Origin of the sequence: Ancylobacter gelatini (assembly GCF_022601675.1) — a bacterium.
In the GTDB taxonomy this organism is placed as follows: Bacteria; Pseudomonadota; Alphaproteobacteria; order Rhizobiales; family Xanthobacteraceae; genus Ancylobacter; species Ancylobacter gelatini.
In genome coordinates this window covers 1-57671 of the sequence record NZ_JAKVIL010000006.1, presented here as the reverse complement: position 1 = coordinate 57671, position 57671 = coordinate 1, and the positions used below count along the sequence as shown (strand labels likewise).

The 57671-nt window shown below is 67.8% G+C and carries 47 protein-coding genes and 1 tRNA gene (1 of these 48 running past the window's edge); 31 read left to right on the top strand and 17 right to left on the bottom strand.

Going from position 1 to position 57671, the window contains the following annotated elements; all coding sequences use genetic code 11:
- Nucleotides 1-734: the 5' portion of a LysR family transcriptional regulator gene (locus MKI84_RS11965; RefSeq protein WP_241619714.1), read on the bottom strand. It extends 238 nt beyond the left edge of the window; the window shows 734 of its 972 coding nt (coding positions 1-734); it begins with the start codon at nt 732-734; its stop codon lies beyond the left edge, outside the window.
- A gap of 121 nt (nt 735-855) precedes the next feature.
- Between MKI84_RS11965 and MKI84_RS11960 the strand changes: the two genes are divergently transcribed.
- The 6 genes from MKI84_RS11960 to folD all read left to right on the top strand — a co-directional run bounded on the left by MKI84_RS11960 (nt 856) and on the right by folD (nt 7836).
- A complete protein-coding gene (locus MKI84_RS11960; protein WP_241619712.1) occupies nt 856-2106 on the top strand; it encodes a sarcosine oxidase subunit beta family protein in 1251 nt (416 codons plus the stop codon).
- A complete protein-coding gene (locus MKI84_RS11955) occupies nt 2106-2369 on the top strand; it encodes a sarcosine oxidase subunit delta (RefSeq protein WP_241619710.1) in 264 nt (87 codons plus the stop codon). Before MKI84_RS11960 ends, MKI84_RS11955 begins: the two co-directional genes overlap by 1 nt.
- Nucleotides 2366-5344 carry a sarcosine oxidase subunit alpha family protein gene (locus tag MKI84_RS11950; RefSeq protein WP_241619708.1) on the top strand — a complete coding sequence of 993 codons (2979 nt, stop codon included), beginning with the start codon at nt 2366-2368 and terminating at the stop codon, nt 5342-5344. Before MKI84_RS11955 ends, MKI84_RS11950 begins: the two co-directional genes overlap by 4 nt.
- Nucleotides 5337-5951, top strand: a complete 615-nt coding sequence (locus tag MKI84_RS11945; RefSeq protein WP_241619707.1) for a sarcosine oxidase subunit gamma — start codon at nt 5337-5339, stop codon at nt 5949-5951. Before MKI84_RS11950 ends, MKI84_RS11945 begins: the two co-directional genes overlap by 8 nt.
- 96 nt (nt 5952-6047) lie before the next feature.
- A complete protein-coding gene (purU, locus tag MKI84_RS11940) occupies nt 6048-6932 on the top strand; it encodes a formyltetrahydrofolate deformylase (protein WP_241619705.1) in 885 nt (294 codons plus the stop codon).
- Nucleotides 6933-6960: 28 nt separating this feature from the next.
- Nucleotides 6961-7836, top strand: coding sequence for a bifunctional methylenetetrahydrofolate dehydrogenase/methenyltetrahydrofolate cyclohydrolase FolD (gene folD, locus MKI84_RS11935; RefSeq protein ID WP_241619704.1), 876 nt, complete (start codon nt 6961-6963; stop codon nt 7834-7836).
- Nucleotides 7837-7844: 8 nt separating this feature from the next.
- Here the strand turns inward: folD and sthA are convergent, their stop codons facing one another.
- Nucleotides 7845-9239, bottom strand: coding sequence for a Si-specific NAD(P)(+) transhydrogenase (gene sthA, locus MKI84_RS11930; RefSeq protein ID WP_241619703.1), 1395 nt, complete (start codon nt 9237-9239; stop codon nt 7845-7847).
- A 191-nt stretch (nt 9240-9430) separates the two neighbouring features.
- Between sthA and MKI84_RS11925 the strand changes: the two genes are divergently transcribed.
- The 5 genes from MKI84_RS11925 to glnT all read left to right on the top strand — a co-directional run bounded on the left by MKI84_RS11925 (nt 9431) and on the right by glnT (nt 14742).
- Nucleotides 9431-10108 carry a helix-turn-helix domain-containing protein gene (locus MKI84_RS11925; protein ID WP_425353834.1) on the top strand — a complete coding sequence of 226 codons (678 nt, stop codon included), beginning with the start codon at nt 9431-9433 and terminating at the stop codon, nt 10106-10108.
- 140 nt (nt 10109-10248) lie between these two features.
- A complete protein-coding gene (locus MKI84_RS11920) occupies nt 10249-11130 on the top strand; it encodes a class II glutamine amidotransferase (RefSeq protein ID WP_241619701.1) in 882 nt (293 codons plus the stop codon).
- Entirely contained in the window at nt 11127-11855 is a 729-nt protein-coding gene (locus MKI84_RS11915) for a protein glxC (protein WP_241619700.1), read from the top strand. The genes MKI84_RS11920 and MKI84_RS11915 overlap by 4 nt, the downstream gene beginning before the upstream one ends.
- A gap of 12 nt (nt 11856-11867) precedes the next feature.
- The gene (locus MKI84_RS11910; RefSeq protein ID WP_241619698.1) at nt 11868-13205 is read left to right on the top strand and encodes an FMN-binding glutamate synthase family protein; all 1338 of its coding nucleotides are present in this window, start codon (nt 11868-11870) and stop codon (nt 13203-13205) included.
- Between the two features lie 235 nt (nt 13206-13440).
- Nucleotides 13441-14742, top strand: coding sequence for a type III glutamate--ammonia ligase (gene glnT / locus MKI84_RS11905; protein WP_241619697.1), 1302 nt, complete (start codon nt 13441-13443; stop codon nt 14740-14742).
- On the opposite strand, the gene MKI84_RS11900 is transcribed toward glnT, so the two are convergent.
- Both MKI84_RS11900 and MKI84_RS11895 read right to left on the bottom strand, forming a co-directional pair.
- Nucleotides 14691-15494 carry a DUF1194 domain-containing protein gene (locus MKI84_RS11900; protein ID WP_342593635.1) on the bottom strand — a complete coding sequence of 268 codons (804 nt, stop codon included), beginning with the start codon at nt 15492-15494 and terminating at the stop codon, nt 14691-14693. The two genes, glnT and MKI84_RS11900, sit on opposite strands and share 52 nt — an antisense overlap.
- Before the next feature lie 214 nt (nt 15495-15708).
- Complete coding sequence (locus MKI84_RS11895) at nt 15709-17142, bottom strand: helix-turn-helix domain-containing protein (protein WP_241619695.1); 1434 nt, start codon at nt 17140-17142, stop codon at nt 15709-15711.
- Between the two features lie 299 nt (nt 17143-17441).
- On the opposite strand from MKI84_RS11895, the gene MKI84_RS11890 reads away from it, so the two are divergent.
- From MKI84_RS11890 to MKI84_RS11845, 10 genes are all read left to right on the top strand, one after another.
- Entirely contained in the window at nt 17442-18977 is a 1536-nt protein-coding gene (locus MKI84_RS11890) for an acyl-CoA carboxylase subunit beta (protein WP_241619694.1), read from the top strand.
- A gap of 11 nt (nt 18978-18988) precedes the next feature.
- Nucleotides 18989-21004 carry an acetyl-CoA carboxylase biotin carboxylase subunit gene (locus tag MKI84_RS11885; protein ID WP_241619692.1) on the top strand — a complete coding sequence of 672 codons (2016 nt, stop codon included), beginning with the start codon at nt 18989-18991 and terminating at the stop codon, nt 21002-21004.
- An 8-nt stretch (nt 21005-21012) separates the two neighbouring features.
- Nucleotides 21013-22878 (top strand): methylmalonyl-CoA mutase subunit beta, encoded by a 1866-nt coding sequence (locus MKI84_RS11880; RefSeq protein WP_241619691.1) that lies wholly within the window; start codon nt 21013-21015, stop codon nt 22876-22878.
- 57 nt (nt 22879-22935) lie between these two features.
- Nucleotides 22936-23313, top strand: coding sequence for a hypothetical protein (locus MKI84_RS11875; protein WP_241619690.1), 378 nt, complete (start codon nt 22936-22938; stop codon nt 23311-23313).
- 34 nt (nt 23314-23347) lie between these two features.
- Complete coding sequence (scpA, locus tag MKI84_RS11870) at nt 23348-25504, top strand: methylmalonyl-CoA mutase (RefSeq protein ID WP_241619689.1); 2157 nt, start codon at nt 23348-23350, stop codon at nt 25502-25504.
- A gap of 234 nt (nt 25505-25738) precedes the next feature.
- Nucleotides 25739-26509, top strand: a complete 771-nt coding sequence (locus tag MKI84_RS11865) for a GntR family transcriptional regulator (RefSeq protein WP_241619688.1) — start codon at nt 25739-25741, stop codon at nt 26507-26509.
- Nucleotides 26510-26512: 3 nt separating this feature from the next.
- Entirely contained in the window at nt 26513-27304 is a 792-nt protein-coding gene (locus MKI84_RS11860; RefSeq protein ID WP_241619687.1) for a transporter substrate-binding domain-containing protein, read from the top strand.
- A 229-nt stretch (nt 27305-27533) separates the two neighbouring features.
- Nucleotides 27534-28205: an amino acid ABC transporter permease gene (locus MKI84_RS11855; RefSeq protein WP_241619685.1), complete on the top strand. Its 672-nt coding sequence runs from the start codon at nt 27534-27536 to the stop codon at nt 28203-28205.
- Between the two features lie 9 nt (nt 28206-28214).
- Entirely contained in the window at nt 28215-28874 is a 660-nt protein-coding gene (locus tag MKI84_RS11850; RefSeq protein WP_241619684.1) for an amino acid ABC transporter permease, read from the top strand.
- Nucleotides 28852-29580 carry an amino acid ABC transporter ATP-binding protein gene (locus tag MKI84_RS11845; protein WP_241619683.1) on the top strand — a complete coding sequence of 243 codons (729 nt, stop codon included), beginning with the start codon at nt 28852-28854 and terminating at the stop codon, nt 29578-29580. Before MKI84_RS11850 ends, MKI84_RS11845 begins: the two co-directional genes overlap by 23 nt.
- Before the next feature lie 65 nt (nt 29581-29645).
- On the opposite strand, the gene MKI84_RS11840 is transcribed toward MKI84_RS11845, so the two are convergent.
- Complete coding sequence (locus MKI84_RS11840) at nt 29646-30581, bottom strand: LysR family transcriptional regulator (RefSeq protein ID WP_241619682.1); 936 nt, start codon at nt 30579-30581, stop codon at nt 29646-29648.
- Nucleotides 30582-30738: 157 nt separating this feature from the next.
- Here MKI84_RS11840 and MKI84_RS11835 point away from each other — a divergent pair, with 157 nt between their 5' ends.
- The 4 genes from MKI84_RS11835 (at nt 30739) to MKI84_RS11820 (ending at nt 36642) form a co-directional block, all read left to right on the top strand.
- Nucleotides 30739-31563: an alpha/beta hydrolase gene (locus MKI84_RS11835; RefSeq protein WP_241619681.1), complete on the top strand. Its 825-nt coding sequence runs from the start codon at nt 30739-30741 to the stop codon at nt 31561-31563.
- An 86-nt stretch (nt 31564-31649) separates the two neighbouring features.
- Entirely contained in the window at nt 31650-32894 is a 1245-nt protein-coding gene (locus tag MKI84_RS11830; RefSeq protein ID WP_425353838.1) for an efflux RND transporter periplasmic adaptor subunit, read from the top strand.
- A gap of 38 nt (nt 32895-32932) precedes the next feature.
- A complete protein-coding gene (locus MKI84_RS11825) occupies nt 32933-36115 on the top strand; it encodes an efflux RND transporter permease subunit (RefSeq protein WP_241619679.1) in 3183 nt (1060 codons plus the stop codon).
- Nucleotides 36116-36309: 194 nt separating this feature from the next.
- A complete protein-coding gene (locus MKI84_RS11820; protein WP_241619678.1) occupies nt 36310-36642 on the top strand; it encodes a (2Fe-2S) ferredoxin domain-containing protein in 333 nt (110 codons plus the stop codon).
- A 35-nt stretch (nt 36643-36677) separates the two neighbouring features.
- Here the strand turns inward: MKI84_RS11820 and MKI84_RS11815 are convergent, their stop codons facing one another.
- Complete coding sequence (locus MKI84_RS11815) at nt 36678-37670, bottom strand: FUSC family protein (protein ID WP_241619677.1); 993 nt, start codon at nt 37668-37670, stop codon at nt 36678-36680.
- 14 nt (nt 37671-37684) lie between these two features.
- Entirely contained in the window at nt 37685-38665 is a 981-nt protein-coding gene (locus MKI84_RS11810) for an HlyD family secretion protein (protein WP_241619676.1), read from the bottom strand.
- A 215-nt stretch (nt 38666-38880) separates the two neighbouring features.
- Between MKI84_RS11810 and MKI84_RS11805 the strand changes: the two genes are divergently transcribed.
- The 4 genes from MKI84_RS11805 (at nt 38881) to MKI84_RS11790 (ending at nt 44616) form a co-directional block, all read left to right on the top strand.
- On the top strand, nt 38881-40056 hold the full coding sequence (locus MKI84_RS11805; protein WP_241619675.1) for a PP2C family protein-serine/threonine phosphatase: 1176 nt from the start codon (nt 38881-38883) through the stop codon (nt 40054-40056).
- A gap of 38 nt (nt 40057-40094) precedes the next feature.
- On the top strand, nt 40095-42458 hold the full coding sequence (locus MKI84_RS11800) for a response regulator (protein WP_241619674.1): 2364 nt from the start codon (nt 40095-40097) through the stop codon (nt 42456-42458).
- On the top strand, nt 42458-42829 hold the full coding sequence (locus MKI84_RS11795; protein WP_241619673.1) for a response regulator: 372 nt from the start codon (nt 42458-42460) through the stop codon (nt 42827-42829). The genes MKI84_RS11800 and MKI84_RS11795 overlap by 1 nt, the downstream gene beginning before the upstream one ends.
- 182 nt (nt 42830-43011) lie before the next feature.
- Nucleotides 43012-44616: a Na/Pi symporter gene (locus tag MKI84_RS11790; protein ID WP_241619672.1), complete on the top strand. Its 1605-nt coding sequence runs from the start codon at nt 43012-43014 to the stop codon at nt 44614-44616.
- A gap of 12 nt (nt 44617-44628) precedes the next feature.
- Here MKI84_RS11790 and MKI84_RS11785 read toward each other — a convergent pair whose 3' ends face one another.
- The 9 genes from MKI84_RS11785 to kdpF form a co-directional block, all read right to left on the bottom strand.
- On the bottom strand, nt 44629-45066 hold the full coding sequence (locus MKI84_RS11785) for an ATP-binding protein (protein WP_241619671.1): 438 nt from the start codon (nt 45064-45066) through the stop codon (nt 44629-44631).
- A 35-nt stretch (nt 45067-45101) separates the two neighbouring features.
- Nucleotides 45102-45434 carry an STAS domain-containing protein gene (locus MKI84_RS11780; protein WP_241619670.1) on the bottom strand — a complete coding sequence of 111 codons (333 nt, stop codon included), beginning with the start codon at nt 45432-45434 and terminating at the stop codon, nt 45102-45104.
- 159 nt (nt 45435-45593) lie between these two features.
- On the bottom strand, nt 45594-47300 hold the full coding sequence (locus MKI84_RS11775) for a uracil-xanthine permease family protein (protein ID WP_241619669.1): 1707 nt from the start codon (nt 47298-47300) through the stop codon (nt 45594-45596).
- A 175-nt stretch (nt 47301-47475) separates the two neighbouring features.
- The gene (locus MKI84_RS11770) at nt 47476-48165 is read right to left on the bottom strand and encodes a response regulator (protein ID WP_241619668.1); all 690 of its coding nucleotides are present in this window, start codon (nt 48163-48165) and stop codon (nt 47476-47478) included.
- Complete coding sequence (locus MKI84_RS11765) at nt 48162-50855, bottom strand: sensor histidine kinase (protein WP_241619666.1); 2694 nt, start codon at nt 50853-50855, stop codon at nt 48162-48164. Before MKI84_RS11765 ends, MKI84_RS11770 begins: the two co-directional genes overlap by 4 nt.
- Before the next feature lie 7 nt (nt 50856-50862).
- Complete coding sequence (gene kdpC / locus MKI84_RS11760) at nt 50863-51432, bottom strand: potassium-transporting ATPase subunit KdpC (RefSeq protein WP_241619665.1); 570 nt, start codon at nt 51430-51432, stop codon at nt 50863-50865.
- Between the two features lie 2 nt (nt 51433-51434).
- On the bottom strand, nt 51435-53489 hold the full coding sequence (gene kdpB, locus MKI84_RS11755) for a potassium-transporting ATPase subunit KdpB (protein ID WP_241619664.1): 2055 nt from the start codon (nt 53487-53489) through the stop codon (nt 51435-51437).
- Nucleotides 53490-53504: 15 nt separating this feature from the next.
- Nucleotides 53505-55214 carry a potassium-transporting ATPase subunit KdpA gene (gene kdpA, locus MKI84_RS11750; RefSeq protein WP_241619663.1) on the bottom strand — a complete coding sequence of 570 codons (1710 nt, stop codon included), beginning with the start codon at nt 55212-55214 and terminating at the stop codon, nt 53505-53507.
- Nucleotides 55215-55232: 18 nt separating this feature from the next.
- Entirely contained in the window at nt 55233-55331 is a 99-nt protein-coding gene (kdpF, locus tag MKI84_RS11745) for a K(+)-transporting ATPase subunit F (protein ID WP_241619662.1), read from the bottom strand.
- Between the two features lie 261 nt (nt 55332-55592).
- Here kdpF and MKI84_RS11740 point away from each other — a divergent pair.
- Nucleotides 55593-55679: transfer RNA gene (locus MKI84_RS11740), tRNA-Leu, on the top strand.
- Between the two features lie 54 nt (nt 55680-55733).
- On the opposite strand, the gene MKI84_RS11735 is transcribed toward MKI84_RS11740, so the two are convergent.
- Entirely contained in the window at nt 55734-56159 is a 426-nt protein-coding gene (locus tag MKI84_RS11735) for an Rrf2 family transcriptional regulator (RefSeq protein WP_241619661.1), read from the bottom strand.
- 82 nt (nt 56160-56241) lie between these two features.
- Between MKI84_RS11735 and MKI84_RS20770 the strand changes: the two genes are divergently transcribed.
- On the top strand, nt 56242-57504 hold the full coding sequence (locus MKI84_RS20770; RefSeq protein WP_342593631.1) for a PAS domain S-box protein: 1263 nt from the start codon (nt 56242-56244) through the stop codon (nt 57502-57504).
- The last annotated feature ends 167 nt before the right edge of the window (nt 57505-57671 follow it).

Sequence of the window (57671 nt, the reverse complement as noted above, 5' to 3'; positions counted from 1 at the left end):
GCAAAGCCGGCGCCGGCCGCGACGCTGGCGCTCACCCCATAGGGGGTATCAAACTCCAGCCGGCGCGGCAGATCGAGCCGCAGCCGTCGCAGATGGCGCTCGATCTCCATGCCGGTCTTGGAGCGAGCGGAGAAGCGAACCAGCGGCGTCTGCCGCGCCAGTTCCGCCAGATCGCCCGCGCGGATCGGCGCGGGAGCGGCTTCCGGCAGCAGCAGGATGTAAGGCTCGCTCAGCAGCGGCCAGCGCTCCAGCCCCTCGATCTCGTCGAGTTCGTCGGCACCGACCAGCAGGTCGAGCTGGCGCGTGAGCAGCGCCCCGGCATGGGAGGCGGTCAGCCCGGAGAGCAGCGACACCTGTTCCGCCATCTCGTCCAGCCGGCCGGCGAGCGGGGCCATCAGCGCTCGGGCAAGCGAATCCACCAGCCCGGCGCGCAGCAGCGGCAGGCGCGCATGCTCGGCCTCGCGCAGCAGCGGCGCGATCTGGCGCGCCTCGGAAAGCAGCGCGCTCGCCCGCTGGCGCAGCGCGCCGCCGGCGGCGGTGAGGGCGAGCGGACGGGCGCGCCGGTCGAACAGCGCGATGCCGATGCGCCGCTCCATGTCGGCAATGGCCTGCGAGATCGCCGGCTGGGTGAGCGAGAGCCGCCGCGCCGCCTGCGCCATGGTGCCGGCGTCGCAGACGGCGAGGAAGATTTCCAGCGCGCGAAGGTCGAAGGGCAGCGTGTCGGAAGGGGGCATGGGTTGGCGCAACTCCTTGATCGCGCGCCACGAGCGACGCCTTCCGAACTATAACCAAAACTTATATTATCACCGGCTTCGCCGCGCACTATAGCTTTATCGACAGATGCAGCGAGCCGCCATGCGCTATTCCTTCCTCAGCCTTCTTCGCAACGGCCTGTCCGGCCAATCCGGCTGGAAGCCGGCCTGGCGCGATGCCAGCCCGAAGCCTTCCTATGACGTGATCATCGTCGGTGGCGGCGGGCATGGGCTGGCCACGGCCTATTACCTCGCCAGCCAGCACGGCATCCGCAACGTGGCGGTGATCGAGAAGGGCTATATCGGCTCCGGCAATGCCGGGCGGAACACCACTATCATCCGCTCCAACTACCTGCTGCCGGGCAACGAGCCGTTCTACGAGTTCTCGATGAAGCTCTGGGAAGGGCTGGAGCAGGAGCTGAACTACAACGCGATGGTGAGCCAGCGCGGCATCCTCAACCTCTACCATTCCGACGCCCAGCGCGACGCCTATGCGCGGCGCGGCAACGCGATGCGGCTGAACGGGGCGGATTCGGAACTGCTGGACACCGAGGGCGTGCGGGCCATGTACCCGTTCCTTGATTTCGCCAATGCCCGCTTCCCGATCCGCGGTGGCCTGTTGCAGCGCCGCGCCGGCACCGCGCGCCACGACGCCGTGGTGTGGGGCTATGCGCGCGGCGCCGACCGGCTCGGCGTCGACATCATCCAGAACTGCGAGGTCACCGGCCTGATCCGCGAGGGCGACGTGGTGACGGGGGTGCAGACCACGTGCGGAGAAATCCGCGCCGGCAAGGTCGGGCTCGCGGTCGCCGGCTCCTCCTCCAAGCTCGCGGCCATGGCCGGCATGCGCCTGCCGATCGAAAGCCATGTGCTGCAGGCCTTCGTCTCCGAAGGGCTCAAGCCGCTGATCGACGGCGTGATCACCTTCGGCGCCGGGCATTTCTACATCAGCCAGTCCGACAAGGGCGGCCTGGTCTTCGGCGGCGACATTGACGGCTACAATTCCTACGCCCAGCGCGGCAATCTCCCGGTGGTGGAAGATGTGTGCGAGGGCGGCATGGCCCTGATGCCGCGCATCGGCCGGCTGCGCCTCCTGCGCATGTGGGGCGGCATCATGGACATGTCGATGGACGGTTCGCCGATCATCGATCACGCGCCGCTGCCCGGCCTCTATCTCAATGCCGGCTGGTGCTATGGCGGCTTCAAGGCCACCCCGGCCTCGGGCTGGTGCTTCGCCCATCTGCTGGCGAAGGACGAGCCGCACGCCACCGGAACCGCCTTCCGTCTCGACCGCTTCCGCACCGGACATCTGATCGACGAAAAGGGAGTCGGCGCGCAGCCGAACCTGCACTGATGCGTATCCCCTGCCCCTATTGCGGCGCGCGCGACGCCCATGAATTCGCCTATCTCGGCGATGCGACCGTCACCCGCCCGGATCCGTCGGCGGCGGATGCGCCGGCCGCGTTCCACGATTACGTCTATCTGCGCGACAATCCCGCCGGTGTGCATCAGGAGTTGTGGTATCACGCCAATGGCTGCCGGCGCTGGGTGACCGTCACCCGCGACACCCGCACCCACGCCATTTCGTCGGCCGTCTTCACGAGGAGCGGATCATGAGCCGCCTGTCCTCCGGCGGCCTGATCGACCGCGCCCGCCCGCTTTCCTTCCGCTTCGACGGCAAGGGCTATCAAGGCTATGAGGGCGACACCCTCGCCTCCGCTTTGCTGGCCAACGACGTCCGCCTTGTCGGCCGCTCGTTCAAATATCACCGCCCGCGCGGCATCTTCTCGGCCGGACCGGAAGAGCCGAATGCGCTGGTGGAGTTGCGCGAGGGCGCGCGTCGCGAGCCGAACACCCGCGCCACGTTGGTCGAGCTGTTCGACGGGCTCGCCGCGTCGAGCCAGAACCGCTGGCCCTCGCTCGCCCTCGACGCGCTGAGCGTCAACGGGCTGCTCTCGCCCTTCCTCGGCGCCGGCTTCTACTACAAGACCTTCATGTGGCCCGCCCATTTCTGGGAGAAGCTCTACGAGCCGGTGATCCGCCGCGCCGCCGGCCTCGGCCGCGCCGCGCCGGAGGAAGATCCGGACCATTACGAGAAGGCCAACGCCTTCTGCGACGTGCTGGTGATCGGCGCCGGCCCGGCCGGGCTGATGGCGGCACTCGCCGCCGGGCGCGCCGGGGCGCGCGTGATCCTCGCGGAGGAGGATTTCCGCGTCGGCGGGCGGCTGAATGCCGAGCCGGGCGAGATCGACGGCGCGCCGGCGGGCGAGTTCGTCGCCGCGACCCTTGCCGAGCTGTGCAGCCTCGACAATGTGCGGATCATGACCCGCACCACCGTGTTCGGCGTCTATGACGGCGGCGCCTATGGCGCGGTGGAGCGGGTGAGCGACCACCTCGCCACCCCTGCCCCGTTCCAGCCCCGGCAGGTGCTTTGGCGCATTCAGGCGACGCGCGCCGTGCTGTGCGCCGGCGCCACCGAGCGGCCGATCGTGTTCGGCGGCAATGACCGGCCGGGCGTGATGCTGGCCGGCGCCGCCGCGACCTATGTCCACCGCTACGCCGCGCTTCCCGGCAAGCGCCTCGCGGTATTCGCGAATAACGACGCCGCCTGGCGCGACGCGCTCGCCATGAAGGCGGCCGGCGCCAATGTCGAGGCGATCATCGACATCCGTCCCGACATCGCCGCTCCGCTCGCCCGCGAGGCCGAGCGGCAGGGGGTGCGGACGATTCTGGGCGGACAGGTCGTCGCGACCCATAGCGGCCTGCTGCCGGGTGCGACGCTCTCCGGCCTCACCGTCGCCGCGAACGGGCGCACCGAGCGCCTCGCCGCCGATACGCTGGCCGTCTCCGGCGGCTGGTCGCCCAATGTGCACCTGACCTGCCACCATGGCGGCAAGCCGACATGGCGCGCGGATATCGCCGCTTTCGTGCCCGGCTCCACCCCGCCCGGCCTCACGGTCGCCGGCGCAGCCAAGGGCAGCTTCGCCCTCGCCGACATATTGCGCGAAGGGGCGGAGGAAGGCGCGACGGCCGCAGCCGATCTCGGCTTGGCCACCACCATCCTCGCGCTGCCGCCGGTGGCGGATGAGCGCTACGCCATCACCCCGTTCTGGCACGTCGCCGGCTCGAAAGGCCCGGCCTTCGTCGACCAGCAGAACGACGTGACCGCCAAGGATATCGGCATCGCGCACAAGGAGGGGTTCCGCTCGGTGGAGCACCTCAAGCGCTACACCACCCTCGGCATGGCGACCGATCAGGGCCGCACCTCCAACGTCACCGGCCTCGCCATCATGGCGGAACTGACGGGGGCGGGCATCGGCGAGACCGGCACCACCATCTTCCGCCCGCCCTATACGCCGGTCGCGCTCGGCGCCTTTGCCGGCCATCATCGCGGGCAGGATTTCCGTCCCACCCGCCTCACCCCGACCCATGACTGGGCGGCTTCGCTCGGCGCGGTGTTCATCGAGACCGGGCCATGGCTGCGCGCGCAATACTTTCCGCGCGACGGGGAAACCGACTGGCTGGAGACGGTCAACCGCGAGGTCAAGGCGGTGCGCGCCTCGGTCGGCCTGATCGACGTCTCGACCTTCGGCAAGATCGACCTTCAGGGCCCCGATGCCGGCGCCTTCCTCGACCGCGTGTACATCAACACCTTCTCGACCCTGGCCATCGGCAAGGCGCGCTACGGCGTGATGCTGCGCGAGGACGGCATGGTGATGGACGACGGCACCACCGCCCGGCTCGGCGAGAGCCATTATGTGATGACCACCACCACGGCCAATGCCGGCAAGGTGTTCCAGCATCTGGAATTCTGCCTTCAGGTGCTGTGGCCCGAGCTCGATGTGACGCTGACCTCGGTCTCCGAGCAATGGGCGCAGATCGCGCTGGCCGGTCCGCGCTCGCGCGAGGTGCTGGCGCGTATCGTCGACGCCGGCACCGACGTGTCCAATGACGGCCTTCCCTTCATGGGGGCCATCGCCGGCGCGGTGATGGGGGGCGTGCCGGCACGGCTGTTCCGCCTGTCCTTCTCCGGCGAGCTCGGCTTCGAGATCGCGGTCCCGGCGCGCCATGGCGAGGCGCTGGCCAAGGCGCTGATGGCGGCCGGCGAGACGTTCGGCATTACGCCCTACGGCATCGAGGCGCTCGGCGTGCTGCGCATTGAGAAGGGCCATGTCTCCGGCAACGAGCTGACGGGCCAGACCACCGCCGCCGATCTCGGCCTGGGCCGTATGGCCTCGACCAAGAAGGATCATATCGGCCGCGTCATGGCCGCCCGGCCCGGCATCGCCGATCCGGAGCGCCCCAGCCTTGTCGGCTTCCGGCCGGTCGACCGCACGCAAAGGCTGCGCGCGGGCGCGCATTTCCTCACCCCCGGCAAGGCCGCGGAGGTGGGCAATGATGAGGGCTACATGACATCGGTCGCCTACTCACCGCATCTCGGCCACTGGATCGGGCTGGGGCTGCTGAAGGACGGGCCGGAGCGCATCGGCTACCGCGTGCGCGCCTATGACCCGGTGCGCGGCAATGATTTCGAGGTGGAAGTCTGCGCGCCCGGCTTCATCGATCCCAAGGGGGAGAGGCTCCGTGGCTGATCATTCCCACCATGACCCGCTCGCGGGCATCCCGGTGACACTGCTTCCGCCGGACGGCCATTATGGCGCGCAGGTGGAGCCTGGCCTGCGGGCCACCCGCCTCGTCCCCGCCGCGCTGGCGAGCCTCGCCGCGCGCCGTGGCCGCGAGGTCGAACTGGCCGAGGCCGCCGAGCGCGCCTTCGGCGTGCGCCTGATCGACGCGCCGCGCGTCAGCTCTGCCGGCGGGCTGAGCTTCATCGGCACCGCGCCGGGCCGCTGGATGGTGCTCTCCGACGCCGCGAGCGACCTCGTCATTCGGCTCGACGCCGCGTTCGGCCGGCTCGCCGCGATCACCGAGCAGACCGACTCCGCGCTGCTGTACGCGCTGTCGGGCCCGGAGGTGCGCGAGGTTCTGGCAAAGGGGCTGGCGCTCGATCTTCACCCCTCGGTGTTCGCCGCCGGCAGCGCCGCCACCACGGTGTTCGCCCATATCGGTGTCACGCTGTGGCAGGCCCCGGAGGCCTCCGACTACCGGCTGCTGGTCGCCCGCTCCTATGAGGCCGCGTTCCTGCGCGCGCTGATCGCCGCCGCCGCGCCCTGCGGTTTTCACCTCGACGGGCGAGGTTGAGCGCGGCCGATCCGAGCCCCCCGCGCGCTTCCCTCCCGCAGCTTTTCTCCCTACAACACCGCCGCGCACGCCGCCGGCCCTGTGACGAGATTTGCCATGACCACCAATGCCACGAGCACACCCGCTGAAACCTATGTGCTGACGCTCTCCTGCCCGGACCGGCCGGGCATCGTGGCCGGCGTCGCCAATTTCCTGTTCGAGCATGGCTGCAACATCCTCGAAGCCCAGCAGTTCGACGACACCGAGAGCGGGCGCTTCTTCATGCGCGTCTCGTTCGAGCGGGTGTCCGACGCGTTCAGCTTCGAGCAGATCAGCAAGGCGTTCACCGCCGTGGCGCAGAGCTTCTCGCTGAACTACCGGCTGCGCCCGCGCTCGCAGAAGCGCCGCGTCATGCTGCTGGTCTCCAAGTTCGACCATTGCCTCGCCGACCTGCTGTATCGCTGGCGCATCGGCGAAATCCCGATGGATATCGTCGCCATCGCCGCCAACTACCCGCGCGAGACCTATGCCCATCTCGATTTCGACGGCATCCCGTTCCATTATCTGCCGATCACCAAGGCGACCAAGATGGAGCAGGAAGCCCAGCTCTGGGAGCTGTTCCAGTCCTCCGGCGCGGAAGTCGCGGTGCTCGCGCGCTACATGCAGGTGCTCTCCGACGGGCTGTCGGCCAAGCTCTCGGGGCGCTGCATCAACATCCATCACTCGTTCCTGCCCGGCTTCAAGGGCGCCAAGCCCTATCACCAGGCGTTCGAGCGCGGCGTGAAGCTGATCGGCGCCACCGCGCATTACGTGACCTCGGATCTCGACGAAGGCCCGATCATCGAGCAGGACGTCGAGCGCATCACCCATCAGGATTCCGCCGAAGCGCTGGTGCGCAAGGGCCGCGACATCGAGCGCCGCGTGCTCGCCCGGGCGCTGGCCTGGCATCTCGACGACCGCGTGCTGACCAACGGGCACAAGACCGTGGTGTTCCGCGACTGAACCTTTCGCCCCACTGGAGAGCTGATCCATGGTCGAGACCCGCATCATCGACGGCAAGGGCTTTGCCGAGAAACTGCGCGCGCGCCTTGCCGGCGAGGTCGCCGCCTTTCATGCCGAGACCCGCGTGACACCGGGCCTCGCCGTGGTTCTCGTGGGCGAGGATCCCGCGAGCGCGGTCTATGTCCGCAACAAGGGCAAGCAGACGGTGGAGGCCGGCATGGCCTCGATCGAGCACAAGCTGCCCGATACCACCACCCAGGCCGAACTGCTGGCGCTGATCGCGAGCCTCAACGCCGATCCGGGCGTGCACGGCATCCTCGTGCAATTGCCGCTGCCCGGCCATCTCGACGCGCAGGATGTGCTCGCCGCCATCGACCCGGCCAAGGATGTCGACGGCTTCCATGTGGTGAATGCCGGCCGGCTCGCAGTCGGGCTCGACGCGCTGGTGCCATGCACGCCGCTCGGCTGCGTGATGCTGCTGAAGGACCTGCTCGGCTCGCTCGCCGGTCTGCGCGCCGTGGTGGTGGGGCGCTCCAACATCGTCGGCAAGCCGCTCGCCCAGCTCCTGCTGCGCGAGGACTGCACCGTCACCATCGCCCATTCCCGCACCAAGGACCTCGCCGAGGAATGCCGGCGCGCCGACATACTGATCGGCGCCGTGGGACGGCCGGAGATGATCCGCGGCGACTGGATCAAGCCCGGCGCGACGGTGATCGATGTCGGCATCAACCGCGTGGAGAAGGCCGGCGGCGGCACCCGCCTCGTTGGCGACGTGGCGTTTGACGAAGCTCAGGGCATCGCCGGCGCCATCACCCCGGTGCCCGGCGGCGTCGGCCCCATGACGATCGCCTGCCTGCTCGCCAACACGCTCACGGCGGCACGGCGGCAGGTGGCGGGCGCCTAGCGCGCCCCTCACACCCTCGACATCCTGTTCCAGGCGTCGAGGCCGGCGATCTTGTAGGCCTCCGCCAGCGTGGGATAGTTGAACGTGTTCTCGATGAAATAGTCGATCGTGCCTTTGAGGTTCAGTACCGCCTGGCCGATATGGATCAACTCGGTCGCGCCCTCGCCCACGATGTGTACGCCCAGCAGCCGGCGGGTGCGCACCGAGAAGATCATCTTCATCATCCCGTTATTGAGCCCCATGATGTGGCCGCGCGAGGTCTCGCGGAACCGCGCGATCCCGCATTCATAGGGAATCTCGCGGCGGCGCACCTCTTCCTCGCTCATGCCGACGGTCGACATTTCCGGCACCGCATAGATGCCGTAGGGGAAGAACTCCGGCGCTGGCGGCGGCGAGAGGCCGAAGGCGTGGCAGGCGGCCAGCCGGCCCTGCTCCATCGAGGTCGAGGCGAGGCTCGGGAAGCCGATCACGTCGCCCGCCGCATAGATGTGCGGCACCACGGTCTGCAGCGTCTTGGGGTCAACCGCGATGCGTCCGCGATGGTCGACCGCCAGCCCGGCCGCCTCCAGATTGAGCCGCGCCGTCGCTCCGACCCGGCCGGCGGCGAAGAGCAGCATGTCGGCCACCACGGTGCGCCCGTCGGCCAGCTTCACGATCGGCCGATCATCGGGGCCGAGCGTGATGGTGGACACCGCCGAACCGAGCCGGAGCGCGACGTTGCGGTCGCGCAGCTCATGGACGAATTCCTCGATCAGTTCCTTGTCGATGAAGTCGAGGAAGGTCGCGCGGGGTTCTATGAGGGTGACGGCCACATCCAATGCCGAGAAGATGGTGGCATATTCGACGCCGATCACCCCCGCCCCGATCACCGCGAGGCTGCGCGGCAGGCGCGGCAGTTCGACGATCTCGTCGCTGTCGAACACGGTGGCGCCGTTGAACGGCACATAATCCGGGCGGAACGGGTTGGTGCCGCAGGCGATCAATATGTGCGCGCCGGTCACGACCTGCCTCTCGCCCTCCTCGCCCGTGACCTCGATCTCGTGCGGGGAGAGGAAGCGCGCCTCGCCGCGCAGGCTTTTGACCGCGTTGCGGCTGAACTGATGCTCAAGAACCTCGACCTCGTGGTCCAGCGTCTTGTGCAGCCGGGCGAGGATGTCGCCGGCGGAGATGTCCTGCTTGACGCGGTAGGAGCGGCCATAGAACCCGCGCTCGCGCCAGCCCGAGAGGTTGAGCACGGTCTCGCGCATGGTCTTGGACGGGATGGTGCCGGTATGCACCGACACGCCGCCCACACGCCGCCCCTTCTCGATAACCAGTACCGATTTACCGATCTTGGCGGACTGCACCGCCGCGCGGCGGCCTGAAGGGCCGCTGCCGATAACGATCATGTCGAAGTCATGCATGGGGACTCGTACCGCTCAACCGAAGGCGCCGGACGTGCGCCGCGCGGCCTCGACGATGCATGATGAATGCCAAGCCGGCATGACGGCGCGAGGCGTTCGCCCGCCGGTCCGGCGCTTTTCCGCGCCTCCGGGACAGTTCGGACTTGGCTTTTTGTGGTTATGGAGTTCCCATCTGCGGGAATGATCATTCCATGGGGCACGGGGGAATCGGCAAGGTGGCAGAATCGAAGGGCCGGAAGGTGGACGCACCGGTCGAGGATCTGAACACGGGGTCCGGCGCGCCGGCCACCAGCGAACGCACGCTCGAACAGGCGCTCGGCCTTCAGGTGCGGGCGATCCGCCGCGATCTGGACCTCACCGTCTCGGACCTCGCCAATGCCGCGGCCATCTCGGTGGGCATGCTGTCCAAGATCGAGAACGGGCTGATCTCGCCCTCGCTCGCCACGCTGCAATCGATCTCCAGCGCGCTCAACGTCCCGCTGTCCATGCTGTTCACCAGCTTCGAGGAGAAGCGCGACTGTTCCTATGTGCCGGCCGGACAGGGCGTGCATATCGAGCGGCGGGGCACCAAGGTCGGGCATCAATATGAATTGCTCGGCCATGCGCTCGGTGGCGAGGTGGCGGTGGAGCCCTACCTCATCACCCTCTCCGAGGAGGCGGTGCCCTATACCGGCTTCCGCCATGCCGGCGTGGAGTTCATCCACATGGTGAGCGGCGAGGTGGTCTACCGCCACGGCGACCGCACCTATCACCTGAAGCCCGGCGATTCGCTGCTGTTCGACAGCGCCGCCAATCATGGGCCGGAGGAACTGCTGGTGCGGCCGATGAGCTATCTGTCGATCATCATCTATCCGCGCGAGCCGGTATGAATCGCCGTGAGCCATAAGACGGCAGCGGCCGATTTCCTAAGAAGAAAAATTTATTCCCCTGCATTGACGCTCCCATCATCCGCTCCTACAACAGGGCTACGCAATCACTTCATGCATTCATTGCCCCGGGAGTCCTGCCGATGTGCGGCATTGTCGGCCTGTTTCTGAAAGACCCGAAGCTGGAGCCGCAGCTCGGCTCCCTGCTCTCGGGCATGCTCGACGTCATGTGCGACCGCGGACCGGATTCCGCCGGCTTCGCGGTCTACGGCGCCGGTAACCACGGTTTCGTCAAGCTCACCCTGCGCGGCCCGGACGGCATGGATTTCGCCGCGCTGGCCTCGCAGCTCGGCCACGCCATCGTCCCGCGCGGCACCCATGCGGTGCTCAGCGTGCCGGCGGCGGAGGAAGGCCTGGTGCGCGCGGCCCTCGCCGGGCTCGCCCCGGAGGTCCGCGTGGTCGGCACCGGCGCGCGCATGGAGCTCTACAAGGAAGTCGGCCTGCCGATCGAGGTCGCCCGCCGCTTCAAGCTGGAGAGCATGAGCGGCACCCACGCCATCGGCCACACCCGCATGGCCACGGAAAGCGCGGTGACCACCGACGGCGCCCATCCGTTCTCCACCGGCCCGGACCAGTGCCTCGTCCATAACGGCTCGCTGTCCAACCATGCCGGCGTGCGCCGCCGCCTCGCCCGTGAGGGCGTGAACGTCGACACCGAGAACGACAGCGAGGTCGCGGCCGCCTACCTCACCTATCGCATGCGCTCGGGTGATACGCTGGGCGAGGCGCTGGAGCATTCGCTCTCGGACCTCGACGGCTTCTACACCTTCGTGGTCGGCACCGAGAGCGGCTTCGGCGTGCTGCGCGACCCAATCGCCTGCAAGCCCGCCGTCATGGCGGAAACCGACGCTTACGTCGCCTTTGGCTCGGAATATCGTGCGCTCGCCGGCCTGCCGGGCATCGAGACCGCGCGGGTGTTCGAGCCCGAGCCGGCCAAGGTCTATTTCTGGGATCGCGCAGCATGAACCTCTCCCTGCGAAGCTCGTCCGTGCTGGACGGCACCACCCATGTCGACCTCGCCACCTCGACGGTGCGCGAGCTGAACGGCGCGCTGCACGCGCTCAAGCCCGACACCAACGAGACGCTGTGGAAGATCGCCAATCCGCGCGGCCTCCACGCCATCGCCGCCGGCCTCGACCTGCCGGTGAGCGTCGAGATCGACGGGCCGGTCGGCTATTATTGCGGCGGCATGAACAAGCAGGCCCGCATCATCATCGAGGGCACTGCCGGCGTCGGCGTCGCCGAGAACATGATGAGCGGCCTCGTCCATGTGAAGGGCGATGCCAGCCAGGCGGCCGGCGCGACCGGCAATGGCGGCCTGCTGATCATCGACGGCAACGCCTCCGCCCGCTGCGGCATCTCGATGAAGGGCATCGACATCGTGGTGAAGGGCTCGGTCGGCCACCTCTCGGCCTTCATGGGCCAGGCCGGCACGCTCACCGTGCTCGGCGACGCCGGCGAGGCACTCGGCGACAGCCTGTATGAGGCGAAGCTTTTTGTGCGCGGCACGGTCGCCGGCCTCGGCGCCGACTGCGTGGAGAAGGAAATGCGCGACGAGCACAAGGCGCTGCTGGCCTCGAAGCTGGAGGCCGCCGGCATTCTCGGCGAGGTCGATATCTCCGAGTTCCGCCGCTACGGCTCGTCCCGCACGCTCTACCATTTCCACGTCGACAACGTGTCGAGCTACTGAAGGCGCGGGCACATGAACGATATCACCAACACCCCCCGAACCACTCCCCGCGCGTCCGCCACCTTCGACGAGTACACGCTTTCGGAAATCCGCCGCGCCGCCGCCACCGGCATCTATGACATCCGCGGCGCCGGGGCGAAGCGCAAGGTTCCCCATTTCGACGACCTGCTGTTTCTCGGCGCCTCGATCTCGCGCTACCCGCTGGAGGGCTACCGCGAGAAGTGCTCGACGGAAGTCCTGCTCGGCACCCGCTTCGCCAAGAAGCCGATCGCGCTGAAGATCCCGATCACCATCGCCGGCATGAGCTTCGGCTCGCTCTCGGCCAATGCCAAGGAAGCGCTGGGGCGCGGTGCGTCCGCCATGGGCACCTCGACCACCACCGGCGACGGCGGCATGACCAATGAGGAGCGCGGGCACTCCACCCAGCTCGTCTACCAGTACCTTCCCTCGCGCTACGGCATGAACCCGGACGACCTCAAGCGCTGCGACGCCATTGAGGTCGTGGTCGGCCAGGGCGCCAAGCCCGGCGGCGGCGGCATGCTGCTCGGCCAGAAGATCACCGAGCGCGTCGCGAAGATGCGCACGCTGCCCGTCGGCATCGACCAGCGCTCGGCCTGCCGCCACCCGGATTGGACCGGGCCGGACGACCTCGAGATCAAGATCGAGGAACTGCGCGAGATCACCGATTGGGAAAAGCCGATCTATGTGAAGGTCGGCGCCGCCCGCCCCTATTATGACACCGCGCTGGCGGTGAAGTCCGGCGCCGACGTCGTGGTCGTCGACGGCATGCAGGGCGGCACGGCGGCGACGCAGGAAGTCTTCATCGAGAATGTCGGCATCCCGACGCTGGCCGCGGTGCGCCAGGCGGTGAAGGCGCTGCAGGACCTCGGCATGCACCGCAAGGTTCAGCTCATCGTCTCCGGCGGCATCCGCAACGGCGCGGACGTCGCCAAGGCGCTGGCGCTCGGCGCGGATGCGGTGGCGATCGGAACCGCGGCCCTCGTCGCCCTCGGCGACAATGACCCCCATTATGCCGCCGAATACGAGGCGCTCGGCACCAAGGCCGGCGCTTATGACGACTGGCACGAGGGCCGCGACCCCGCCGGCATCACCACGCAGGACCCGGCGCTGATGGCGCGCCTCGATCCGGTCGCCGCCGGCCGCCGGCTCGCCAATTACCTCGCCGTGCTGACGCTGGAGTGCCAGACCATCGCCCGCGCCTGCGGCAAGAGCCATGTGCACAATCTGGAGCCGGAAGACCTGGTGGCGCTGACCATCGAGGCCGCCGCCATGGCCAATGTGCCGCTGGCGGGAACCGACTGGATTCCCGGCCGCGGCGGTAATTTCTGATCGCCGCCCTCCCGCACGTGCCTCATGCGCGGGGCGGGAGGGTGGCACACATCCGATAGCGGGCCTGTGACGCTTTGATCACCGGCCGGAGGCGGTAGCGCGATGTGGCCACGTCGCCAGCGGCGGCCGGGATGTCGACCTTTGACACGGCGTCGCCGGCACGTCCGGCGCGCCGCTTGCATTCATGAACGAGCCCAAAAGGGCCGGGGAACAGCACGAAAGCGGATTGCAACGCATGGCCCACGATCTTGCCTATGCCGCGAGAGAACTCGGCATCAATTACTTCCTCATCTCCTATGTCGACCTGTTCGGCGGCTTGCGCGCCAAGCTGGTGCCGGCCAGCGCGATCAGCGGCATGCAGAAGGCCGGCGCCGGCTTTGCCGGCTTCGCCACTTGGCTCGACATGTCGCCGGCCGACCCGGACCTGTTCGCGGTGCCCGACGCCGAGAGCCTGATCCAGCTCCCCTGGAAGCCGGAAGTGGGCTGGCTCGCCTCCGATCTGGTGATGAACAACGAGCTGGTGGCGCAGGCCCCGCGCAACGTGCTCAAGAACACGCTGCTCGGCGCCGATAGCCTGGGCTATGAGATGAAGACCGGCGTCGAGTGCGAGTTCTTCCTCACCACGCCGGACGGCCGGAAGATCTCCGACGCCGCCGACGACGCCACCAAGCCCTGCTACGACCAGTCCGCCCTGATGCGCCGCTACGACGTCATCAAGGAAATCTGCGACAGCATGCTCATGCTGGGCTGGGGCCCCTACCAGAACGACCATGAGGACGCCAACGGCCAGTTCGAGATGAACTGGAACTTCGCCGATGCGCTCACCACCGCCGACCGCCATGTGTTCTTCAAGTTCATGGCGCGCTCCATCGCCGAGAAGCACGGCCTGCGCGCCACCTTCATGCCCAAGCCGTTCATCGATCTCACCGGCTCGGGCTGCCACATGCACACCTCGCTGTGGGCCGGCGACACCAATCTGTTCGAGGACGAGGACGGCGAGCTCGGCGTCTCCGACCTCTGCTACAACTTCATCGGCGGCCTGATCCATTCGGCCGACGCGCTGTGCGCCTTCACCAATCCGACGGTGAACTCCTACAAGCGCATCAACGCCCCGCGCACGGTCTCCGGTGCCACCTGGGCGCCCAACACCGTCACCTATACTGGCAATAACCGCACCCACATGATCCGCATCCCCGATGCGGGCCGTCTGGAGCTGCGCCTGCCGGACGGCGCCGCCAACCCCTATCTCGCGCCCGCCGCCGTGCTCGCCGCCGGCCTCGACGGCATCCAGAACCAGCGCGATCCGGGCAAGCGGCTCGACATCAACATGTACACCGAAGGCCACAAGGTGCGCGGCGCCAAGAAGCTGCCGCTGAACCTGCTCGACGCGCTGCGCGCGCTCGGCAAGTCGACCGTGCTGCGTTCCGCGCTGGGCAGCCCGGTGGTGGACGGCTTCCTGAAGCTGAAGCAGGAGGAATGGGACGCCTATTCCCGCCACCTGACCCAGTGGGAACGCGACAACACGCTGGACATCTGAACCGCGCCGGGCGTGGCCGCATCCGGGAGCGCGGCGTGCCGGGTTGATGCCGGCACGCCTGAAATCTCCCGCAGCAGTTTGGCCTGGATCGCCGCGCCAAACTGCTCGCGCCCGATCACCGGCATCAGGAACGCATTGTCGCCGCCGATCACCTCGTCGCGGAAATAGGCGATCAGCACCTCGGGATCCCAGATGTCGAAGAGGTCCGTGTCCTCCTGCACGTCGGAGGGCTGACGCAGGATAATGGGCAGCCCGTTGATGGTGATGCCGCGTGCCAGCGCCGCCGCGCGCGCCAAGGGGACCGGCTGGCCTCGATTGGCGATGCCATCCCCGGAAATGTCGATCACGCGGCGGGTGCCGTTGAAGCCATTATCATCGAGCAGGCTTGCGCTTGTCGCAATCGCGTTCCCCATATTGGTTCCATAGGCCAGCCGGCCGGGCTTGCTCTCGGCGAGCTGCGCGGCGAAGTCCTTGGCGGCTTTCACGCTATCGATGAGCATCCAGGGCACAACGATCCGCGTGCGTTCCAACCCGCCCCATTCGACATAGGTAACCGCGATCCGGCCCAGTTCGCCGGCGATAATGGCCCGCTGCACCGCCCCGCTCAAAAAGGCCTGCACGAAGCCTTCATGCTGAAGGCGCTTTTCCTCGCGATCCATCGACGTCGACACGTCGGCAGCGATGACAAGCTCAAGGTCGACACGCCGCCCCGGTTCGTGGGCAGTCGAGGATAGCGAGCAGAGACAGGCCACGAGACCCAGGCCTGCAACAGAACAATAACGCCCCGTCACACGCCCATCCCTTCGAATAGATAAGCTTACTTGTCATATTTGCTGATCTATTATCATAGGCCATGCATAATTCTGCGACGAGAGCGGAGACATACCTCTTTCGGCGACGCGGCAACATCGTTCGGCGTATCGGCCCCACTTCCCGATCTCGACCACCCGGCGGGCAGATGTGACGTCACTCCTGAATCGTGAACGGCACCACGCCGCGGCGGTCGGGGTCCAGCACGATGGCGCGGTCGAGCGGGGGGAAGGCACGCTCGGGGCATGTGGTGCGCGGGCAGATGCGGCAGTTCACGCCGAGCGGGGCGACGCTCGCGCTGCGCAGGTCCAGCCCGTCGGCATAGACCAGCTCGCCGGCATAGGAAATCTCGCAGCCAATGCCGAGTGCGAAGCGGCGCTCGCGCTGGCCGTGGCGCTGCGGGGGCTTCACGCTGCCGCGCGCAAGGCACAGATAGCGCACCCCGTCCGGCATCTCTCCGATCTGCACCAGCGCCCTGGATGGCTGCTCGAACGCCTCGTGCACGTTCCACACCGGGCAGGCCCCGCCATAGCGCGCGAACTGGAAGCGCGTCGCGCTGTGGCGCTTGATGACGTTGCCGGCGCGGTCGACCTTGAGAAAATAGAACGGCACGCCCTTCTCGCCCGGCCGCTGCAAGGTCGAGAGGCGATGGCAGACCTGTTCGAGACTGGCGCCGGTGATGACGGACAGCAGGTCGAGATCGTGCCGCTTCTCCCGTGCCAGCCGCGCGAAGCGGCGATAGGGCAGGATCAGCGCACCGGCATAATAATTCTGCAAGGACAACCGGCAGACCTCTCGCGCGGCCACTGAGCGGAAGCCGGCGTCGAACACATGGCGGTCGATCAGTTCGCTCTGCTCGAAGCGCGCGAGCAGCGTGGCGATGCGAAACGTCTGGCTGGCGCGGTCCAGCGCCTTGGAGAGCGTGGCGACGCGGCGCTGGCGGTCGTAGCGCAGCAGCGGCGCCTCCGGGTCGCCCGCCGGCGCGACCTCCACGCCGATATCGTGCCGCTCGCGCAGATGGCGCACGAGAATGCCGAGCGCATCGTCGCGGCCGAACAGGTCGAGCGCCGCGCTCATCTCCTCGGCGGCGCGGTCGAGCCCGTCGACATAATTATCGATGTAATGGAAATGATCGCGCACCTCCTCATAGGGCGGGAGGCTGCGGGCCTCGCCGTCGCCCTCCTGCGCGACCGAACTCACCGCGTCGTCCAGCGCGGCGCGGCGCTCCACCAGCCGGCGCATCGATCCGTGAAGGCGCAGGAAGGCATGGGCGAAGGCGGGCGCGTGGGTGGTGGCGTTCTTCAGGTCCTGAAGGCTCGGCTCCATGCCGCGGAACATCGGATCGGCCAGCGCCTCGCGCAGATCGGCGACGATGCGGTCGAGATCGTCGGCGCCGAAGCGGGTGATGTCGAGGTCGAACACCCGGCCGATCGCCAGCAGCACCGCGGCGGTGACCGGGCGCTGGTTGCTCTCGATCTGGTTGATGTAGCTCGGCGACAGCGACAGGCGGCGGGCGAAGTCGACCTGCGTCAGCCCCAGCTTCTCGCGAAGATTGCGCACCGCATGACCGGCAAAGACTTTCTTGGACATGGTGCGGCTCCACAATCCGCGGGAAGTGCTCTAGCTTTGCCTCTCCCATTGGAGAGCGATGGCCCGCGAAGCGGGTCGGTGAACAGCGACAGGCTAGCGAAACGGCGCCCCACCTCCTCTCGGGGGAAGCGCGAAGGGCGAAGGTCCATCGGCTCGGCGCGCCTTCCACTTTGTGAAGATTTTACAATTTCACGATCCGCATTTTCACAGCTTATCTTTTGTCCGGCAAGGGCCTAGAACTGCAACATCACGCCCGGCCCGTCGTCCGGGCCCCAACCACTGCCCGATCGGTGCCCGCCATGAAGCACATACTCGACGAGCTCGAACAGCGCCGCGCCGGAGCGCGCCTCGGTGGCGGCGAAAAACGCATCAGCGCTCAGCACAAGCGCGGCAAGCTGACCGCCCGCGAGCGCATCGAGCTGATGCTCGACACCGGCTCCTTCGAGGAGTTCGACACCTTCGTGCAGCACCGCTGCACCGATTTCGGCATGGACAAGGCCGAGAAGATTCCCGGCGACGGCGTGGTGACCGGCTGGGGCACGGTGAATGGCCGCCGCGTCTTCGTCTTCGCCAAGGACTTCACCGTGTTCGGCGGCTCGCTCTCGGAAGCGCACGCGGCGAAGATCACCAAGATCCAGGACCTCGCGCTGAAGACCCGCGCCCCGATCATCGGCCTGTTCGACGCCGGCGGGGCGCGCATCCAGGAAGGCGTCGCCGCGCTCGGCGGCTATGGCGAGGTGTTCAAGCGCAACGTGCTGGCCTCGGGCGTGATCCCGCAGATTTCCGTCATCATGGGTCCGTGCGCAGGTGGCGACGTCTATTCGCCGGCCATGACCGACTTCATCTTCATGGTGCGCGATACCTCCTACATGTTCGTCACCGGCCCGGACGTGGTGAAGACCGTCACCAACGAGACGGTGACCGCCGAGGAGTTGGGCGGCGCCAAGGTGCACACCACCAAGTCGTCGGTGGCGGACGGCGCCTTCGACAATGATGTCGAGTGCCTGCTGCAGATGCGCCGGCTGATCGATTTTCTGCCCGCCAATAACGCCGACGGCGCGCCGGAATGGCCGAGTTTCGACGATGGCGAGCGCCTCGATCCCTCGCTCGACACGCTGGTGCCGGACAACCCGAACAAGCCCTACGACATGAAGGAACTGATCGCGAAGATCGCCGACGAAGGCGACATCTTCGAGATCCAGCAAGGCTTCGCCGGTAACATCATCACCGCCTTCGGCCGGGTGCAGGGCAAGACGGTCGGCTTCGTCGCCAACCAGCCCATGGTGCTGGCGGGCGTGCTCGATTCAGATGCGTCGCGCAAGGCCGCGCGCTTCGTAAGGTTCTGCGACGCCTTTGAAATCCCGATCGTGACGCTGGTCGACGTCCCCGGCTTCCTCCCCGGTACGGCGCAGGAATATGGCGGGCTGATCAAGCATGGCGCCAAGCTGCTCTTCGCCTACAGCCAGGCCACCGTGCCGCTGGTCACCGTCATCACCCGCAAGGCCTTCGGCGGCGCCTATGACGTGATGGCCTCCAAGCATGTCGGCGGCGACGTGAACTACGCGTGGCCGACCGCGCAGATCGCGGTGATGGGCGCCAAGGGCGCGGTGGAGATCATCTTCCGTGCCGATATCGACGACCCCGAGAAAATCGCGACGCGGACGAAGGAATATGAGCAGCGCTTCCTCTCGCCGTTTGTCGCGGCGGAGCGCGGCTATATCGACGAGGTGATCACGCCGCGCTCGACCCGCAAACGCATCGCCCGTGCCCTCGCCATGCTGGCTTCGAAAAAGGTCGAAGCCCCGGCGAAGAAGCACGACAACTTGCCGCTGTGAAGGTTCGCACCATGTTCAAGAAAATCCTCATCGCGAACCGTGGCGAGATCGCCTGCCGGGTTATCAAGACCGCCCGCAAGATGGGCATCAAGACCGTGGCGGTCTATTCCGACGCCGACAAGGACGCGCTCCATGTCGAGATGGCAGACGAGGCGGTGCCTATCGGGCCCGCCCCGGCCGCGCAGTCCTATCTGATCGCCGAGAAGATCATCGAGGCGTGCCGCCAGACCGGCGCCGAGGCGGTGCATCCCGGCTATGGCTTCCTCTCCGAGCGCGCGAGCTTCGCTGCTGCGCTCAAGGATGCCGGCATCGTGTTCATCGGCCCCAATCCGGGGGCGATCGAGGCGATGGGCGACAAGATCGAATCCAAGAAGGCGGCGGCCGCCGCGAATGTCTCGACCGTTCCCGGCTATCTCGGCGTGATCGAGGATGCCGAGCATGCGGCCAAGATCGCCGACGAGATCGGCTATCCGGTGATGATCAAGGCGTCGGCCGGCGGCGGCGGCAAGGGCATGCGCATCGCCCATTCGCGGGCCGAGGTGCAGGACGGCTTCGACCGAGCCCGCTCGGAAGCGCGCTCCTCCTTCGGCGACGACCGCGTGTTCGTCGAGAAGTTCATCGTCGACCCGCGCCACATCGAAATCCAGGTGCTGGGCGACAAGCACGGCAACGTCATCTATCTGGGCGAGCGGGAATGCTCGATCCAGCGCCGCAACCAGAAAGTGGTCGAGGAAGCCCCCTCCCCGCTGCTGGACGAGGCCACCCGCCGGAAGATGGGCGAGCAGGCGGTCGCGCTGGCCAAAGCGGTGAACTACGACAGCGCCGGCACGGTGGAATTCGTCGCGGGGCAGGACAAGTCGTTCTACTTCCTTGAGATGAACACCCGCCTCCAGGTCGAGCACCCGGTGACCGAGCTGATCACCGGCATCGACCTCGTGGAGCAGATGATCTGCGTCGCGGCCGGCGAGAAGCTGGCGCTCCGCCAGGAGGACGTGAAGCTGAACGGCTGGGCGGTGGAGAGCCGCGTTTATGCCGAGGACCCTTACCGCTCCTTCCTGCCCTCGATCGGCCGTCTGACCCGCTACAAGCCGCCGGCGGAAAAGGTGAGCGACGGCATTACCGTGCGCAACGACACCGGCGTCTATGAGGGCGGGGAAATCTCGCTCTATTACGACCCGATGATCGCCAAGCTGGTGACGCACGCGCCCACCCGCGCGCAGGCCATCGAGGCGCAGGCCGACGCGCTCGACGCCTTCTCGATCGACGGCATCCAGCACAACATCCCGTTCCTCGCCTCGCTGATGGCGCATCCGCGCTGGCAGGAGGCCCGGCTCTCCACCGGCTTCATCGCCGAGGAGTATCCGGACGGCTTCCACGGCACCGCGCCTACTGCGGCGCTGGCCCGCCGGCTCGCCGCCGTGGCGGCTGTGATCGACAATGTGGGCAATGCGAGGAAGCGCAGGATTTCCGGCCAGATGCCCGGGCGCAGCGTCGTGTTCGAGCACCAGCGCGTGGTGAAGATCGGCGGCGCCGAGCTGCCCTGCGAGGTCGACCGCGCGGCGGGCGGCTACATCGTCACCTTCCTTGATGAGGCCGGCAATGCGCTCTCTACCCATGAGCTGCGCTCGGGCTGGCAACCCGGCGAGCCGGTGTGGAACGGCACGTTCGACGACGACGCCATTGCCGTGCAGGTCCGCCCGCGGCTCAACGGCGTGGCCCTCGCCCATCGCGGCGTGGCCGTGGAAGCCGTCGTCTACACCGTCCGGGAGGCCGCGCTCGCCGCGCTGATGCCCGAGAAGGTGCAGGCCGGGGCCGGCAAGAACCTCTTGTGCCCGATGCCCGGCCTCGTGGTCTCGATCGCGGTGGCCGAGGGGCAGGAAGTCAAGGCCGGTGAGACGCTGGCCGTGGTCGAGGCGATGAAGATGGAGAACGTGCTGCGCGCCGAGCGCGACGCCACCGTCAAGAAGATCCTCGCCAAGGCCGGCGACAGTCTCGCCGTCGACGCCGTGATCCTCGAATTCGCCTGAGGGAGCCCATGGACACCGCCGCGCTCGACCTCGCCGATCTCGACCGCTTCCCGCTGCCGGGCCGCGAGGACTGGCTGAAGCTGGTCGAGGGCGTGCTGAAGGGTGGCGCTTACGACAAGCGCATGGTCACGCATACGCTAGAGAGGCTCGCCTTCGACGCGCTGGCGCCACGCCGCAAGGACGCCTCCCCGATTGCCGGGCGGGCGGCGGGCGCGCCGTGGAAGATCGCCGCGCGCATCGACCTTCCCGACGCGGCGGCCGCCAATGCGCAGGTGCTCGAAGACCTCGATGGCGGCGCAGATGCGCTCTCGCTGGTGTTCGCCTCGTCTCCCGCCGCCCATGGCTTCGGCCTGCCGACGGAGATCGCCGCGATCGCGCGCGCGCTCGACAAAGTGCTGCCGGAGCTGATCACCCTGCGCATCGAGGCCGGGCGCTTCCAGGCGCGCGACATCGCCCTGGCGCTGGCGCGGCTCTATGAGGCGCAGGACCCCGCAGCGCTCGATATTCGTTTCGGGCTCGACCCGATCGGCGATTTCGCCGCGCTCGGCACCTCCCCGCTCGACTGGGAAGGGTTGTCGGTCCGTCTCGGCCAGACCGTCTCGACACTCCGCGCACGCGGCTTCGCCGCCCCCATGGTGCGGGCGGACGGGCGGGTGCATCACGCCGCCGGCGCCGGCGATGCGCAGGAACTCGCGGCGACCCTCGCCACCGCGCTCGCCTATCTGCGCGCGCTGGAAGTCACCGGCCTGTCGGTCGAGGACGCCGCCGCGCTCATCGAGGTGACACTGACCGCCGATGTCGACCAGTTCGCCACCCAGGCCAAGCCGCGCGCCTTCCGCCTGCTATGGGCCTCGGTTCTGCAATCCTGCGGTGTCAGCGCCCCCGCGCCGGTCGCGATCCACATGGAAACCGCCTGGCGCAGCCTGACGCGGCACGACGCCCATGTGAACCTCCTGCGCGCCACCATCTCTGCCTTCGCGGCCGGCGTCGGCGGGGCCGACAGTCTCTCCGTGCTGCCGTTCACGCAGGCCATCGGCCTGCCGGAGGGGTTTGCGCGCCGCCTCGCCCGCAACACCCAGCTTATCCTGATCGAAGAAGCCAATCTCCACCGCGTCGCCGACCCGGGCGCCGGAGCGGGCGCCATCGAGGAACGAACGGATCAACTCGCCGGCGCGGCCTGGGAACTGTTCCGCGAGATCGAACGGCAAGGCGGCATGGTCGAGGCGCTGCTCTCCGGCGACTGGCAGCGGCGCATCGGCGTGGTGAGCGCCGCCCGCAAGAAGGACATCGCCACCCGCCGGCTGCCGATCACCGGCACCTCGGAATTCCCTCTGCTGGGCGAAGCGCCGGTCACCGTGCTGGCGCCGATCCCGCCGTCGTCCCCAGCGCCGGCTGACGGCACGCTGACCACCCAGCCGCTCGTCGCGTATCGCCTCGCCGAGCCGTTTGAAGCGCTGCGGGCAGCGGCGGCGGGCAGGGCGCCGACCGTGTTCCTCGCCACGCTCGGCACAGCGGCGGATTTCACCGCCCGCGCCACCTTCGCCCGCGCCCTGTTCGAGGCCGGCGGCCTTCGCGCCACGATGAATGACGGCTTCACCGACACCGCGACCCTCGCCGCCGCCTTCACGGCGAGCGGCGCGAAGCTCGCTTGCCTCTGTTCCTCCGACGCCCTGTACGCCGAAAAGGCCGAAGAGGTGGCGCGCGCGCTGAGGCGGGAGGGCGCCGGCTACGTCCTGCTCGCCGGGAAGCCGGGCGACCACGAGGACGCGTGGCGTGCGGCCGGCGTCGAGCGCTTCATCTTCGCCGATGTGGACGCGATCGAGGTGCTTCGCGATCTCCATTGCCGGCTCGGCATTGGCGGGAGGGAACCATGAGCCGCGCCGGCCGTTGCCCCAGGGTCGCTTTGTGTCGCGACCGTGAAGGGACATGCCATGAGAACGCTGATGTACGCCTGCGGCGTGGCGGCGGTCTGTGGGGCGCTTCTCGCCTCCCCGCTCTCCGCCCGGCAGGAACTCGCCCTGAATATGCACGATGGCCTGTGGCAGGTGGCGACCGAGCCGGCCACCGGCCCATGCTCGAAAAAGCTGGAATTCAAACTGTCGGTGGATGCGGGCCAGATTTCCTATGCGGGCCTGATGCCGGTGAACGCCAGCGGTTCGGTCGACCCGTTGGGCGTGATCGAGATTCGCGTGGTTCGTGGCGACGAGACGGTCGCGGCGAAGGGGCTGGTGCGCGGCGACGTGGCCTCGGGCGAATGGGTATCGCCTGCGAAGAACTGCACGGGTTCGTGGGTGGCGCGGAGGACGTGATCCTCCCGGCTCATGACGCCGAAAGGGGTGTCCGATGAGCCGCATTCCGAACTTCGCCGATATCGGCTGGGCTGCTCCGCGCACCGGCGCGCCGTTGACGCCCGGCGCTGCCTGGATGACACCGGAAGGCATCAAGGTCGCCAGCGTCTACGGCTCGTCGGACCTTGAGGGGCTCGGCTTCGTCGATGGCTATCCCGGCATCGCGCCCTTCCTGCGCGGGCCCTACCCGACCATGTATGCGACCCAGCCCTGGACCATCCGGCAATATGCCGGCTTCTCCACGGCCGAGGATTCCAATGCTTTCTACCGGCGCAATCTCGCGGCCGGGCAGAAGGGGCTCTCGGTCGCCTTCGACCTCGCCACCCATCGCGGCTATGACAGCGACCATCCGCGCGTGGCCGGCGATGTCGGCATGGCCGGGGTGGCGATCGATTCCATCTACGATATGCGCACGCTGTTCTCCGGCATTCCGCTGGACCAGATGAGTGTATCCATGACCATGAACGGCGCGGTCCTGCCCATCCTCGCGCTCTATGTCGTGGCGGCGGAAGAACAGGGCGTGAGCCCCGAAAAGCTCTCCGGGACCATCCAGAACGACATCCTCAAGGAGTTCATGGTTCGGAACACCTACATCTATCCGCCGGCGCCCTCGATGCGGATCATCTCCGACATCTTCGCCTTCACCTCGACGCACATGCCGCGCTTCAACTCGATCTCGATTTCCGGCTACCACATGCAGGAAGCCGGGGCGACGCAGGACCTGGAACTGGCCTACACGCTGGCGGACGGGGTCGACTATGTGCGCGCCGGCGCCCGCGCGGGGCTGCCGATCGACAGCTTCGCGCCGCGCCTGAGCTTCTTTTGGGCGATCGGCATGAACTTCTTCATGGAGGTCGCCAAGCTGCGCGCCGCCCGGCTGATCTGGGCGAAGCTGATGACCGAGCTCGGAGCCACCAATCCGAAGTCTCTCCCGCTGCGCACCCATTCCCAGACCTCGGGCTGGAGCCTGACCGCACAGGACGTGTTCAACAACGTCATGCGCACCATGGTGGAGGCGATGGCGGCGACGCAGGGTCACACCCAGTCGCTGCACACCAATGCGCTGGACGAGGCGCTGGCGCTGCCGACCGATTTCTCCGCCCGCATCGCCCGCAACACGCAGATCCTGCTGCAGCAGGAAAGCGGCACCACCCGCGCCATCGATCCGTGGGGCGGCTCCTTCTATGTCGAGAAGCTCACCGCCGACCTCGCGGCGAAAGCGCTTGGGCATATTCGCGAAGTCGAGGAACTTGGCGGCATGGCCAAGGCGATCGAGGCCGGCATTCCCAAGCTGCGCATCGAGGAAGCCGCCGCCACCACGCAGGCCCGCATCGATGCCGGCGCCCAGACCGTGGTCGGCGTCAACAAGTACAAGCCGGGGCACGAGCAACTCATCGACGTGCTGAAGGTCGACAATTCCGCCGTGCGCGCCGCCCAACTCGACAAGCTCAAGCGGCTGAAGGCCGAGCGTGACCCGAAGGCGGTTGATGCGACGCTCAAGGCGCTGGAGAATGGCGCGCGCGGCGATGGCAACCTGCTGGCGCTCGCCATCGACGCAGCGCGGGCCAAGGCGACGGTGGGCGAGATTTCCGACGCGCTGGAGCGCGCCTTCGGCCGGCACCGGGCGGAAATCCGTGCCGTGTCCGGCATTTATCGGCGGGAGGCGGGAGCCATGACCGACAAGGTGGAGCGGGTGCGCGCGCGCGTCGCCGCATTCGAGGCCGAGGAGGGCCGGCGCCCGCGCATCCTGGTCGCCAAGGTCGGGCAGGACGGGCATGACCGCGGCCAGAAGGTGATCGCCTCGGCCTTCGCCGATCTCGGCTTTGACGTCGATATCGGCCCGCTCTTCGCCACCCCCCAGGAAGCCGCCCGGCAGGCGGTGGAGAACGACGTCCACGTCATCGGCATCTCCTCTCTGGCCGCCGGCCACCTGACGCTGGTGCCCGAAGTGAAGGCCGCGCTAGCGGCGGAGGGGCGGCCGGACATCATGATCGTGGTGGGCGGCGTGGTGCCGCCGCAGGATTATGACGCCGTGCACGCGGCAGGTGCCGAAGCGATCTATCCGCCCGGCACCGTGATTGCCGACGCGGCAGGCGAACTGGTTGAAAAAATAGGCAAACGTCTCGGCCACGAGCGCGCGGCGGCGGAGTAGACGGACGCGCCGTCGGGCTTCGTGCCCTCGACGCGCCATTAGCCGAACGTCATTTCATTCCGTCGCCGCAAACGGCGCAGCCCTCCAAATGGCTGCGCCGTTTTCATTATTTCCCATAGGCGGACCGGACGATCCGCGCACGGGCGCCTGATGCGCAAAGCGTTGCCGCGCCTTGATCCCCGCTTGGCACGGCGCTTGCTTACATTCTTGTATACAAGTTTGTGAGCAAGCGTGATGAACCCGGCTGCCGCCAATATCGAAGAAGCCATCCTCTCGGCGATCCTTGCCGGGCGCATCAATCCGGGCACGCGGCTCGGCGAGCAGAAGCTTGCCGACCTGTTCAGCGTGTCCCGCACCCGCGTGCGCGAGGCGATGATGCGGCTGGAGACGCGCGGCGTGGTGCAGGTGAGCGCGCGGCGCGGATGGTATGTGGTCGAGCCTTCGGCCGACGAGGCGCGCGAGGCGTTCCAGACCCGGCGTGTGATCGAGACCGGCCTGCTGCACACGCTGCGCGCCGTGCCGTCCGAGGTGGTGAAAAGCCTCAAGGAGCACGTCGCCATCGAGCGCGAGGCGATCGCGGCCGGGGATGTCCACTCCCGCGCCTGCCTGCTCGGCGACTTCCACATCCATCTCGCCGACGCGCTCGGCAACCGGCTGCTGACCGAAATCATCCGCGACCTCACCGCGCGAACCACGCTGATCTCCATGCTCTACCAGCCGACGGAGAAGGCCGCCGAATCCAGCCATGACCACGAGGACATCGTGGCGGCGCTGGAAGCCGGCGACATTCCGCTCGCCGCCCGGCTGATGGACGAGCACATCCAGAAGGTCGAGGCCGGCCTCAACCTCACCGCCAAGCCGGACCCGCTCGCGGGCCTGCGCGAACTGCTGTCGCCGTCGACCTTCGCCGGCGCGCCGCCTTCCATGCCCGGCGCCGCGAATGGTGCGCACGGCCATGGCCACGCCCATACCCATCATTCCCACGCTTCCGCAAAAGAGGACTGAACGATGAACCGCCGTACCCTGCTCTCGTGCCTCGCCGGCGCGCTGACCATCGCCGCCATCCAGGCCCCGCTGCCGGCCAGCGCCGATGCCCTCGCCACCATCGAGGCCAATAAGGTCATCCGCATCGCGGTGCCGCAGGACTTCCCGCCCTTCGGCAGCGTCGGCGTCGACATGGCCCCCAAGGGCTATGATGTCGACGTCGCGAAGCTGATCGCCGACAAGCTCGGCGTGAAGCTGGAACTGGTGCCGGTGACCAGTGCCAACCGCATCCCCTATCTCCAGACCAACAAGGTCGACCTCGTCATCTCCTCGCTGGGCAAGAATGCCGAGCGCGAGAAGGTGATCGACTTCTCGATCGCCTATGCCCCGTTCTTCAACGGCGTGTTCGCCCCGGCCGACGTCGCGGTGAAGGAGATCAAGGACCTGGACGGCAAGACCATCGGCGTCACGCGCGGCGCGGTGGAAGACCTGGAACTGACCAAGATCGCCCCGGCCAGCGTCACCATCAAGCGCTACGAGGACAATAACGGCACCATCTCCGCCTTCCTCTCCGGCCAGGTCGAACTCATCGCGACCGGCAATGTGGTGGCCGCCGCGATCCTGGAGCGCAACCCGCCCAAGCGCCCGGAGATCAAGTTCCTGATCAAGAACTCGCCCTGCTTTATCGGCCTCAACAAGAATGAGCCGGCGCTGCTGGAGAAGGTCAACGCCATCATCACGAGCGCCAAGGCCGATGGCGCGCTGAACGCCATCTCCGAGAAGTGGCTCGGCGCCAAGCTGCCGGCCGAGCTGTGATCCACGCCTAATTTCGCTTTCTGCCCCTCTCGCCCTCGGGGAGAGGTGGCCCGCGCAGCGGGTCGGCGGGGAGCTCTGGTGATCGCGAAGCCAGCGCCCCCTCCACCCACCCCTCTCCCTGCCAGGGAGTAGGACGTGCCCTTTCAGCAGCATGGCCACTCCCCGCTCCGGGGCGAGGCAGTGGCATTCCCTAACGTCCCCCAACACTTCACAGCGGGAGTTCACCGTCATGAACTACGCGTTCGATTACGGCTGGCTGCTTGAATACTGGCCAGTCCTGCTCAAGGGGCTCGCCATCACGGTCGAACTCACGCTCGTCGGCGGCGTGTTCGGGGTGGCGTTGGGCGTCGCCTGCGCCTGGGCCCGCGCATTGGGGCCGAAATGGCTGCGCCCGATCGTCACCACCTATGTGGAGATGATCCGCAACACACCGTTCCTGATCCAGCTCTTCTTCATCTTCTTCGGCCTGCCCTCGCTCGGCGTCCGGCTGGGCGAGCTTGAAGCGGCGAACCTCGCCATGATCATCAATCTCGGCGCCTATGGCTGCGAGATCGTGCGCGCGGGCATCCAGGCGACGCCAAAAGGCCAGTTCGAGGCCGGGGCGAGCCTCGGCATGAGCCGGATCCAGACCTTCTGGTATGTGGTTTTGATCCCCGCGCTGCAACGCATCTGGCCCGCGCTGTCCTCGCAGATCGTCATCGTGATGCTCGGCTCGGCGGCGGTGTCGCAGATCGCGGCGGAAGACCTGACCTTCGCGGCGAACTTCATCCAGTCGCGCACCTTCCGCGCCTTCGAGGCCTATTTCGTCTCGACCGCGATCTATCTCGCGCTCGCCATCGCGCTGCGCCAGATGTTGCGCGGGCTAGGCTGGTCGCTGTTTCCCAAGCGTTCCGGCCGGTAGGAGGCTGACATGAACGAATTCACCGACTGGGATATCCTGCGCAACCTGCTGCTCGCGGCGCGCTGGACGGTGGCGCTGTCCATCGTCTCCTTCATCGGCGGCGGCATTGTCGGCGCCCTGCTTCTGCTGCTGCGCATCGGCGAGGGACGCGCCGGTCAGATATTCACCAAGGTTTACATCGAGCTGTTCCAGGGCACGCCGCTGCTGATGCAGCTGTTCCTCGCCTTCTTCGGCCTCGGCCTGTTCGGCATCGACGTGCCGGCCTGGCTCGCGGCGACGGTGGCGCTGATCCTGTGGACCGCCGCCTTCCTGGTCGAGATCTGGCGCGGCTGCGTGGAATCCATCGCCAAGGGGCAGTGGGAAGCCTCCTCCAGCCTTGGCATGGGGTACCTCCAGCAGATGCGCTACGTCATCCTGCCCCAGGCGCTGCGCATCGCCGTCCCGCCCACCGTCGGCTTCTCGGTACAGGTGGTGAAGGGCACGGCGCTGACCTCGATCATCGGCTTCGTCGAACTGGCCAAGGCCGGCACCGTACTGACCAACGCCACCTTCCAGCCCTTCACCGTCTACGGCTTCGTTGCACTGATCTATTTCTGCCTGTGTTGGCCCCTCTCCAAGTCGAGCCAGGTACTCGAAAGGAAACTCAATGTCGCTCATCGAAATCACTGAAGTGAAGAAGCGCTTCGGCGACAACGAAGTGCTCAAGGGTATCAATATCGACGTCGAGCCCGGCGAAGTCATCGCCATCATCGGCAAGTCGGGCTCGGGTAAATCCACGCTGCTGCGCTGCATCAACGGGCTGGAGACCATTGACGAGGGCTCCATCTCGGTCGCCGGCGCCCAGTTGCTGCCGGACGAACTGCACCTCAAGGCGCTGCGCCTGAAGGTCGGGATGATCTTCCAGCAGTTCAACCTGTTCCCGCATCTGTCGGCGGGAAAGAACGTGATGCTCTCGCAGATGGTGGTGAAGAAGACGCCGAAGGCCGAGGCCGAGGAGATGGCCAAGAAGATGCTGGAGCGCGTCGGGCTTGGCCACAAGTTCGACGCCTATCCCGACCAGCTCTCCGGCGGCCAGCAGCAGCGCGTCGCCATCGCCCGCGCGCTGGCCATGGAGCCGATCGCGCTTCTCTGCGACGAGATCACCTCCGCGCTCGACCCCGAACTGGTGAACGAGGTGCTCGCCGTGGTGAAGGAACTGGCGAGCGAGGGGATGACGTTGCTCATGGTGACCCATGAGATGCGCTTCGCCCGCGATGTGTGCTCACGCGTGGTGTTCATGCATATGGGCCGTGTGCACGAGATCGGGCGGCCGGAAGACGTGTTCGCCAATCCGAAGACGCCCGAGCTCAAACAGTTCCTGGGCATGCAGCACTGACATCGGAGGGGGCGCGGCGCCCGGCCGGTGCCGCGTCCCCGACAGATCGACGGCGACCGGACCGGCTAGCCCGGAAACATCGAACCCGGGCGCAGGCGATAGACATTGGCGGACGCGAACAGCTCCGCCACCCAGTCGACGAACACGCGCAACCGGCTGCTCAGGTGCCGGTTCGGCGAATAGACGACATGGAGCACGATGGGAGCACCCCTCCATTCCGGCAGCACCGGCACCAAAAGGCCGGCCCGCAGATAGGACTCGATCATCGGCTCGATTGACTGCGCGATGCCGAGCCCGGCCAAAGCCGCCGCGAGATAGGCGGTGGAATCGTTCACCGCCACCGCATAGGGCAGGTTGAGATCGTAGCTCTCGGCGCCGCGCACGATGCTGAATGGCCCGTGACGGCCGGTGCGGGCGTTGAAATAGGCCACAACGCTATGGCCCTCCTGAAGGTCGAGCGGATGGGCCGGCATGCCGTGGCGCTCCACATAGCCCGGCGTCGCGCACAGCATGGCCTGCACCTGCCCGATGCGCCGGGCGATCAGCGTCGGATCGGCGAGATCGCCGCCGCGTATCGCGCAGTCGATATTTTCGGCGATGAGATCGGCGGAGCGATCGGAGACGCCGAGGTCGACGCGGATATCGGGATAGCGGGCGTGAAACTCCGGCAATGCCGGTATCAGCACGAACAGGGCGAGCGAGGAGGCGACATCCACGCGCAGCCGGCCGGAGGGGCTGGCCTGCGAATGTGACATCGAGCCGTCCAGTTCGTCGAGATCCGAGAGCAGCGCCACCGCTCGCTCGTAATAGGCCGCCCCGTCCGGGGTAACGCCGACGCGGCGGGTGGTGCGGTTCAGCAGCTTGGTGTGCAGATGCGCCTCAAGTTGTTGAACCAGCTTGGTTACGGTCGGCTTGGGCATGTCGAGCAGGTCCGAGGCGCGGGTGAAGGTCCCGGCTTCGACCACGCGAACGAAGGCCCGCATTGCGGCGATCTGATCCATAAGCTCCCCCGGTCCGCTGCTGGATTATTTCCATATGTGAATAATGATATGCTGAATCTGGTATTTTTTCGCCAGATCACGCGCACTAGTTTTCGCCGCACTGCAGCAAGGGAAATCGGGTGGCAATGGGCTCCCGTCCCGGCGGATGGTGAGCGCCATGTCGGCTTTATGGACCGAGGACACGCTGGAACTGGACGGGACGGCCTGGCCGGTCCGCGTCTACCGTTCCGCCGCGTCGCCGCGTCCGGCGCCGCTGGTGCTCCACCTGCACGGCGGCACCTTCACCTGCGGCGATCTCGATTGCAGCGCCTATATCTGCCGGGCCATGGCGGAAGCCGGCGCGGTGGTGGTGTCGCTGGACTACCCGCTCGCGCCTGAGCACCCTTTCCCCGCCGCGCTGAATGTCAGCTTCGCCGCGCTCGGCCTGCTGCATCGTGAGCGTGCCCGCTGGGCAGGGCGCGGGGCCAAGCTGTTCGTGGCAGGAGAGGAAGGCGGCGCCAATATCGCCACCGCGCTGACGCTGATGGCCCGTGACCAGAACCACCCGCCGGTCGCCGGGCAGATCCTTCTGTCGCCGATGCTCGACCCCAATCTGGGCTCCAAGTCGATCCACGCCGCCGCGGCCGGCGCCGCTGGCTGCAAATGGGCGGATGGCTGGCACGATTATCTCGGCACCGCCGACAAGGCCGCCCACCCTTACGCCGCGCCTCTGGGCTCGCGTCGTCTCGGCGGCGTCGCCCCGGCACTGATCGTCACCTGTGACGAATGCCCCACCCGCGACGAGGGCGTCGACTATGGCCGCCGGCTCCAGGCCTGCGGCGTTCCGGTTGAAAGCCACGTCCTCGCCGATACGGCCGACCTGCCGCAGAGCGGCCCGCCGGACGCCGCGAGCCTTCCTTCCTGGGCCGAGCCGTTGCGCCGGCTGTTCGAGACTTTTCTGACGGCGCACGCCGTCGCTCCTAATCGCACTATTCGGGCCTAGAGCCGGAGATTTTTGCCATGAGTCACAGTGACCCTCGCCTCGACGCAGACGATAGAATCGAACACGCCGATATCGCCCGCGATATTATGAACGGCCTCACTCCGCTGCATCCGCGCCGCCGGCCGGCTGCCGGCCTCGCCATTGTCACCGCCGCGGTCATCTTCGGCGCGGCCGTCGTGCTCGCCAGCATCGGCGACCGCGCGCTGGCGACCGATCCCGCTCCCTCCAGCGCCGCGCCGCAGGCCACCCCGGTCTCGGTCGCGGTGCTTCAATCGCGCGACACCATGCGCTGGGACGAGTTCTCCGGCCGCCTGAGCGCCGTGGAGCGTGTCGACATCCGCCCCCGTGTGGCCGGGGCGGTGAAGTCGGTGCATTTCCGTGAAGGCGCGCTGGTGAAGCAGGGCGACCTGCTGGTCACGATCGATCCCGAGCCGTTCAAGGCCGAACTTGACCGGGCCGAGGCACAGGCCGCCGCCGCCGAGGCCCGGCTGCTCTTCACCAAGAACGAGCTCGACCGCGGCCAGAGGCTGGTGGATTCGCGCGTCGTCTCGGTGCAGGACCTCGACCAGCGCACCAATAATTACAAGGAAGCGCAGGCCAATCTGCGCGCCGCGCAGGCGGACGTGCAGACCGCCCGGCTCGATCTCGGCTACACCGAGGTCCGCGCTCCGGTGGATGGGCGCGTCGGGCGCATCGATGTCACCGTCGGCAATCTGGTCGCCGCCGGCCCGACGTCTCCTGTCCTGACCACTCTGGTCTCGGTCGACCCGATCTATGTCGGCTTCGCGGCGGATGAGAACGCGGTGAGCGAGGCGCTGGCCACGCTCGGCGATGGCGACGTGCTGAGCCAGATCGACCGCATTCCGGTCGAGATCACCACCGCGACCACCGGCGGCAAGCCGGTCAGCGGCCGCCTCCAGCTCGTCGACAACCAGGTCGACGCCGCCACCGGCACCTTCCGGCTGCGCGCGGTGTTCGACAATCCCGACGGCCGCCTCGTTCCCGGCCAGTTTGCCCGGGTGCGCATGGGTCGCGGCAAGACCGAGCCGGCGCTGGTGATCAATGAGCGCGCCGTCGGCACCGACCAGGACAAGAAGTTCGTGTTCGTGGTCGATGCCGACAACAAGGCGGCGTATCGCGAGGTCAAGCTCGGCTCCACCTCCGAGGGCCTTCGCGTCGTGACCCAGGGCCTCTCGGCAGGCGAGCGTGTGGTGGTCAATGGCCTCCAGCGCGTGCGCCCCGGCGCCCTGCTCGCCCCGGAAGTCGTGCCGATGCAGACCGCCCGCGCCACCGAAGCCGATTCCCGCAACAGCGACGTCGCCGCGCGCTGAGCGGCTTCTTCCGACACCCCCTGTGAGGGGAGGACGCCATGAACTTGTCCCGATTTTTCATCGACCGGCCGATCTTCGCCGGGGTGTTGTCGGTTCTGATCTTCCTCGCCGGCCTGCTGGCGCTGCGCGTGATGCCGATCTCGGAATATCCCGAGGTCGTGCCGCCGCAGGTGATCGTGCGCGCCACCTATCCCGGCGCCAACCCGAAGGTCATTGCCGCCACCGTCGCCACCCCGATCGAGGAGGCGATCAACGGCGTGGAGGACATGCTCTACATGTCCTCGCAGGCGACCACTGACGGCGTGATGACGCTGACCGTCACCTTCAAGCTGGGCACCGACCCCGACAAGGCGACGCAGCTGGTGCAGAACCGCGTCAGCCAGGCCGAGCCGCGCCTGCCTGAGGAAGTGCGCAGCCTGGGCGTGACCACCGCCAAGAGCTCGCCCAACTTCATCATGGTCGTGCATCTGGTCTCGCCGAACGACCGCTACGACATCACCTACCTGCGCAATTACGCGGTCCTGAACGTGAAGGACCGGCTGGCCCGCATCGGCGGCGTCGGCCAGATCGACATTTTCGGCGCCGGCGACTACTCGATGCGGGTCTGGCTGGACCCGCAGAAGATCGCCGAGCACGGACTCTCCGCTGGCGATGTCGCCAATGAAATCCGCGCGCAGAACGTGCAGGCCGCCGCCGGCATCGTCGGCGCGTCCCCGGCCGCCGAGGGCGTCGATCTCCAGCTCTCCGTCAATGCGCAGGGCCGTCTGGAGACCGAAGAGGAATTCGGCGACATCGTGGTGAAGACCGGCGCCGACGGGCAGGTGGTGCGCCTGCGCGACGTCGCCCGGATCGAACTCGGCGCGGCCGACTATGCGCTGCGCTCGCTGCTCGACAACAAGCAGGCGGTCGGCATCGGCGTGTTCCAGGCGCCGGGTTCCAACGCGCTGGAGATCGCCGAGAATGTCCGCGCGACGATGGAAGAGGTGAAGCAGACGATGCCGGAAGGCGTCGACTACGCCATCGTCTACGATACCACCCGCTTCGTCGACGCCTCGATCGAGGCGGTGGTGCACACGCTGTTCGAGGCGGTGCTGCTGGTGGTGATCGTCGTCGTGGTGTTCCTGCAGACCTGGCGCGCCTCCATCATCCCGCTGCTCGCCGTGCCGGTGTCGATCGTCGGCACCTTCGCGATCATGTATCTGTTCGGCTTCTCCATCAACGCGCTCAGCCTGTTCGGGCTGGTGCTCGCCATCGGCATCGTGGTCGATGACGCGATCGTGGTGGTGGAGAATGTCGAGCGCAACATCGAGAACGGCCTGTCGCCCCGCGAGGCCTCCTATCAGGCCATGAGCGAGGTGTCCGGCCCGATCATCGCCATCGCGCTCGTGCTGGTCGCGGTGTTCGTGCCGCTGGCCTTCATCTCCGGCCTGACCGGACAGTTCTACCGCCAGTTCGCGCTGACCATCGCCATCTCGACGGTGATCTCGGCGGTCAACTCGCTCACCCTGTCCCCGGCGCTCGCCGCGCTGCTGCTGAAGGGCCACCACGCCGAACCGGATCGGCTCCAGCGGGTGATCAATTTCCTGCTCGGCTGGTTCTTCCGCGGCTTCAACTATGTGTTCGCGCGCGGTTCGCACGGCTATGGCGCCGGCGTGCGCGGCACGCTGAAGGCCAAGAGCCTCGTCATGGTGTTCTACGCCGTGATGCTGGGGGCGACGTGGTGGCTGTTCCAGGCGGTGCCTTCCGGCTTCGTGCCGGCGCAGGACAAGCAGTATCTGGTCGGCTTCGCCCAGCTGCCCGACGGCGCGACGCTCGACCGGACGGAAGAGGTGATCCGCCGCATGACGGAAATCACCTTGGCCGAGCCGGGCGTCGCCAACGCGGTCGCCTTCCCCGGCCTGTCGATCGCCGGCTTCTCCAACTCGTCCAATGCCGGCATCGTGTTCTCGACGCTGAAGCCGTTCGAGGAACGCCAGGATCCCTCGCTCTCGGCCGGCGCCATCGCCATGTCGCTCAACCAGAAGTACGGCGTGATCCAGGATGCCTTCATCGCCATGTTCCCTCCGCCTCCGGTGCAGGGACTCGGCGTGGTCGGCGGCTTCAAGATGCAGCTCGAAGACCGCGCCGGACGCGGCTACGAAGAACTCGCCAACGTCACCAACGCCTTCATGGCCAAGGCGATGGCGGCGCCGGAACTGGTGGGCCAGTTCACCACCTTCCAGGTGAACGTGCCGCAACTGTTCGCGAATGTGGACCGCACCAAGGCCCGCCAACTCGGCGTGCCGATCCAATCGGTGTTCGAGACGCTGCAGGTCTATCTCGGCTCGCTCTACGTGAACGACTTCAACAAGTTCGGCCGCACCTACTCGGTGCGCGTACAGGCCGACGCGCCGTTCCGTGCCCGGCCCGAGGATATCGGCAAGCTCAAGGTCCGCTCCGTCAGCGGCGAGATGATCCCGCTATCGGCGCTGCTGAAGGTGGAGCCGACCGCGGGACCGGAACGCGCGCAGCGCTATAACGGCTTCCTCACCGCCGACTTCAATGCCTCACCCGCTCCTGGTTTCTCGTCGGGACAGGCGCAGGACGCGGCGGCGCGGATCGCGAAAGAGGTGCTTCCGCCGGGCTTCGACTTCGAATGGACCGACCTGACCTATCAGGAAATCCTCGCCGGCAATTCCGCCACGCTGGTGTTTCCGCTCGCCATCCTGCTCGTCTTCCTCGTACTGGCGGCGCAGTATGAAAGCCTGACACTGCCCATCGCGATTATCCTGATCGTGCCGATGGGCCTCCTGGCGGCGCTGTTCGGGGTCTGGCTCAGCGGCGGCGACAACAACGTGTTCACGCAGATCGGCCTCGTCGTCCTTGTCGGCCTCTCGGCGAAGAACGCGATCCTGATCGTCGAGTTCGCCCGCGAACTGGAGTTCCAGGGCCGCAACCCGGTGGAAGCGGCGATCGAGGCCAGCCGGCTGCGCCTGCGGCCGATCCTGATGACCTCCTTCGCCTTCATCATGGGCGTGCTGCCGCTGGTGCTCTCCACCGGCGCCGGCGCGGAGATGCGGCAGGCCATGGGCATCGCGGTGTTCTCCGGGATGATCGGCGTGACCTTCTTCGGCCTGTTCCTGACCCCCGTGTTCTACGTGCTGCTGCGGCTGCTCACCGGCAACCGCCCGCTGCGCCAGCACGGGGCCTCCCCGATCCCTCACCCCGCCCCGGCGGAGTGAGCCCCCCTGAGGCCCGTCCGACCCTGCAGGTCCCCTACCTGTAGGACGGGCCTCCGGCCGGCTGGAAGGCACAGCAGAGCAGCCCGGAGGCGCCCCGCCCCCTTGCGTGCTTCGGTCTGCCCCGCCTTCCAGCCGGCCTTTCCATTTTTCCGCCGGCATGGCACAGGGCGCGCCATGAACAGGCGAGCGGCGCGATGAAACCGATACGATCCGACTGGACGGACATCGTGCTGGTGTGCCGCAAATGCGCGAAGAAGCTGGATGGCGGCTTCGGTCCCGATGGGAAGCAAAGCCTGCCCAAGGCGCTGCGCGCCGAGATTGCCCGTCGCGAGGGCGCCAAACCTCAGAAGAAGCCCCGCCGCAACGGCGCGCGCGTCGCCGTGGTCGAGGTGTCCTGCCTCGATATCTGCCCGAAGAACGCCGTGGTGACCATCGCCTCCCGTGAGCCGGGCTGCTGGCATCTGGTTCGCGAGGGCGAGGATGTCAGCGCGCTGCTGGACCGGCTGGCCCCGCGCGACGCCGACTGAACGGCTGCCGCGCTCACTTTCCGCCCACTGGCTTCTCAGGCGGAGGCCTTGGCCGGCTCGGCGGGTCGGGGGTTCAGCGCCCAGATCAGCACCGTCATGATGCTCACCCCGATCACGATGCCGATCAGCCGGTCGATCGGCGGCAGGATGCTGTCCGGCGGGCCGGTGCCCACCATCGTCACCAGCAGCGCGATCGCCGACTGGGTGCCGATATAGGCATTGGGCGTCTTGCCCAGATGCATCCGGGCGAAGGTGAACACACCGAGCCCCATGCTGATGGTCCACCACCAGATGTGCACCGCGTCGATCCAGATGATGGCCAGCGCGGTGGTGCCGCCGATGATGCAGCCCAGAATGCGCTGCCAGCCGCGATGGCGCGACGCGGCGGGATTGGCGTCGATGATGATCAGGCTGGAAATCAGCACCTGCACCAGTTGCGGCAGGTTGAACAACGACCACACGATCACGATGGTCGCGACGCCCAGGGCGCCGATCGCCGACTGCCGGAGCGCGCTCTCCGCCGTGGTGGCCGTGGACTGGGCGACGAGGCGATGCGGCAAGCTCGGCTCGCCCGGCCCGATCGCCCAGTTCGCCAGCGTGGCGACCGTCACCCCGATGACGATCTCGTAGCAGCGATACCAGGCGAAGGAGTAGATCTGATCCGGCGTGGTCATCGCGCAGGCGATCATCAGCATGAAGGTCAGCGCGCCATAGAACCAGGCATAGCCATAGGCGCTGCGCTGGCGGCCATAGGTGCCGATGCCCGCCGCCAGCGCGACCAGCACGAGTTGCGCCGGCGGCAGTGGCTCGCTCCACAGCGCGGCGACATAGCCGGTGGTGACCCCGACAATGGTTCCGACCACGCGCAGCACGCCCTTGGTGAACAGCGCGTCGCGGTCGGTGTTGGAGATGATCATCACGCTGAGCGCGGCCCAATAGGGCTGCTCCAGCCCCATCCACAGCGCGATATAGACCGCGACGATCACGCCGACGGCGGTGGCGAGGGCCTGGCGGGAAATGTCATCCATCGCCGCCGCCGCGCTCAGAACCAGATCAGGACGCGGGCATCGGCGCCCAGAAACAGGCCGAGCCCCTCGGGCCATTCATCCAGCGTCACCTCCACCGGAAAGCGGCGCGGCAGCCGCACCCAGTCGGTGGACGGCTCGACATAGGGCAGCACCTGCACCTCGCCTTCCTGCCGCGCCACGCCGGGCGAGATGCCGGTGACGCGGCCGGCATGAAGCACCCACGGGTCGGAACCGAGCGTGAGCCAGACCCGCTGGCCGAGCGCGATACGCGCGAGATGGCGCTCCGCCACATTGGCGACCACGCGCCGCCGCTCCGGCGTGACGATGGCCATCACCTTGGTGCCGCGTTCCATGTAGTCGCCGACCCGGATCACGAAGGGCGTCACCCGGCCGGGTTCGGGTGCGGTCACCACGGTCTTGGAGAGATCGTATTGCGCGGTCGCGAGCGAGGCCTCGGCCGTGGCGATGTCCGCCGTGGCCACCGCGACGCGGCGGGTGGCGACGCTGAGCGCGGATTCCGCCACCTGTACCGCGGCATTGGCGGTCGCGACGTCGCGCGTCGCCACGTCGAGCTGGGCCTCCGGCGAGAAACCGTCCTTGGCGAGCGAGCGCACGCGGGCCAGCGTCTCGTTGGCATTGGTGGCGACCGCCTGGGCGGAGACGATGGTGGCCTTGGCCGCGCTCACCTCGTCATCAGCCAGCGCCAGATCGGCCCGCGCCTGGTCGAGCGCCGATTCGCGCTCCTTCACCTTCAGGGCGAACGGCGTCTGGTCGATGCGGAACAGCACCTGTCCCGCTGTCACCGGCTGATTGTCCTGTACCGCCAGTTCCGAGACCGGGCCGGCGATCTGCGAGGCGACCACGATGACATTGCTGTCGACATAGGCGTCGCCGGTATAGGCGAAGTAGCGGACGCTGATCTCGTACAGCGCGAACAGGGTCACCACCGCCGCGACGATGAGCAGGACCGGATGGCGGAGAAAGCGTGAGAGCATTGCAAGACCGATTCCGGGCGGGACGCCGGCGCGCCCATCATCGCCAATGACGGCGTGCTGGCAAAGCGGCTTTCTCGCCATGAACCGCCGTCGGCACGCTGGACTTGGCCGCCGGGATCGAAGAAAGTCCGTGCGCTCATGAACTTGGCTGGGTGCGAGCCGCGGGGATCCTTCCGTTCCGCGCCGCCCGCAGCACCGCCACCGGAAGAACCGCCATGGCCGACACGCATACTGCCATTCTCGTCGTCGACGATGTCGCCGAGAATCGCGACCTGCTGTCCCGCCGCCTCAAGCGCATGGGCTTCACCCAGATCGAGGAGGCCGAGAACGGGGTCGAGGCACTCGCCGCCATCGACCGGCGCGCCTTCGATCTGGTGCTGCTGGACATCATGATGCCGGTGCTGGACGGGTTCGGCGTGCTGGAGCAGCTCAAGGCCGACGGGCGGATCAACGACCTGCCCGTGGTCGTGGTCTCGGCGCTGAACGACATCGAGCCGCTGGTGCGCTGCGTCGAACTCGGCGCCGACGACTTCCTGTTCAAGCCGTTCAACCCGACCTTGCTGCGCGCCCGCGTGCTGGCCACGCTGGAGAAAAAGGCGCTGCGCGATCGCACGCGCGACGAGCTGAAGCGCAAGCAGGTGGAACTCGCCGAGGCCCGCACGCTGCAACTCGCCCTCGCCCCGCCGCGCTTCGGAGCCCCGCTTGGCGGCAGCCATCTGCGCGTTTCGGCCATGCTGGAGCCGGCCAAGGAAGTCGGCGGCGACCTGGTGGATTATTTCGCCGTGGACGGCGACAAGCTCGCCATGCTGGTCGGCGACGTCTCCGACAAGGGCGCGGGCGCGGCGCTGGTCATGGCGCGCACCCATGCCATGTTCCGCGCGCTGGCGGCGCGGCCCGACGCCGGCGAACTGTTCGCCCGGCCGGAGCGCGCGGTGGCGCTGGTTAATGACGCGCTCGCGGTCGGCAATGCCAATTGCATGTTCGTCACGCTTTTCCTCGCCACGCTCGACCTGGACACGCGCCGCCTGGCCTATGTCCGCGCCGGCCATGTGCCGCCCTTCCTGCGCCGGGCCGATGGCGAGGTGGTGCGGCTGGAAGTGCTCAGCGGCCCGCCGCTCGGCGTCGCGGACGGCATCGCCTATCGCGCCGGCTCCATCGAGCTGCAACCGGGCGACAGCCTGCTGGCCGTCACCGACGGCTTCACCGAAGCGCAGGACCCGGCCGGCGAACTCTATGGCGAGGAGCCGATCGCCCGCTTCCTTGCCGCAACGCCGGGGCTTTCCGCCGAGACGCTGCCGCGGCTCGCCGGCGAGGTGCGGACCTTCGAGGCCGGGCTGCCGGCCTTCGACGACATGGCCGCGCTCATGCTGGCTCTGGATGGCCCGGCGTAATTCCCGCACATTCCGAACGGCGCAGGGGGACATTGGACATGGGAACCGAGATCGGACGGGTGGCGAAGCCCGAGGACCTGGTGCCGGACGCCGCCAGCGGGCGCGAACTCGCGCTGCTTCGCGCCACGCTGGAGAACATGGCGCAGGGCGTCGCCATGTATGACGACCAGCACCGGCTGGTGACATGGAACGCGTTGTTCCGCGAATATCTCAACATGCCGGATGAGTTTCTCGGCACTGAGCACACCTTTTCCGACTATATCCGCTACCTGCACGGCCGGGGCGAGTTCGGCGATGCCGATGTCGAGGTGCTGCTGGAGAAGCGACTCAAGGAACTGGACCATTCCCACCAGTTCGAACGCGTCCGCCCGGACGGCAAGGTGCTGGAAGTGCGGCGCGACCCGATCCCCGGCGGCGGCTTCATCGCGATCTACACCGACATCACTGAGCGCAAGCGCGCCGAGCAGCGGCTGAAGGATGAGGAAGAGCGTCTGCGCCAGATCGACGGCGCCGCGCCGGTCGGCCTCGTCATCGTCGCATGGCCGAGCCGCGTCATCCGCCATGTGAACCCGTGCTTCGCCCGCATGTTCCGCAAGGATGCCGCCCAGTTCATCGGCAAGTCGATCGAAGGGCTGCTGGACGACCCCGAGAAGGGACGCGAGTTCGGCGACGTCATGGGCCGCCTGCCGAACGGGCCGCAGGAATTCTCGTTCCGCAAGGAGGATGGCTCCACCTGCTACACCATGGTGTTCGGCGGCGCGCTCGACTTCATGCACGACCCCTCCATCATCGCCACGGTCTCGGATATCAGCGACCGCGTGCGCATGGAGGACGAACTGCGCGAGGCCAAGGAGGCGGCGGAATCCGCCAGCCAGGTCAAGAGCGCCTTCCTCGCCAATATGAGCCACGAGCTGCGCACCCCGCTCAATGCCATCATCGGCTACAGCGAAATCCTGCAGGAGGACGCGCGCGACGACGGCAACGACGCCCTCGTCGCCGACCTCGAAAAAATCCAGGGCGCGGGCAAGCACCTTTTGGGCCTGATCAACGACATTCTCGATCTGTCCAAGATCGAGGCAGGCCGCATGGACGTGTATCTGGAGCAGGTTTTCCTGACCCGGCTGGTGGACGAGGTGAAGACCATCGTCTCGCCCATGATGAAGAAGAACGCCAACAGCCTCGTCATCGAGTGTCCGTCCGACATCGGCTCGGTGCGCACCGACCTGACCAAGCTCAAGCAAAGCCTGATCAACCTCTTGAGCAACGCCGCCAAGTTCACCAAGGAAGGAAAGGTGACGCTGGCGCTGGCCCGCATTCCCACCGCGGATGGCGGCGAGGAAGTGCGGCTTTCGGTCCGCGACAGCGGCATCGGCATGAGCGAGGAGCAGATGGGCCGGCTGTTCCAGGCCTTCACCCAGGCCGACGCCTCGACCACGCGCAATTTCGGCGGCACCGGGCTCGGCCTCACCATCACCAAGCATTTCGTCGCCATGCTCGGCGGCACCATCGAGGTGGCCAGCGCCCCCGGCGAAGGCGCGACCTTCACCATCCGCCTGCCGCAGGAAGTCGCGGGCCGCGCCGTCGCCACGCCCGAGGACCTGCCGGAGCCGAGCGCGCTCGACAAGGTGCGCCATGGCGCCATCACCGTTCTGGTGGTGGATGACGACGCGGCGGTGCACGAGGTGCTGGCCGCCACGCTGGGCAAGGAGGGCTACCACCTCATCCACGCCCATGATGGCCACGAGGCGCTGGAGATCATGCGCCGCGAGCCGCCGGACATCGTGACGCTCGACGTGATGATGCCCAAGATCGACGGCTGGTCGGTGCTCGGCATCATGAAGTCCGATCCCGCGCTCGACCATATTCCGGTGATCATGCTCACCATCGTCGACGACCGCACCCTCGGCTATTCGCTCGGCGCCTCCGAATACATGACCAAGCCGATCGACCGGCAGCGGCTGCTGGCGCTCATCCACAAATTCGCGCCCACCGCAAGCGAGACCCCGATTCTCGTGGTCGATGACGACGCCGATGTGCGCGCCATGGTGCGCACCACCATCGAGGATCTCGGCATCGAGGTCGCGGAGGCCGGCAATGGGCGCGAGGCGCTGGAGTGGCTCGCGGCCAATCCGCGCCCGGCGCTGATCCTGCTCGATCTGATGATGCCGGTGATGGACGGGATGGAATTCCTGGAGCGGGTGCGCGGCATGCCGAAATTCACCGAGCTGCCCATCGTGGTGCTCACCGCCAAGGAGCTGACGGCCGAGGAGCGCAACTTCCTCGCCCGCAACACGCTGCTGATCCTGAGCAAGAGCGCGCAGCCGATCGGCACGCTTGGCGCAGCGCTGGCGGCGATCGCCGGGCACGGCGTGACCGGGCGCATCGTTACGGAGGAGGCATGATGAGCCGCATTCTGCTGGTCGAGGACAACGAACTGAACCGCGACATGCTCTCGCGCCGGCTGTCGCGCAATGGCTTCGAGGTCGCCGTCGCGGTGAACGGGCAGGAGGGCGTGGACCTCGCCCTCGCCGGCAAGCCCGATCTCATTCTCATGGATATGAGCCTGCCGGTGCTCGATGGCTGGGAGGCGACCCGGCGGCTGAAGGCGAACCCGGAAACCACCGCCATCCCGGTGATCGCCCTCACCGCCCACGCCATGGCGCAGGACCGCGAGGACGCGCTGGCGGCCGGCTGCGATGATTTCGACACCAAACCGGTGGACCTGCCGCGCCTGCTCGGGAAAATCCGGGCGCAGCTCGGCCTCCCGGAATAGTCGGCGCGCGCGGGTGCCTTCACGGGTCTGTCGTCAGATCGTCATACGCAAGTTGCACATCACCGGAGGCGCCGCCTGCCACGCTTGGCGCAGCGATTGCTAATCCTTCCCGGGTGATCCGGCGCGCCGACATGGGATCGGCCCCCGCCAGATCGTCCTCCTGACCCATCGGGTGTTGTGCGTTGAGTGCGCTTGCTACGATTTCCGAGCTCTTCGCCGGGCTCGGCCTGTTCTTCATCGGCGTGCGGGCGCTCTCCGCCAATCTCGTGCCGCTCATGGGCCGGCGCGCGCGCGCGGCCTTTGCGCGCGCACTGCGCGGCCGGCTGAGCTGCGCGATCGGCGGCACCATCGCCGGCGCGGTGACCCAGAGCTCGACGGCGGTCTCCTGGATCGTGGTGTCGTTCGTGCGGGCCGGTATCCTTACCGGCAGCGTGGTTCTGCTGGCGCCGGTCTGGGCCAATGTCGGCACGGCACTGCTGCCGCTGATCGTGGCCCTCGACACCTCGATCGCCGCCGGCATCGTCATCGGCCTCGCCGGTTTCGCCAGCTATTTCAAGCTGGTGAAGCGCGAGAGCCTCAAGCATGCCATGGAAGCCGCTCTCGGCGCCGCCATGCTGCTGTTTGGCATGCATCTGGTCGCGCTCGCCGTCGGCCCGATTCGCGACGGGCTGATGCACCTGCCCTGGTGGGAAGCCGCGCTCGAGCAGCCGCTGGTGCTCGCATTAATCGGCGCGGCGTTCTCCTGCATCGCGCAATCCTCGTCGGTGTCGGCGGCCATCGCGGTCGCGGCCATGAGCGGCGGGCTGCTCGACCTGCCGGCCGCCCTGCCTCTGGTCGCGGGCGCCAATGCCGCCGGCATGATCAACAATGCCGTACTGATCCCCGGCGAGACCACCGCCGGCCGCCTGACCTTCGCGCTGCAGGTGGTGCAGAAGGGCATCGGCGCGCTGTTCCTCGCCGCCGTCGCGATCTTTGCCGCGCTCTATCCGGGACCGGGCGCCAGCGTGCTGGGGTGGGCCGGCGGCCCGCCCGACGGGCAGCTCGCCATTCTGTTCCTGCTGGCGCAGATCGTCGGCGCGGCCGGGGCGAGCCTGATCGAGGAGCCGACGCGGCGACTGATGCTGCGCCTGATGCCGGTTCCCGCGGTCGAGACGCTGGCGCAACCCGCCTATCTGATGCGCGAGGCGCTAAACGACCCGGCCGCCGCGCTCGACCTGACTTTGCACGAGCTCGGCCGGCTCAGCGCGCGGCTGCCGCAGATGCTGGACCATATACGCGACGAGCCGGACCTTTCCGCCCCCTCCCCCGCCGTGCTGCGCACCGCCGGCGTGACGCTGGCGGGGGCGATCCGCGCCTATCTCGCCTCGCTGCTCGATAACCAGCCGACCCGCCCTCAGGTCGCCACCGCCCTGTTGCTGGAAGACGCCGCCGCCAATGCCAGCGCGCTGCATGAGGCGCTGGCGGAACTTGCCGATGCCCATGCCGATGCGCGCGCGATGCCCGCCGCCGGACGGCTGGTCGAGGCGCTGCACGCCTTGCTCGGCACCGTGGCCGACCACGCCGAGGACCCGGCGGCGGACGATCCCGAGATGGTTCTCAGCCTGCTCGGCCACCGCGACAAGCTGATGGAGGATCTGCGGCTGCGCCTGTCGTCGCAGGAGGATGTCGGCGCCGAGGCCCAGAACGCACTGTTCCGCATGACGGTGCTGTTCGAGCGCATCGTCTGGCTGGCGCGGCGACTGGTGAACGACCTCAGCCAGGCCCGCCGCGCCACCGCCACCGACTGACCGGACCTCCCCTTAGTGGGGGGTATCCGCGCCTTGCAGGTCGAAATGCAGCGTCACCACGTTGCGCCCGCCCTCGCGCGCATAGGCGGAGCCGTCGGCGAAGCGGCGTACCAGATGCACGCCGAGCCCGCCGATGCGGCGGTCCTCGATCGAGGCGTCAAGGTCCGGTGGAGGGGCGGTGAAGGGATCGAAGGCATCGCCGTCGTCGCAGATCACCAGCGTCAGCCTTCCGTCCTCGCGCGCGACCTTCACCGCGATCTCGCCACGCCGACCGTCGGCATAGCCATGGTTGATCGCGTTGCTCACGAACTCGTCGACGGCGAGGCTGACATTGAAGGCGACCCGCGCCGGCAGATCGGCCGCATCGGCATAGGCGTCCAGCGCGGCGCCGAGACGGTCCATTTCCGAGAGGTCGTTGACGAGGCGGATGTCGATCCCGTTGTCGATCATGTCTCCGCCCTCGACATCGCCCTGACGGCGCGCGGCTAGGTCAACGCCACCAGCGCGGTTTCGCGGCTCTGGTGGATGGGGATGAGGGCGGAGAAACCGCTCACCTCGAACACCTCGTGCACCTGTGGGCTAAGGCTGCACACGGCCAGCGGAATGCTGGCGCCACGCGCGAGCTTCGCCGCCTTCAGCACCACCCGCAGACCCGCCGACGAAATGAACACCAGCTCGGCGAAATCGAGGAGGACGCCATTGCTACCCTCCGGGATCACCGCCAGAACCTCATCGAGCCGCTGGGCGCTGGAGCTGTCCAGCCGGCCCTTCACCGTCGTGATCATGACGGCATTCTCAATGGAACGGTCTATCTGCATCGAAACTCCGAACCATCTGCGCCGAAACGCGCGTACCGCGCCCGTTGACGCCCGGGACCTGTGCGGAACGGGCCCGGACGTGAGCGCCAGAATTACCCGAGAAAGCCGCGGACACGCAAGCGCGGGAACCGCTCCCGCGAAGGCGCCGGCCGCATGCCCTCAATGCTCCATGCGCAGGGTGAGCACCTGGCGCTCGCCTTCGCGGCCGAGCACCAGGCGGTCCGCACGCTTGCTCAGCATGTAGCCGACGAAGCGCGCCACCTCATGGGCATCGCCCAGCAGAGCCTCCGGCGAGGGGCGCAGGCTCGGCACCTCGATCGGCTCGCCGGTATAGAGCAGCGAAACGTCGAAATTCATCTCGTCGAAATGCGCCCGCATCTCGACGTCGCCGGTGGCGAGGTCGTTGTCGAGCAGCATCTCGGCGGCCTCGGCGGCGAGCGGAATGGCGGTGGCCACCACGTCGCGCCGCGCGCCCCAGAGGTCGCCCTGCCGCTCCAGAAAATCGGTCGCGGTCTCGAAGGCGTTGTCGTCCCGCTTCACCGGCACGCTCGCTTCCTGGCGGATGCCGATGCGGAACAGCAGGTTCAGGCCGATGGCAAAGCCCGTCGCCACCGAGAGCGGGGATTCGAAGATCGGATGCATCCAGTCCGGCAGCGCGTCCACCAGTTCGGGCAGCACCGCAACCGCAAGGCCCGCCAGCACGGAAAGGCCGACCGTGAAGATGCGCCGGTCGCTCATGCGCCGCGACAGGATCAGGTCCATGCCGGCGACGATCAGGAAGGCGGCGGCATACAGCAGGATCGCGCCGATCACCGAGGAGGGAATGACGCTCAGCAGCGCGATCAGCCGGGGCGAGAACGCCGAAGCCAGCACCATGATCCCCGCCGCGATGCCGACCCGCCACGCCGTGGTGCCGGTGGCGAAGGCGACGCCGATCGAGGCGGAGGACGAGGCGCTGGCAAAGCCGCCCACCAGCGCCGCACCGAGATCGCCGATGCTGTTGGCGCGGATGGCGCGGCCCGCCGTGTTCATGTCGACGCGCCGCCAGTCGGCATCGTCCATGCGCTGCATCGAGACCACGGTGCCGAGCATGTCGATGGCGGAGACGACGGCGGTGATGATGGCGACCGGCACAGCGACCCAGGAAAAGGTCAGCCCCGGCCAGCGCAGATTCGGCAGATCGACCAGCGGCAGCGCGGCGATGTCGAATTCCGGGTGGTCGGGGGTGAGGCCGTAATACACCGCCAGCCCCCAGCCCAGGCTCGCCCCGATCGCCACCGCGAACAGGCGCAGCATGCCCCGCGAGAAGATGGCGAGGGCGACAATCACCGCCAGGGTGACGAAGCTTACCAGCGGGTAGCGGTAGTCGATCGCGCCGCCGCTCTCCTCGATGAGATTGAAGGCGCGGCGGAAGGCCGGTGCGGCCAGCGCAACGCCCATCATGGTCACGGCCACGCCGCAGACTTCCGGCGGAAACACCGAGCGCAGCGCGCCCATGAAACGGGTCAGCGCGAGCTGGCTGAAGGCGGTGAGCACGCTGGTACCGGCATAGGCCGCCGGGCCCCCGAGGCCGAGGGACTGGACCGCCAGCGGCAGATGCATCGGGTTCGGAAGCTGCACCAGCAGTACGCCGGAACCGGTGCGCGGCCAGCACACCAGCATGGTGGTGATGCCCATGAAGATGACGCAGCCGGTAATCAGCACCTGCGTGTCCTCGAAGGACAACCCGGCCTCCGCGGCGGCGACGATGGGATAGACCACGAACAGCAGCGCCAGCACGGCATGCTGGAATGCGAGGATGATCAGCGTCAACAGCGGCGGACGCTCGGGCGCGCTGTAGATGATGTTGGAAGGTTTACGCGCCATGAGTCGCCACGCGCCCCCGCGCGAACCCGCCACGGGGAAGATTTGCCGATGCCATTCTCGTTCGCCCCTGCCGACGCGCGGCCGCCCGCGCCCGCCCTCTTCAAGCGACTATGAATGCTTCGGGATTTGCCGGCAACCGCCAGAAGCGCGAAACCCACCGGCGCGAGTGGCCCGCTCAGGCCGCCTCCGCGAAACGATAGCCCACGCCCGGCTCGGTGCGGATGATCGCGGGATTGGCGGGATCGCGCTCAATCTTCTGGCGGAGCTGGCCGATGAACACGCGCAGGTAATGCAGGTCCTCGCCATGGGCGGGGCCCCAGACCGAGGTCAGCAGCGTGCGGTGCGTCACCACGCGGCCGGCATGGCGGGCCAGAAGGGTCAGGAGGTCGTATTCCTTGGGCGTCAGCTTCACAGGCTCGCCGCCGCGCGTCACCAGCCGGCGCACCATGTCGATATCGAGCCCGTCGACCGCGTAGCGCTCGGCCTCGACCTCGACGCCCTTCTTGTGGCGCAGCGCGGTGCGGATGCGGGCGGTGAGCTCGCCGATGCCGAACGGCTTTTCAACATAATCGTCCGCCCCGAGATCGAGCGCGGCGATCTTCTCGGCCTCGCGATCCCGCGCGGACAGGATGATGATCGGCACATGCGACCAGCCGCGCAGCCGGGCGATCACCTCCTTGCCGTCCATGTCCGGCAGGCCGAGATCGAGCAGGATGAGGTCCGGCGCCGTGGTGGCGGCGGCCTTGAGCGCCTCGGCCCCGGTCGCCGCCTCGAACACGTCATAGCCCGCCGCCGACAGGGCCGGGCGCAGGAAGCGCTGGATCTGCGGCTCGTCGTCCACCACGAGAATCCGGTTGCCGTTCATGACGCGATCGACCCGCCCTCGGGCACTGGAAACCGCAGCACCATCCGGGTGCCGGGCGACGCACCCCGGTTCGGTTGCGCCGGGCTCTCCGCCGTGATGGTGCCGCCCATGGCTTCGACGAACCCTTTCGCGATCGACAGGCCGAGCCCGGTGCCGGGCGGGCGGCCGTCGGGATTGCCGCGCCGGAAGAACTTCTCGAATACCGCGCCGAGGTCTTCCGGCGGGATGCCCGGCCCGGCATCGGTGACGGTGATGACAAGATCACGCCCCTCGACCCGTGCATAGAGCTCGACCGGCTGGCCCCCGCCATATTTGGCGGCGTTGTCCAGCAGGTTGAAAAGCACCTGCCCGAGCAGCACGCCGTCGCCGCGCAGCAGCGGCAGGCCGGGATCGATGCGGGTGACGATGCCGAGCCGGGGGAAATAGCGGGCGCAGCGCTCCTGGGACGCACGGATGGCGTCGCCGACATCGATCCAGTCCGAGCGCGCATCGAGCGTGCCGGCCTCGATGCGCGTCATGTCGAGCAGGTTGGCGACGAAGCGCGACAGCCGCGCGCTCTCCTCCTCGATGGTCAGCAGGAGGTCGTCGCGGCTCGCCGCGCTCATTCGGTCGCCGAGTTGGCGCAGGCTGGTGACCGCGCCCGTGATGGTGGACAGCGGCGTGCGCAGATCGTGCGAGATCGAGGACAGCAGCGCCGCGCGCAAATTCTCGCCCTGCAGCCGCGCGCCCTGCGCGATCGCCTCCTCGGCCAGCCGCGCGCGGTCGATGGCGATGGCGGTCTGGTCCATCACCGCCAGCAGCATGCGCTCGGAGACGCCATCGATCGGGTCCCCGCCCCAGCGCAGCCCATAGACGCCGAGCGCGCCGTGCGGGCTGATCAGCGGGCGGAACTGATAGGGGCTGGAAGGCAGCGTTCCGGTGTCCTGCCCGGCCGGCTCGCCATGCTCGAAGGCCCAGCGCGCGGCGGTCATGTCGGCGACGCCCAGCTCGGCATCGGGCGGCCAGGCAGCGGCGAGCGAGAGTTCTCCCTCGCGCGGCATCAGCGCCACGGCAGGGTGGCCGAAGCTGGTGTGAAGCTGGGCGACCGCGACCCAGAGCACATCATCGGGCTTGGCCGTGCCGGAGAGCTTGCCGGCGAAATCATAAAGCGACTGCACCGCCACGGCGCGCGCCCGCGCGGTTCGCGCCTGCTCGCGCACCCGCGAGGCCAGCCCGCCCGCGACCAGCGCGGCGAGGAGAAACACGATGAAGGCGAACACCTCGTGCGGCGCGGCGATGGTGAAGGTGTAGAGCGGCTCGATGAAAAAGAAATTATAGGCCAGGCCCGATAGCAGCGCCGCCAGCAGCGCCGCGCCATAGCCCGCCCGGATCGCAGCGACCATCACCGCCATCAGGAACAGCAGCGAGACGTTCGGCACCGGGATCACCCGGTCGATGCCGGTGCCGATCAGCGTCGCCGCCAGCACGCTGGCGAAGGCCACCGCACCCGCGCGCGCCCGCTCGGCGAGCCCGATCGACATCCGGCGCGGCCGGGGGACCGGTTCCGCGCCCTCCCCGGTCACCAGATGAACGCCAAGCCCCGAGGCGCTCGCCGCCACCTCGTCGGCGAGCGAGGTACCGAGCCAGCTCGCCCAGCGCGGACGTGGATGGGCGCCGAGCACGATCTGCGTGGCATGCTCGCGGCGGGCGAGGCGGATCAGCTCCGTGACAAAATCGCTGGCGATGATGCGCCGGGTTTCCGCCCCGAGGCTCTCGGCGAGGCGAAGCCAGCTGTCCACCCGCGCCTGCGCGGCATCGTCGACCTCGCGCTCGGCACGCTCCAGCGACACCACGATCCATGGCGCGTTGAGGCCGGAGGCGAGCCGGCTCGCGGTGCGCACCACCTTTTCCGACAGCGCATCCGGCCCGACGCACACGATCAGCCGTTCGGCACTCGCCCATGGCCCCTCGATCGCGTGGCGCTTGAGGTAGTCCACCATGTCGTCGTCGACACGGTCGGCGGTGCGGCGCAAGGCGAGTTCGCGCAGGGCGGTGAGATTGCCGAGGCGGAAATAACGCTCATAGGCACGCTGGATGGTATCGGCGAGATAGATCCGGCCGTCCTTCAGCCGCTCGATCAGCTCGGCCGGGGGCAGATCGACGAGGATGACCTGATCGGCCTTGCGCAGCACCGTGTCGGGAATGCGCTCGCGCACCTTCACGCCGGTGATGTCGGCCACGACATCGGACAGGCTCTCCAGATGCTGGACGTTCAACGCCGTCCAGACATCGATCCCCGCCTCCAGCAGTTCCTCGATGTCCTGGTAGCGCTTGGGATGGCGCGCTCCGTCCGGGTTGGATGAGGCGAGTTCGTCGACGATCATGAGGCGCGGGCGGCGGGCGAGCGCGCCGTCGAGATCGAAGCCCTCGACGCTCCGGCCGCGATGCTCAAGCCGCGCCCGCGGCAGCACCTCCAGCCCGTCGAGAAGCTGCGCCGTCTCCCCGCGGCCATGGGTTTCGGCGAGGCCGACCACGATGTCGATGCCGTCTGCCTTCAGCTTGCGCGCCCGCGTCAGCATCGCGTAGGTCTTGCCGACCCCCGGCGCGGCGCCGAGGAAGATGGTCAGCCGGCCGCGCCCATCCTGCCGCGCAGCGGCGAGCAGGGCGTCCGGGTCCGGCCGGTTATCGTGTCGATCGGCGCTCGACGCCATGCCCGGTTCAGCCCTTCAGCGCATCCAGTGCGAGATTCAGCTCTAGCACGTTAACGCGCGGCTCGCCGATGAAGCCGAGATGCCGGCCTTCCGCGAGGCGCTCCACCAGCGCGGCGACATCCGCTTCGGACAGGCTGCGGGCATGGGCGATGCGGGCCACCTGCGCGCGGGCATAATCCGGCGAGATGTGCGGATCGAGCCCCGAGGCCGAGGTGGTCGCGGCGTCGGCCGGCACCGTGCCGGCGAGCCCCGCCCCGCGCAGCCGCTCGACATCGGCGGCCACCCGGTCGCGCAGCTTCGCCGAGGTCGGGCCGAGATTGGAGCCGCTGGAGGCGCCGGCATTATAGGGGTCCGGTCCGGTCGCCGAGGGGCGCGGCCAGAAATAGCGCTCCGAGGCGAAGTTCTGGCCGATGAGGCTGGAGCCGATCACCGTGCCCTCGCGGGTGATGAGGCTGCCGCGCGCCTTGTCACGCGCCATGGCATCGGCGATGCCGGTGATGGCGAGCGGATAGGCGAGCCCGGTCAGCACCGTCATCAACAGCGTGAGTACAAGGGCGGGGCGGAGAGCTTTAAGCATGATCACACCAGATGAAGCGCCGAGACGGCGAGGTCGATGAGCTTGATGCCGGCAAACGGCAGGACGAGGCCGCCGAGCCCGTAGACCAGCAGGTTGCGGCGCAGCAGCGCGCTGGCGCCGACCGGGCGATAGGCAATGCCCTTCAGCGCGAGCGGGATCAGCGCGACGATGATCAGCGCGTTGAAGATCACCGCCGAGAGGATCGCCGATTGCGGCGAGGCGAGCCCCATCACATTCAGCGCGTCGAGCGCCGGATAGGTCGCCACGAACAGCGCCGGGATGATCGCGAAATACTTCGCGACATCGTTGGCGATGGAGAAGGTGGTGAGCGAGCCGCGCGTCATCAGCAATTGCTTGCCGATCTCGACGATCTCGATGAGCTTGGTCGGCGAGGAATCGAGGTCGACCATGTTCGCGGCTTCCCGCGCGGCCTGGGTGCCGGTCTGCATGGCCACGCCGACATCGGCCTGCGCCAAAGCCGGCGCGTCATTGGTGCCGTCGCCGCACATGGCGATCAGCCGGCCGCCTTCCTGCTCGCGGCGGATATAGGCGAGCTTGTCCTCCGGCGTCGCCTGGGCGAGGAAATCGTCCACGCCGGCCTCCGAGGCGATCGCCGCCGCCGTCACCGGGTTGTCGCCGGTCACCATCACGGTGCGAATGCCCATGGCGCGCATGCGGGCGAAGCGGTCCTTGATGCCGGGCTTCACCACGTCCTTAAGATGGATGACGCCCACCAGCCTGCCGCCGTCCGCCACCGCGAGCGGCGTGCCGCCGGTGCGGGCGATGCGGTCCACCGCCTGCCGGAACTCAGCCGGCGCGTCCTGTGGGCCGAGGCCGGTGAAGCGCAGCACCGCGTCCACCGCGCCCTTGCGCAGCCGCCGCCCGCCGCCATCGACGCCGGAGAGCCGGGTTTCGGCGGCGAAGGGCACGATGGACTCCGTAGTGAAACCCTGCGCCGACGCGCCGAACTCGCCGGTCGCCAGCGCGGCGATGGAGCGGCCTTCCGGCGTCTCGTCGGCGAGGCTCGCCAGCAGCGCCGCCTGCGCGAGGTCGAGCGCCGCCACGCCCGGGACGGGAATGAAATCGGTCGCCATGCGGTTGCCGAAGGTGATGGTGCCGGTCTTGTCGAGCAGCAGCGTGTCGACATCGCCCGCCGCCTCAACAGCACGGCCGGAGGTGGCGATGACGTTGAAGCGCACCAGCCGGTCCATGCCGGCAATGCCGATGGCCGAGAGCAGACCGCCGATGGTGGTCGGGATCAGCGTCACCAGCAGCGCGGCCAGCACGGTGACCGACAGCACGGTGCCGGAATAGCCAGCCAGCCCCCACAGCGTCACCACAGCGATCAGGAAGATCAGCGTGAGGCCGGACAGCAGGATCGACAGCGCGATCTCGTTCGGGGTCTTCTGCCGCTTGGCGCCCTCGATCAGCGCGATCATGCGGTCGACGAAGCTGGAGCCGGGCGCCACGGTGATGCGGATCTTCAGCCGGTCGGACAGCACCTGCGTCCCCCCGGTCACCGCCGAGCGGTCGCCGCCGGATTCGCGGATGACGGGCGCGGATTCGCCGGTGATGGCGCTCTCGTTCACCGAGGCGACGCCCTCGACCACCTCGCCATCGCCCGGGATCAGCTCGCCGGCCTCGACCAGCACGAGATCGCCGAGCTTGAGCGCGGTGGCGGGCACGGTTTCGCTGCGCGCGCCGCCCTCCAGCAGCCGGCGGGCGGAGAGTTCGGAGCGGGTACGCTTCAGGCTTTCCGCCTGCGCCTTGCCCCGCCCTTCGGCCACGGCTTCGGCGAAGGTGGCAAACAGCACGGTGAACCACAGCCACGCGGTGATCTGGCCGGAAAAGCCGGCATCGCCGCCGCTTGCGAGGTCGCGCAGGAAGAACAGGGTGACGAGCGCCGCCACCACCTCGGTGACGAAAATCACCGGATTACGCATGAGCTGGCGCGGATCGAGCTTGGCGAAGGCCGAGCGACACGCCGGCACGAGAATCGCCGGATCGAGCAGCCCCTGCGGGCGGCCGGCTTCGGGAGCATTGGATTTGGAGGACATGATGTGCCCTTTCCTTCAGAAGGTCTGGCCGGCGAGCATGGCGAACTGCTCGACGATGGGGCCGAGCGCCAGCGCGGGGAAAAACTGCAGGCCGCCGAGAATGAGGATGATGCCGATCAGCAGGCCGACGAACAGCGGCGTGTGGGTCGGGAAGGTGCCGCTCGACGCCTTTGTTCGGACCTTGATCGCGATCGAGCCGGCAATCGCCATGACCGGAACCACATAGCCGAAGCGGCCGAACACCATGGCGAGCCCGAGCGTGGTGTTGTACCAGGGCGTGTTGCCCGACAGCCCGCCAAAGGCCGAGCCGTTATTGCCGGCCGCCGAGGTGTAGGCGTAGAGGATTTCCGAGAGGCCATGCGGGCCCGGCGTGCCGATGCTGGCCAGCGCCACCGGCAGCAACGCCGACACCGCGGAGAAGCCGAGGATCGCCAGCGGCAGGATCAGCACGGCGAGCATCGCGTATTTCATCTCGCGCCCGTCGATCTTCTTGCCGAGCAGTTCCGGCGTGCGCCCGACCATCAGCCCGGCGACGAACACCGCGAGAATGGCGAACACCACCAGCCCGTAGAGCCCCGAGCCGACGCCGCCGGGCAGCACCTCGCCGAGTTGGATCAGGAACATCGGCACCAGCCCGCCCGCCCCGGTCAGCGAGCCGTGCATGGCGTTGACGCCGCCATCCGACAGACCCGTGGTCACCGCCGCATAAAGCGCGCTGGCGGACTGGCCGAAGCGCACTTCCTTGCCTTCCATATTGCCGGTGGCCGCATCGAGGCCGAGCGAGGTCAGGATCGGGTTGCCGTAGGTCTCGGCCCAGTACACCGCGCCGACGCCCGCGATCAGCAGGAGCGCGATGGCGGCCAGAAACGCCCAGCCCTGCCGGCGGTCGCCGACCACCTGGCCGAAGCTGTAGACCAGCGCCGAGGAGACCGAGAGCATCGCGAAGATGTTGAGAAGGTTCGACAGCGCGGTTGGGTTCTCGAACGGGTGCGCTGCGTTCACGTTGAAGAAGCCGCCGCCATTGGTGCCGATCTGCTTGATCGCTTCCTGGCTCGCCACCGGGCCGAGCGAGATCACCTGCTGGGCGCCTTCGAGCGTCGTCGCGGTGACGGAGGCTTGCAGCGTCTGCGGCAGGCCCATGAACACGAAGATGAGCGCGACCACGATGGCGAGCGGCAGCAGCACATAAAGCGTGGCGCGGGTCAGATCGACCCAGAAATTGCCCAGCGTCGCCGCCCGCGAGCGGGCGAAGGCGCGGGTGAGCGCCATGGCCAGTGCCATGCCGGTCGCCGCCGAGACGAAATTCTGCGTGGTGAGCCCGGCCATCTGGCTGAAATGGCTCAGCGTGGTCTCTCCACCATAGTTCTGCCAGTTGGTATTGGTGACGAAGCTCACCGCCGTGTTGAAGGCGAGGTCCGCCGGTACGTTGCCGAAACCCTGCGGATTGAACGGCAGATAAGCCTGCAGCCGCAGGATGGCGTAGAGCGCCAGCACGCCGGTGAGCGAGAAGGCGAGCATGGCCAGCGTATAGGCCAGCCAGCCCTGCTCCTTGCGGGCATCGATGCCGGCCAGCCCATAGAAGCCGGCTTCCAGCGGCGCGAGAAGTGGGGACAGCACGGTGTGCTCGCCCGAGAACACGCGCGCCATATAGCTTCCCAGCGGCTTCACCACGAGAAGGACGCTAAGGAACAGGGCTGCGATCTGCAGCCATCCGACGAGAGACATGATGAGAGGCTCCGCCGCTCAGAAATGTTCAGGACGCAGCAGCGTCACGACGAGATAGGCCGCGAGCGCGAGCGCGACCGCGAGGCCGAGAATGGGTTCGATCATCGGAGGGCTCACGAGAGCCGCGCGAGCAGGCGCGCATAGACGGACAGCGCGGCAAACAGGCCGACGGTGAGGAACAGAAAGAAAAGGTCCGCCACGGGACAATCTCCTGACGCTTCAAGGAGCCGAAACGATGGACCCGTCACGGGTCAGGTATCGATTGCGGAGGGCGCAGCCGGGCGTAAGGAAAAGCTAAAGATCGGGCGTGGAGGACGCCTCATTTTCCCGCGCATCTTTATTGGCGGAACGCGCGATCCGTTATAGACAGGCGCTCGCGCGGGCGTGGCGGAATTGGTAGACGCAGCGGACTCAAAATCCGCCATTGGCAACAATATGTCGGTTCGAGTCCGACCGCCCGCACCATCGTCACATTGACGATCGGCACGTTGCCCCATCTGTGGGCAGAGGCCCGCTGCGTTAGCTCAGCGGGTGCATCAGGCGGCTCAGCGCTTCCGGCCGGCGGGCGATCACATCGGCGAGCGTGTGGCGGTCCAGCACCGCAAGGAACGCCACCATCGCTTCGCCCAGAACGCAGGCGAGGCCGCAGCCGGGGGCCAGCAGGCAGTTCGCGCAATCGACCAGCGCCAGGCTGCCCTCGGTGCGGCGTACCAGTTCACCGATGACGATGCGCTCTGGCGGCATGCCAAGCCGGATGCCGCCGGTCCGCCCGCGCACGCTCGCCACATAGCCCGCCTGCACGAGATCGCTGACCACCTTCATCAAATGGCTCTGCGAGATGCCGTAGGCTTTGGCCACTTCCGCGATCGAGCATTGGCGCTCCGGCCGCGCGCCGAGATAGAGCAGCACGCGCATCGCATAGTCGGAATAGCGCGTCAGATGCATGTGCGGACCTTTGCGCGCCGGGTGTCTTTCATTACTCCATTTATATGCATATCATATGCATGTTTTTACGGGGAGCCCGTTCATGAATAGCCCTGCCAGCGGCACACGCCGGTTCGTGCTCGCAAGCCGGCACGCGGAAAGCGATGTCATCACCTCCTTCGTGCTGCGTCCGGCGGACGGCGCTCCCCCGCCGACGCATCGGGCGGGGCAGCATTTGACGCTCTGGGCCGACATTCCCGGCGACGGCCGGCACAAGCGGAACTACACGATTTCCTGCGCCCCGAATGGCGAGAACTGGCGCATTTCGGTGCGGCGTCAGGAAGAGGGGCGCGTCTCGAAATGGCTGCACGACCATGCGGCCCCCGGCACCGAATTCGACGTCGCGGACGCGGCCGGCAGCTTCGTGCTGCCCGACCCCGCCACGGCCCCCGTGGTGATGCTCAGCGCCGGCGTCGGTCTCACGCCGATGGTGGCCATGCTCGAGCAGCACGCCGCGGCACCGGTCGGTTGGCCGATTCATTTCGTGCACGGCGCGCGAGACGGCGCCAGCCATGCCTTCGGCCCGCATGTCCGCGCGCTTGCCGATCAGGCACCGGACGTGACCGTGACCACCTTCTACAGCCGCCCGCGACCGGAGGATCGGGAAGGTCGCGACTATGATATTTCCGGCCACCTGACGCCGGAGTGGATCCTTGCGAATACACAGGCCGACGCCGCGGACTACTTCGTCTGCGGTCCGCTCGACTTTCTGCGGGAAATGATCGGCGCGTTGACAGCTGCCGGGGTGCCGACATCGCGGCTGCATTACGAGTTCTTCGGCCCGGTGGAGGACCTGTTCGACGCGACGCCCACGCCGGCGCCGTCCTCCAGCATCGCGGCTCCGCACGCGGCGACCACCATTGGCGGCTTTAACCGCGCCGACATCGCGGATGGGTTGCTGGACAGTGCCGCCGATGCGGTGATTGCCAGCGACCGCGAGGGGATGATCGTTCTGTGGAACGCCGGGGCGACGCGGGTGTTCGGTTTCACGCAGGAGGAGGCGCTGGGTCAATCACTCGACATCATCATTCCCGAACCGTTCCGGCAGCGCCATTGGGACGGCTACCACGAGACGGTGAGCACCGGGCAGAGCCGCTATGGCGCCGGCGATCTGCTCGCCGTGCCGGGATTGACCAAAGCGGGCGGACGCATCTCGCTGGAGTTCACGATCGTTCTGCTGAAGGATGACGGTGGCCGGGTGACGGGCATGGCCTCGGTCTTGCGCGATGTGACGAAGCGTTTCGAGGAGATGCGGGCTCTGAAGAAGGATCTGGCGCGGCTGGAGGAGCGGCTCCCCGGGCCGTGATGGGGTGCGCGGCCGGGGGCCGGGATCCGGTTGCGGCGGATTTTTCATAACAAAACCCCCGCCGGGTTGTTACCGCGACGGGGGTTTTGTTCAGGTGTCGTTTAGAAGCGCATGCTGTGTTTGGCAGGCCTGGCAGCGACCTACTCTCCCAGGTCTTAAGACATAGT

Excerpts from the sequence above, each read along its gene's own strand:
- MKI84_RS11910 (WP_241619698.1), top strand. The coding sequence starts at position 11,868 with ATGAACGATATCACCAACACCCCCCGAACCACTCCCCGCGCGTCCGCC.
- MKI84_RS11810 (WP_241619676.1), bottom strand. The coding sequence starts at position 38,665 with ATGCTCTCACGCTTTCTCCGCCATCCGGTCCTGCTCATCGTCGCGGCG.
- MKI84_RS11805 (WP_241619675.1), top strand. The coding sequence starts at position 38,881 with ATGGCCGACACGCATACTGCCATTCTCGTCGTCGACGATGTCGCCGAG.
- kdpC (WP_241619665.1), bottom strand. The coding sequence starts at position 51,432 with ATGCTTAAAGCTCTCCGCCCCGCCCTTGTACTCACGCTGTTGATGACG.
- MKI84_RS11780 (WP_241619670.1), bottom strand. The coding sequence starts at position 45,434 with ATGCAGATAGACCGTTCCATTGAGAATGCCGTCATGATCACGACGGTG.
- MKI84_RS11800 (WP_241619674.1), top strand. The coding sequence starts at position 40,095 with ATGGGAACCGAGATCGGACGGGTGGCGAAGCCCGAGGACCTGGTGCCG.
- glnT (WP_241619697.1), top strand. The coding sequence starts at position 13,441 with ATGGCCCACGATCTTGCCTATGCCGCGAGAGAACTCGGCATCAATTAC.
- MKI84_RS11895 (WP_241619695.1), bottom strand. The coding sequence starts at position 17,142 with ATGTCCAAGAAAGTCTTTGCCGGTCATGCGGTGCGCAATCTTCGCGAG.
- kdpB (WP_241619664.1), bottom strand. The coding sequence starts at position 53,489 with ATGTCCTCCAAATCCAATGCTCCCGAAGCCGGCCGCCCGCAGGGGCTG.
- MKI84_RS11925 (WP_425353834.1), top strand. The coding sequence starts at position 9,431 with ATGGGGCACGGGGGAATCGGCAAGGTGGCAGAATCGAAGGGCCGGAAG.
- sthA (WP_241619703.1), bottom strand. The coding sequence starts at position 9,239 with ATGCATGACTTCGACATGATCGTTATCGGCAGCGGCCCTTCAGGCCGC.
- MKI84_RS11955 (WP_241619710.1), top strand. The coding sequence starts at position 2,106 with ATGCGTATCCCCTGCCCCTATTGCGGCGCGCGCGACGCCCATGAATTC.
- MKI84_RS11845 (WP_241619683.1), top strand. The coding sequence starts at position 28,852 with ATGTCGCTCATCGAAATCACTGAAGTGAAGAAGCGCTTCGGCGACAAC.
- MKI84_RS20770 (WP_342593631.1), top strand. The coding sequence starts at position 56,242 with ATGAATAGCCCTGCCAGCGGCACACGCCGGTTCGTGCTCGCAAGCCGG.
- MKI84_RS11950 (WP_241619708.1), top strand. The coding sequence starts at position 2,366 with ATGAGCCGCCTGTCCTCCGGCGGCCTGATCGACCGCGCCCGCCCGCTT.
- MKI84_RS11770 (WP_241619668.1), bottom strand. The coding sequence starts at position 48,165 with ATGAACGGCAACCGGATTCTCGTGGTGGACGACGAGCCGCAGATCCAG.
- MKI84_RS11840 (WP_241619682.1), bottom strand. The coding sequence starts at position 30,581 with ATGGATCAGATCGCCGCAATGCGGGCCTTCGTTCGCGTGGTCGAAGCC.
- MKI84_RS11915 (WP_241619700.1), top strand. The coding sequence starts at position 11,127 with ATGAACCTCTCCCTGCGAAGCTCGTCCGTGCTGGACGGCACCACCCAT.
- MKI84_RS11865 (WP_241619688.1), top strand. The coding sequence starts at position 25,739 with ATGAACCCGGCTGCCGCCAATATCGAAGAAGCCATCCTCTCGGCGATC.
- folD (WP_241619704.1), top strand. The coding sequence starts at position 6,961 with ATGGTCGAGACCCGCATCATCGACGGCAAGGGCTTTGCCGAGAAACTG.
- MKI84_RS11795 (WP_241619673.1), top strand. The coding sequence starts at position 42,458 with ATGAGCCGCATTCTGCTGGTCGAGGACAACGAACTGAACCGCGACATG.
- MKI84_RS11820 (WP_241619678.1), top strand. The coding sequence starts at position 36,310 with ATGAAACCGATACGATCCGACTGGACGGACATCGTGCTGGTGTGCCGC.
- MKI84_RS11775 (WP_241619669.1), bottom strand. The coding sequence starts at position 47,300 with ATGGCGCGTAAACCTTCCAACATCATCTACAGCGCGCCCGAGCGTCCG.
- MKI84_RS11850 (WP_241619684.1), top strand. The coding sequence starts at position 28,215 with ATGAACGAATTCACCGACTGGGATATCCTGCGCAACCTGCTGCTCGCG.
- MKI84_RS11855 (WP_241619685.1), top strand. The coding sequence starts at position 27,534 with ATGAACTACGCGTTCGATTACGGCTGGCTGCTTGAATACTGGCCAGTC.
- MKI84_RS11875 (WP_241619690.1), top strand. The coding sequence starts at position 22,936 with ATGAGAACGCTGATGTACGCCTGCGGCGTGGCGGCGGTCTGTGGGGCG.
- MKI84_RS11765 (WP_241619666.1), bottom strand. The coding sequence starts at position 50,855 with ATGGCGTCGAGCGCCGATCGACACGATAACCGGCCGGACCCGGACGCC.
- MKI84_RS11785 (WP_241619671.1), bottom strand. The coding sequence starts at position 45,066 with ATGATCGACAACGGGATCGACATCCGCCTCGTCAACGACCTCTCGGAA.
- MKI84_RS11825 (WP_241619679.1), top strand. The coding sequence starts at position 32,933 with ATGAACTTGTCCCGATTTTTCATCGACCGGCCGATCTTCGCCGGGGTG.
- MKI84_RS11830 (WP_425353838.1), top strand. The coding sequence starts at position 31,650 with ATGAACGGCCTCACTCCGCTGCATCCGCGCCGCCGGCCGGCTGCCGGC.
- purU (WP_241619705.1), top strand. The coding sequence starts at position 6,048 with ATGACCACCAATGCCACGAGCACACCCGCTGAAACCTATGTGCTGACG.
- MKI84_RS11835 (WP_241619681.1), top strand. The coding sequence starts at position 30,739 with ATGTCGGCTTTATGGACCGAGGACACGCTGGAACTGGACGGGACGGCC.
- MKI84_RS11860 (WP_241619687.1), top strand. The coding sequence starts at position 26,513 with ATGAACCGCCGTACCCTGCTCTCGTGCCTCGCCGGCGCGCTGACCATC.
- MKI84_RS11735 (WP_241619661.1), bottom strand. The coding sequence starts at position 56,159 with ATGCATCTGACGCGCTATTCCGACTATGCGATGCGCGTGCTGCTCTAT.
- MKI84_RS11960 (WP_241619712.1), top strand. The coding sequence starts at position 856 with ATGCGCTATTCCTTCCTCAGCCTTCTTCGCAACGGCCTGTCCGGCCAA.
- MKI84_RS11885 (WP_241619692.1), top strand. The coding sequence starts at position 18,989 with ATGTTCAAGAAAATCCTCATCGCGAACCGTGGCGAGATCGCCTGCCGG.
- scpA (WP_241619689.1), top strand. The coding sequence starts at position 23,348 with ATGAGCCGCATTCCGAACTTCGCCGATATCGGCTGGGCTGCTCCGCGC.
- kdpA (WP_241619663.1), bottom strand. The coding sequence starts at position 55,214 with ATGTCTCTCGTCGGATGGCTGCAGATCGCAGCCCTGTTCCTTAGCGTC.
- MKI84_RS11890 (WP_241619694.1), top strand. The coding sequence starts at position 17,442 with ATGAAGCACATACTCGACGAGCTCGAACAGCGCCGCGCCGGAGCGCGC.
- MKI84_RS11815 (WP_241619677.1), bottom strand. The coding sequence starts at position 37,670 with ATGGATGACATTTCCCGCCAGGCCCTCGCCACCGCCGTCGGCGTGATC.
- MKI84_RS11920 (WP_241619701.1), top strand. The coding sequence starts at position 10,249 with ATGTGCGGCATTGTCGGCCTGTTTCTGAAAGACCCGAAGCTGGAGCCG.
- MKI84_RS11880 (WP_241619691.1), top strand. The coding sequence starts at position 21,013 with ATGGACACCGCCGCGCTCGACCTCGCCGATCTCGACCGCTTCCCGCTG.